Below are 56,487 nucleotides of genomic sequence, written 5' to 3' on the forward strand. Positions count from 1 at the left end.
CCGGCCACACGGGCCGGCCACACGGGCCGGCCACACGGGCCGGCCACACGGGCCGGCCACACGGGCCGGCCACACGGGCCGGCCGCGACGATATGAGGTCGAAGATGAGAATGGTCCGTTCACTTGCCACTGCGGGGGCGTTGTTCGCCGTCGCGGTCGTTGCGCCAATGACCGCGCAGGCATCGCTTTCGAGTGCACGGGTAGCAAGATGTGTGTCTGGGGGAACAACGACTACAAGCTGCTGATCGCTGCGCAGGCCGACGGCCAGGGCGTTGTCGATGTCTTCAACGATGCTAACGGTGAGGACAACCAGGCCGACTCGTGGCAGAACCGCTCCAACGACTACAAGGGCTGTCTCTATGACGGACGCAACGGCACCGGTGCCTTGCTGACCATGGGGATCGCGAGCCGGGACGACAACATGTCGGTCTTCGATTCGGACAAGACCTCGAGCATGAGGACCAACAAGGGATGCTGAGCATGGGGGGTCCAGGTCCGCTGGTCAGGGCGGTCGGGGTCGAGCGAGAGTTCGTCTCCCCTGCCGAGACCGTGAGGGCGGTGGGGGGAGTCGACTTCGAGGCGGATTCCGGGGAGTTCGTGTGCTTGTTCGGGCACAGCGGCTCGGGAAAGACGACGATGCTCAATCTCCTTGCGGGGCTGGACCTCCCGACCTCGGGTCGTGTCGTGGTGGCCGGGCACGATCTTGCGCAGATCGGCGCCGAGGGCCGCATCCGGCTGCGTCGTGACGAGGTCGGGATGGTGCACCAGTCGCACCAGCTCATCTCGGAGTTCACCGCAGCGGAGAACGTCGCCCTCCCGATCGAGGCTCGAGGGACGAAGACCGTTGAGGCTCTCGACGAGGCAGAACGGCTGCTCGAGTCGGTGGGTCTCGCCGGTTACGGACGTCGCTACCCCGACGAGCTGAGCGGCGGGCAGCAGCAGCGTGTCGGGATCGCCCGGGCGCTCTCGGGCGGGCGCAAGATCCTGCTGGCCGATGAGCCGACGGGCTCGCTGGACAGCCGCAACGCTGGCGCCATCTTCGACCTGCTGGGGGTGATGTCGGGCAAAGGTGTCTTGGTCATCGTGGCGTCGCACGATCCCGCATGCCGGGAGCGAGCGTCGCGGAGCATCGAGATGCTCGACGGCGTGGTGCACGGCGACGTGACGTCCCTCGCATGATCGGGACGATTCGGCGGCGTCTGCGGTCACGCACCATCGTCGCGACCGTCTTCGCGGCACCGATCCTGTTCATTGCCTTCCTTTTCGCTACCAACAGCTTCATGGACGCGCAGGGCCTGACACCGGCTCAGACTGCCGACGCCGAGCTGGGGAGTGCCTCAGCCGCCGTCACCATGTTCGACGTCGAGCTTCGTGCGAGCACTGACGACGGCGACAGGCTCCGGGGCGCTTTCGAGTCGCAGGGCTCAGGGTTCACCATGGCGTTGAACGTGATCGACTTCCCGCTCTTCCGATGGGGCCTGGACGGGGTCTACTACACCGAAAAGGACTGGGTCCGCAGTCCGGCGACACGCCAGTTCAGCTTGACCAACGGCAGGTGGCCGCGCGACGCCGGTGACGTGGTGCTTGCCGGCGCAGGGTTGACGGGCATGCGTGTCGGCGACGAAATTCCGACTGCAGGCGCGGCGCCTGATCTTCGCATCGTAGGGCTCGCGCGGGCAAAGCTCGACCGCTGGCCAAAGCTGCTGGGCGCCCCGGGGACCTGGCGCCAGATGGCGGAGGTTCGGGGGAGCGACGGCTCACCACTGCTGGCCTTTCCCACCTTCGAGACGACGCAAGACGACGCGGCGGCGCTCATCGACGCCGTCGACCAGGCTGTGGGAAGTACCGCCCTCTCCGCGTCCGGCGAGGGTGCGGCGATCTCCAGGGCGGCGATCGGTGAACGTGTTCAGATCCGCGCCGACCTCGAGGCGGAGTCGCCTCGTCCGTGGACCGCGCAGTCGCCGCTCAGCCTCTGGATTCCCGGGCTCTTGGCGCTGCCGGCCTTGCTGGTGATGGGATACGTGATCCTCGCGAGGCGACTGGAGTCGTCGGCAAGCGTGGCGATGGCGCAAGGCGTCGAGCGGCGCGACGCTCTGCTCGCGGTCTGGCTCGTCCCGCTGCCTCTCATCGTGGTCAGCGCGCTCGTCGCCGCCGCGGGAGGCACGGCGATCGGTTATGCCGCGGCCTTCTGGGGCGAGGGTCGGTGGGGATATTTCGTCACGAATGTCCGCGTCCCGTGGGCCGCTATCGAGGTCAGCGCGGTGGGGGTCGTGCTCGGTCTCACGCTTGGACTCGCCGCGCTCCGGGACCGGATCCTCGTCTCCGGCCGACGCCAACTGTCGGCGGGTACGCGTGGCAGGCTGCGTTCAGCTCGGCAACTCCTCGGCGTCGCGTGTGCGAGCACTACGCTCTGGCAGGCGCTGACCATGCGCGAGCCGAGTGGAGCGATGGCGCTGATCGGCCTCATGGCGCTGACGGCGGCAGCCCTCGGCCCCGAGCTGATCGACGGCCTGCTGCGGGTGATGCCTCGCCGCACCCTGACCCAACGGCTTGTGGCACGACAGATCTCGACGAACCATCAACGGTTGGCTGTCGTGGCTGGCATCTATATCGTGATCGTTGCTGCGACGGTCGGGATGCTCACCATCCTTTCGAGCGAGGTCGCGCTAGAACGCGCCCGGCGACCCGTATCGGTGCCCTCCGGAGACGTGCTGATGGACAGCTTCGGCACCCCGTTCCTGAAGCCCGACCCGGCTGTCGTTGCAGCCGTCGAGACAGTGCACTCGATCAAGCGGGCAGAGCCGATTCAGTTCTTCCTCATCGGCAAGCGAAGAGTGGACCCGTCCACCGGAGTGCTCGAGTCCGAGGAGACGGTCGGTACGCGAGACCGGCCGGGAGTGGCGTTCGCCTTCGACTCCGCGGACGATCTCGAGGGAGCGCTCGGCGTCGTGCTGACATCGGCCGACCGGGAGCTGCTCGCCGATGATGGCGCTCTGGTGATCAACCCCGACCTCGTTCGGGTGGCGCGCGGACGGCTGACGCTGATCGACAACGCGACCGGCAAGAGCGTGGCGAACGTGCCGGCACGCATCGTCGATCCTGCGCAGACCCGGTGGACCCAAGCTGTTCCCTTCGTCATGCTCAGAGCCACCGCGCAGCGTCTGGGGATGGCGACGACCCCCGCTGCGATGCTGTTCAAGGACATCTCCGCCGACGACCGCCGCGCTGCGCGCACGGCTTTGCGCGACAGGGGCCTCGATCCGCGATCGATCGGTGTCTACGAGACGCCCGTGCCCGTGGTTCCGCCTGCCGCGATCGTGGGATCGGTCGTCTTGCTGGTCGCGTTGCTCGTGGGTGTTTCGGTCCTGGCCACCCGCGCCCAGGTCCGCGCCATGCGGGGGTGGGCCAGCAAACTCACCCAGGTGGGCGTGCGGCGACGATGGGCAGCCCGAGCCATCAGCCGTCAGCATGTCTGGATCACCACGTTGTCCGTCGGAGTCGGGGCCTCAGTCGCGGTCGCATCACTGGTGGTCACGGTTGCAAGAGTCCCGCGGTACGACCTCGTGATTCCCTGGACGCTCATCGGTCTCGTGATCGCGGTGGTCGCGCTCTCGACGATACTCAGCGGAAAGCTTGCCTCGCGGCAGCTGGAACCCACCGAACGATGACGATTCAGGGAGGAGAACGCCCACCACGGACCTCCCGGCCACGGGGCGACGTCAAGACTGTGTAAAGCCTGGGGTTCGCGGCCACGGATGTGACACGGATCACGAGTACGTTACCCGCCATGCCCACCGCCGAGCGCGACACCCCGGTCGACCAGACCGACCTCGAACACCTCGCCTCCGAGTACGACGAGGAGCGCCCGTCGCGCCGCCTGTCCCGCCGCTGGGAGCACCTGATCACGCTCTGGTGCTTCGTCGTCGCGGTGTTCGTGCTGCGGCAGGTCTTCTTCCCTCTGCGCGAGGGCAACCAGTTCTATCTCGTCGTCTTCCTGGGCGTCACGCTGCCGCTGGCGTTCCTCCTCTACCGCGGTCGCGCGCGGCGCAGCACGGACGGCCGCGACGACCCTGGTCCGGTCGACTGGCTGCTCGCCCTGGTCGCCCTCGTGGTCGGTCTCTACCCGGTCCTCCCGCTGCCCGACTGGGGGCAGGGTGGGGGAGGGTTCAGCGCGTTCCTCGATCGCCAGGGCGCGCTGGGCACGATCGACGTCGTCGCCGGGCTCCTGCTGCTCCTGCTCGTGCTGGAGGCGACCCGCCGTACGACCGGGTGGGTGCTGCCGATCGTCTGCGCGGTGTTCCTCGCGTACGCCTACTACGGCGGCTTCCTCCCGATCTCGTGGGCGATCTCGCACCGCGGCGAGGACATCGACCAGATCATCAACGCGCTCTACAACGAGGCCAGCGGCTTCTTCGGCGTCCCGCTCGACGTCGCTGCGACGTACATCGTGCTCTTCACGATCTATGGCGCCGTCCTCGACCGGATGGGCGCGGGGCGCTTCTTCGTCGAGTTCAGCTTCTCGCTGTTCCGGAAGTCGGGCACGGCGCCCGGTCGTACGGTCGCGACCTCGGGCTTCCTGCTCGGCACGGTGTCGGGCTCCGGGACGGCGACCGCGGTGACGCTCGGGTCGTTCGCGTGGCCGATCCTCAAGCGTGCCGGCTATCCGCGCGAGGCCGCGGGCGGCATGCTCGCCGCCTCCGGCATCGGGGCGATCCTGTCGCCGCCGACGCTCGGCGCGGCGGCGTTCATCATCGCGGAGTACCTCGGCGTCTCCTACCTGCAGGTGCTCGGCTGGGCCCTCGTCCCCACCCTGCTCTACTACCTCGGCATCTTCCTCGCCGTCGAGATCGACGCCCGCCGCTTCGGCGCCCGGCGCGTGGACATCGACGTCAACAGCCCGTGGGCGCTGCTCGGCCGGTTCGGCTACCACTTCGTGAGCCTCGGCGTCATCATCGTGTTCCTCGCGATGGACGTGCCGCCGTTCAAGGCCGTCGTGTACGCCACCGCCGTGGCCGCCGCCTTCGGGCTGCTCGAGGCCGTCCTGTCGCGGCGCCGGTTCGTCGGTGGCATCGACGAGCGGCCCGAGGACGCCGAGCAGCTGCCGCTGGGGGAGTCGCTGCGGGACTACGTCGCCCGTCTGTACGTGGCGCTCGCGACCGGGATCCGCGGGGCGGTCCCCGTGATCGCGGTGTGCGCCGCGGCGGGCGTGATCACCTCGACGATCGCCAAGACCGGACTCGGGCAGGTGCTCTCATCCCTGCTCATCGACGCTGCCGACGCGCTCGCTCCCAACCACGCGTCGTTGGTCGTGCTGAGCGCGCTGTTCTCCGCCGTCGCGATCATCGTGCTCGGGCTCGCCGTCCCGGTGACCGCGTCGTTCATCCTCAGCTGGATCATCATCGGCCCCGCCCTCATCAGCCTCGGCGCAGAGGGGCCCGAGGTCGCGATGTTCATCTTCTACTACGCGGTCCTGTCGGAGGTGTCGCCGCCGACCGCGCTGGCGGCGGTCGCTTCTGCGGCGATCACCGGCGGCAAGGTGATGGCGACGATGTGGCAGGCGTGCAAGTACACGCTGCCGGCCTTCCTTGCGCCGATGGCGTTCATCATGACCGATAACGGCACGCACCTGCTCGGGCGCGGCGCGCTGATCGACGTCGTGTGGACGACCGCTGTCGCCGCCCTCGCTGTCGCCGCGCTCGCCGTCGCGACGTCCGGCTGGATGTTCGGGCCTACGCGTCGCCTCGAACGCCTGCTGTGCATCCCCGCGGCACTGCTGCTCCTCTACCTCGTCCCGGTCTCGATCGCGATCGGCCTCGCGCTGTTTGTGGCCGCGGTGGTCCTCCACCTCGTGGGCCGCCGTACGCAGCGCCCCACCACGTCACCGTCCGCCACACCCATCACCCAGGAGTGAAGAACCCATGAGACAGACCCGTAGGCTGCTCGCCGCCGGCGCGCTGACCGCCTCCCTCGCCCTCGCGGCGTGCGGGGGGCAGCAGGACAACAACCAGGCCGACGGCGACACTGACAGCTGCGACGCCGGCTCCGGTCGGATCGGGATCGCGACCGGCAACTCGACGGGCGTCTACTACGTCGTCGGCGGTGGCCTCGCCAAGATCATCAGCGACGAGACCGAGCTCAAGGCCACCGCGGCCGAGACCGGGGCGTCGGTGCAGAACGTGCAGCAGCTCGTCGCAGGCGACTACGACCTCGCCTTCTCCCTGGCCGACACCGCGGCGGACGCGGTGTCTGGCACGGGCTCGTTCACCGAGAAGCAGGAGGTCTCGTCGATCGGGCGCATCTACCCGAACTACACCCAGGTCGTCGTCCGCGCCGACTCCGGCATCACGTCGATCGCCGACTTCAAGGGCAAGCGCATCTCGACCGGCTCGCCGAAGTCCGGCACCGAGGTCATCGCCCAGCGGCTGATCGAGGCCGCTGGGCTGTCGCAGGACGACGTGTCGGCGCAGCGCCTCGACCTGACCAAGACCGTCGACGGCATGAAGGACGGCTCGATCGACGGGCTCGTGTGGTCCGGCGGTCTCCCGACTCCGGCGATCACCGACCTCTTCACGTCGATGGGCGACAAGGTCACCTTCCTCGACATCACGCCGGAGCTCCCGGCGCTGCAGGAGATCAACCCCGTGTACGAGGAGGGAAGCATCCCGGCGGCCACGTACGAGCTTGACGCGGACGTGCCGACGGTCGTTGTCCCGAACGTCCTGCTCGCGCGCAACGACATGGCCGACAACGTCGCCTGCGCACTGACGACGGTGGTCTTCGAGGACACCGACGCGCTGGTCGCGGTGCACCCCGCGGCGAAGGACATCCGCCTCGAGGACGCCACGCTGTCGGACCCCGTCCCCGTCCACCCCGGCTCGCAGCGCGCGATCGACGACCTGCAGAAGTAGCAGCCCCGGCCCCCGGCGCCAGCGCACTTTGCGTTGGCCCCCACTCAACGTGCGTGCCCCACCGGTTGTTTCCGGTGGGGCACGTGCTCTGCGGTGGGGTTGCCGAGCAGACGTCTACGATCCGCACATGAGTGAGACGCGCGAGCCGACACCGGCACCTCTGGACCTCCGCGACGACGTGGTCTGGCCCCTGGTCGCCATCGCCCTGGCCGTGATGCCCTTCTGGGTGTTCGGTGGCTCGTCGAGCACGACGACGGTCAACGGCGAGGTCGTCTCGGAGCAGAGCCTCAACCTCCTCGGCCTGCTGCTCGCCGCGCTCGCGATCGGGATCGGCGTCAAGCGGCTGCGGATGAGGGGCGGCAACCCTGTCGTACGGCGTTCGCTCGCGGCCGTCGCGATCGTCGCCGGCCTCGTTCAGCTGCCGATCTCGGCCGGTCTGTGGAGCCTCTGAGCGGCCTTGCGGATCTGAGTCGATTCGACTCGGGATGACCGCAAATGCGTGGTGTCAGTCACGCTGATTCAGGCCGATCCCCGTGTTTCCGAGGGATTTCGAACGTCGCGTCCATCTCGCGATGCGAGACGGGCGGCCAGAATGCGGGACTGCGGCGCAATCTCGAGGGAGGGGCGAACATCCCCGTACCCACCCGAACGAGGAGCACACGATGTCCGAGCAGGTCCCGCAGGTCGCACCGCCGAAGTCCCGCAAGGGGGTGTGGATCGTTGCTGCGGTCGTCGCACTCGCCGTGGTCGTCGGCGTCTTCTTCGCCGTCCGAGGTGGCGACGACGAGGCTGCCGGGATGACCAAGGTCAAGCTCGGAGTCGTCGGTGCGAGCGACCCGTACTGGAAGACCTTCAAGGACGAGGCCGCCAAGGAAGACATCGATGTCGAGGTGATCGACTTCGCCGACTACGCGCAGCCGAACCCGTCGGTCAGCGAGGGCGAGATCGACATCAACCAGTTCCAGCACATCATCTACCTCGCCGACTACAACGTGAAGAACGACGACGACCTCTATCCGATCGGGTCGACGGCGATCTATCCGCTCGGCCTCTACTCGCAGAAGGTCGACTCGGTCGAGGCGATCAAGGACGGCGACACCGTCGTCGTGCCGGACGACGACACCAACCAGGCGCGCGCCCTGCTGCTGCTCCAGTCGGCGGGCCTGATCTCGCTGAAGGACGGCGGCAGCCCGTTCTCCACCCTGAACGACGTCGAGGACTCCTCGCGCGTGAAGGTCCAGGCCATCAAGGCCGACCTCACCCCGACCTCGCTGCCGGACGTCGCGGCGGCGGTCATCAACAACGACTTCGTCGAGAAGGCCGGCCTGACGTTCGCCGACGCGCTCGTCACCGACGACGCGAAGGACCCGAGCGCGCAGCCGTACGTCAACATCTTCGCCGTCCGCGCCGAGGACAAGGACAACGCGACCTACCGCAAGCTCGTCGAGATCTTCCAGAACAGCCAGCCGGTCATCGACGGCCTGCAGGAGGTCTCCGGCAACACGGCGGAGATCGTCAAGCTCCCGGGCGCCGAGCTCGACGGCACCCTGAAGGACGTCGAGTCGAAGATCCAGGCACAGTAGTCGCCATGGCTCTTGTCGAGATGCGCGGCGTCTCGAAGGTGTTCCCGGCACCGTCGCGCGACGGCTCACCCGTGCGTGCGATCGACGACGTCGACCTCGACGTCGAGGCCGGAGACATCTACGGGATCGTCGGCTACTCCGGCGCCGGCAAGTCCACCCTGATCCGCCTGGTCAACGCACTCGAGAGCGCGACGGCCGGGTCGATCAGGGTGGACGGCACGGAGATCACCGGGCTGCGCGAGCGGCAGCTGCAGAAGGTACGGCTGGGGATCGGGATGATCTTCCAGCAGTTCAACCTGCTGCGGTCGCGCACCGTGTACGGCAACGTGATGTATCCGCTGCAGGTCGCCGGCGTCGGCAAGGACGAGGCGCACGCGCGCGTCGCCGAGCTGCTCCAGTTCGTCGGGCTCGCGGAGAAGGCGCACACCTACACCGACCAGCTCTCGGGTGGTCAGAAGCAGCGCGTCGGCATCGCCCGTGCGCTCGCGACCTCGCCCAAGCTGTTGCTCGCGGACGAGTCGACGAGCGCGCTCGACCCCGAGACGACGCAGGAGGTCCTCGCGCTCCTGCGTCGCGTCAACGACGAGCTCGGGATCACGATCATGGTCATCACGCACGAGCTGGAGGTCGTGAAGACGATCGCCAACAGGGTGGCCGTGATGGAAGCGGGGCGCATCGTCGAGCGCGGCCCCGTCTTCAACGTGTTCTCCGATCCTCAGCAGCCGGTCACGCGGCGTTTCGTCTCGACGATCATCGACGACGTGCCTGACCCGGAGGCGCTGGTCGCCCTGCAGGCTCGCCACCCCGGGCGGTTCGTCCGGCTCGCGTTCCGCGACGAGGGCTTACGACAGGCCGACGTGTTCGCCGAGCTGATCCGGCGGGACGTGACCTTCGAGCTCGTCCACGGCGGTATGGAGGATGTCGGCGGCAGGACCTTCGGCAACCTCACGCTGTCGCTGCGGGGCGCCGACCCCGACGTCGATGCGGCCCTCGACGCGATCGGCGCACGCATAGAGACGCGGGAGCTGCGATGAGCGCCGTCGAGATCCTCGCCGCCGACACCCAGATGGGCGAGCTCTGGCCGATCTTCTGGGAGTCGACCTGGCAGACGCTCTACATCGTCGTCATCGCGCTCGCGATCGGCGGTGCCGTCGGCCTCGTCCTCGGCATGGCGCTGTACGTCACGCGTCCCTCGGGGCTCTACCCGAACCGCGTTGTCGCCCTCATCCTGAACGTGCTCGTCAACTTCTTCCGCCCGATCCCGTTCGTCATCCTGATCGCCGCGCTCCAACCTCTTGCGCGCGTGGTCGTCGGCATCGGGATCGGCAACAAGGCGATCATCTTTGCGATGACCTTTGCGGCGGCGTTCGGGATCTCGCGCATCGTGGAGCAGAACCTCGTCACCGTGGATCCCGGCGTCATCGAGGCCGCGCGGTCGATGGGCGCGAGCCGGCTGCGGATCATCCGGACCGTCATCGTCCCCGAAGCCCTCGGTCCACTGATCCTCGGCTATACGTTCGCGTTCGTCGCGGTCGTGGACATGTCGGCGATCGCGGGTGTGATCGGCGGCAACACGCTGGGCAACTTCGCGCTGCAGTACGGCTACCGGCAGTTCGACCCGATAGTGACGTGGTCCGCGGTGATCATGATCGTGATCATCGTGCAGGTGGTGCAGTTCGGCGGGAACTACCTGGCCCGCAAGGTCCTGCGGCGCTGACCCCGTACCCCGTACGGCGAAGGGCCCGGCACGTCACATGACGTGCCGGGCCCTTCGTACGCTCACTTGCTGGGTTCGATGTCGCAGTCGATCTTCGGGTTGGCACCCACATAGTTGAGCGGGCCGGCGATGATCGTCACCGCGATCGTGCCGAGCTTGGCGCAGTTCGCGTCCGAGCCGCGGAAGTATCCGCGCTGGGCGGCCGCGAGGGCGCCGATCACGAGCCACACGACGACGATGACGGTGACGATCTGACGGGTGGACGCTTTGCTGGACGTTCTCGCCATGGAGGCCTCCTGCATGACATGTCCGCCGCGGGGTCGGCGGACGAGGGCGTCACGTTAGCGAACTTTGCCTTCGGTGCGCACGGCGGGAGGTCAGCCGAGCGGCTGCACGCCGCCCGCGGCACCCGCGACGCGGGCATTCGGGTCGACCAGCTGCCGGATCGTGAGGGTGATGCGGAACGACTTGACGTCGTACCGGCTGCCTTCGTAGGCGATGACGCCCCAGTAGAACTCCCCGCGGTCGTTGACGTAGGACCGCGCCCGCGCTCCGGTGGCGGCGAGCATCGTCCGCGTGCCGTACCGCGCCGGGAGTCGGCGCACCTTCCCGAGCTCGCGGTTCTTCTTCACGGAGTACCCCACGGCGACGTTGCGCTTGGCGCGGGTGTGCCCGCCGCCGACGACCTCCAGCCTCAGCGAACTCACGTCGTGCAGGGTCGGCCACCATGCTCCGAACGTCACCTCGACCGCGCCGTCGTACTTGCCGCCGCCGCACTTGTGGCGACTCGCGAGACCGACCGACTTCCTCCACGTCCTGCCCTTACGGGCGGGGCGGAAGACCTTGCCGCACTTGCCGGTGTACGTGCCGGTCGCGTACCGGCGTGGCTCCACCTTCTCGACGACCTTGCGTGTCACGAGCCGGGCGGCCGAGACCGTGACGTTGCGGGTCGGGCTGTGGCCAGTGAGACCGTCGGTGTCGAGGAAGCGGGAGCGGACTCGGTACGTCCCCTTCGGCAGGATCGCCCCGGCGCTGGAGCGACCGGTCCAGCGAGCGCTGCGTGCGGCGCTGGACCAGACGACGGTGCCGGCGCTGTTGAGGACCTGGAGCGATGAGGTCGCGGTGATCTCGCTCGTTGCGGCGGGGCCGGTGAGGGTGATGGCATCGCCGTACCCGTCCGTCCAGGGGAAGACGGCGCCGGCGGACACGCTCGGGGCCACGCCGGCGCGCGGAGGCGTGACGTTGGTGCGGACTGTGGCGTAGTCGAGGGGCGTGGAGCCGTCGATGGCGGGGCGGATGCTGGCGGTGTACGCGCCGTCGGCCACCGCAGTGCCGCCGGTGGTGCGGCCGTCCCACGTCGTGCTCGTGTCACCGGCCGGAAGGTCCGCCAGCGGCCGGGAGGAGACGACCTCGGAACGGCCTGCGGGGCGGATCTCGACGACGGCCGACGGCAGTGCCTCGGGGAGCGTGAAGGTGAGGGTCGCCGTCTTGCCGGGCGTGATGACGGCAGGCGTCGAGACGCCGGCGTGAGCGGGCGACACGGCCGTGAACGGCAACAAGGCGACGGCGAGGGCAGGGACAAGGGTGCGGCGCATGCGGTATTCCTCGGCGGGGATCGTGCTCGCCGGGGTTGGCGTGCGCCGCTCAGCGTAGGGCCGACGATCAGTGACGAGGAACCCTGTTTCCGAACCGTAACCATGCGAAACGATGAGGGTTGCCGCCGCGGGTCACCGCTGTTGACGACCCTCAGGCGCAGCTTCTTCGCGCTCGGCGCCTTGTACGAGACCGTGCCGGTGACGACAGTGTGTCAGGAACGTAAAAACACGCCCGTTCGTCCGGAATCGGTCACACACGCCCGTCGAGGTCCCCTTTTATGTCGGGGCGAGCGCAACCCTGGCCCGACCCTGCGGCCCTCGGAAGACTGACCGCCGTTGCTCCGCCCCGATCCTCCGAGGACCCCCATGCGCAGAACCACCGCCACCCTGACCGCCGCCGTCGCGCTGCTGATGTCGAGCTGGCTGTCGGCCTGCGGTGGCGCGGAGGAGGCCGACGCCGACGAGCCACTCAACGTCGGCTATCAGCGCTTCGGCGGCCTGAGCCTGGTCAAGGCCAAGGATGCGGCGCCGGACGCGAAGTGGTCGCTGTTCGAGAGCGGCCCGGCGCTGACCGAGGCCCTCAAGGCCGGCGCGATCGACATCGGCCAGACCGGTGAGGCGCCGCCGATCTTCGCCGCCGCCGGCAAGACCGACTTCACGATCATCGCGACGTCCGCGCCCGTCCCGAAGGGCGAGGCGGTCCTCGTCAAGGAGGAGAGCGGCTTCAGCACGTTCAAGGACCTCAAGGACAAGACCGTCGCGCTCAACAAGGGCTCCAACGTCAACTGGCTGCTCGTGAAGCTCCTCGAGGCCAACGACATGACGATCGACGACATCGACGTCAAGTACCTCAAGCCCGCCGAGGCACGACCGGCCTTCGACAACGACCAGGTCGACGCCTGGATCATCTGGGACCCCTACTTCGCGCTCGCCGAGCAGCCGGGCGTCAAGGTGCTCGTCGACGCGACCGGCCTGGCGAACAACCGCGAGTACGTGCTCGTGACCCCGGAGGCGCTGAAGGAGAAGCCCGAGCAGATCGAGGAGTTCCTCCGCACGTACCGCGAGACGACCGACTGGGGCCTCGCTCACCCGGCAGAGCGCGCGGACCTTCTCGCGCCGGAGCTCAAGATCCCGCTCGACACCACAACGCGCGCCCTCGCACGCAGCGCCCAGCCGCTGGCCGCGCTCACACCGGAGATCGGTGCCGAGCTCCAGGAGATCGCCGACGGCTTCGCCGACCTTGAGCTGATCCCCGGTCCGGTCGACATCGCGGGTCGGGTCGACGACCGCTACTCGGACATCCTCGAGTGAGCCGAGCACCGCTGGCCGCATCCGCGCCCGCACCCGCACAGTCCGGGGTGGGCGCGGAGCCCGTGGTGGCCGCAGGCGTTCGTACGGGGTCCGCGCGCCGGCGCTCCCGTACGGACGTCCGGCTCCGCCGGCTTCGCCTGGCCACTCCGCTCCTCCTCGTCGGCGCGTGGGAGCTCCTCGCCCGTACGGGCATCCTGTCTCCGGACAAACTGCCGCCGCCCAGCGAGGTCCTCGCAGCGGGCTGGCGTCTGACGCAGGACGGCAGCCTGCCCGCGCACGTGTACGAGTCGCTGACGCGCGCCGTGATCGGCCTGGCGATCGGAGGTGGTCTCGCGCTTGTGCTCGGCGCGTTCGCCGGGCTCCTGCGGGTCGGTGATGCGCTCGTCGACCCGACCGTCCAGATGGCGCGGATGCTCCCGCACCTCGGTCTCGTCCCGCTGCTCATCATCTGGCTCGGCATCGGGGAGCCGCTCAAGATCACGCTGGTGGCGCTCGGCGCGTTCTTCCCGATCTATCTGAATCTCTACGCCGGCATCCGCAACATCGACGAACGTCTGGTCGAGGCCGCCCGGACCTGCGGCCTGTCGGCACTCGGACGTGTCCGGCACGTGGTGATCCCGGGGGCGATGCCGTCGCTGTTCCTCGGGCTGCGCCTCGCGTTCGCGGCGGGCTGGTTGAGCCTGGTGGTCGGCGAGCAGGTCAACACCGACTCGGGGCTCGGTTTCATGATGATGGAGGCGCGCGAGTTCTCCCAGACGGAGATTGTGCTCCTCGGACTCTTCGCGTACGCGGTGCTCGGGCTGCTGTCCGACGTCGCGCTGCGCGCAGCCGAGAGGAGGGCGCTGTCGTGGCGACGCGGACTGCAGGCTTCGTAGCGGCGCGAGACGTACGCCGCAGCTTCGGCGACACGGTCGTGCTCGACGGGATCGACCTGCACATCGAGCGCGGCGAGGTCGTCGCGCTGCTGGGCGCGAGCGGGTCCGGCAAGAGCACGCTGCTGCGGATCCTCGCCGGGCTCGACGACGAGGCGACCGGCGAGCTCGACGTGCCGTCGTCCCACGCGGTCGTCTTCCAGGAGCACCGGCTCCTCCCGTGGAAGCGGGTCGCGGGCAACGTCGCACTCGGCGTGCGGGGCGCGGACGTGGCGGAGCGGGTCTCGGCGGCGCTGGCCGAGGTCGGTCTGGCCGATCGCGAGCGGGCGTGGCCCGGCGAGCTCTCGGGCGGGCAGTCCCAGCGGGTCGCGATCGCCCGTGCGCTCGTCCGACGGCCCGAGCTGCTGCTGCTCGACGAGCCGTTCGGCGCGCTCGACGCCCTCAACCGCCTCAAAATGCAGCGGCTCTTCCGCGAGCTCCAGACCGCGCACGACTTCGCGGCACTCCTCGTGACCCACGACGTCGACGAGGCGGTCCTGCTCGCGGACCGCCTGCTCGTCCTCGAGGATGGCCGGCTCATCGAGGAGATCGAGGTCTCGCTCCCGCATCCTCGCGCCGTCGACGACGCGGCGTTCGGCGCGCTGCGACGACGGTTGCTGACCCTGCTGAACGTTCCCGCGGAGGCGTAGGTCGTACGAGCGTCGATGTGACGTTCCCGACGCCGCCATATCTTGCACTCCAGATTCCGATTTAAGTAGCGTCGTGCCATGCAGCTGGCGCAGTTCACCGATCTGGGACTCCGGATCGTGATGGGCCTCGCGGTGCTCCCCGCCGGCGAGACGAGGCGTACGCAGGATGTCGCCGCTCAGATCGACGTCTCCCCGACCCACGCTGCCAAGGTCGTCGCCCGCCTCGCCTCGCTCGGAGTCGTCGAGACCCGACGCGGCCGTACCGGCGGTCTCTCGCTGACCGACGCCGGACGCGAGACGTCCGTCGGCTGGCTCGCGCGTCAGCTCGAGGGGGTGGGCGAGGTCGTCGACTGCGAGGGCGGCGTGCCGTGCCCCCTGCGCGACGCGTGCCGCTTGCGCGGTCTCCTCGCGCAGGCGCGCGAGGCCTTCTTCACGACCCTCGACGGACACACGATGGCCGAGATCGCCGGCCACCCGACAGGGACCGTCCTCCTCACGTTGGCGGCGCGATGACCTCGCCGTCACCGGCTCCGCGGCCCACCCGGCGCCGCTTCCACCCCTACGAAGGGAGCTCCATGCTGTCTGCCACCTCCACCGAGGTCGTCCGCGCCACCCTGCCCGCCGTCGGCGGCGCGATCGGCGAGATCACTCCGATCTTCTACCGACGGATGTTCGCCGCCCATCCCGAGCTGTTGCGCGACGTGTTCAACCGTGGCAACCAGGCGCAGGGCGACCAGCAGCGTGCGCTCGCCGGTGCCATCGCGGCGTACGCGACCCTCCTCGTCGACCCGGACGCGACGCCGGCGTCGGCACTGATGTCGCGGATCGCGCACAAGCACGCGTCCCTCGGCATCCTGCCCGAGCAGTACGCGATCGTGCACGAGCACCTGTTCGCTGCGATCGTGGAGGTGCTCGGTGAGGCCGTCACACCCGAGGTGGCCGCGGCCTGGGACGAGGTCTACTGGCACATGGCGGACGCCCTGATCGCCGCCGAGAAGGGCTTGTACGAGACGGCGGGTGTGGAGTCGGGCGACGTCTGGCGCACGCTCGTCGTCGCCGACCGTCAGCTCGTCTCCACCGACACCGTCGCCTTCACGCTCGCGGATCCCGACGGCCTGGCGCTGCCGGACTTCCTGCCCGGGCAATACGTGTCGGTGCAGGTCGAGCTGCCCGACGGCGCCCATCAGATCCGGCAGTACAGCCTGTCGGCCGCGCCCGGCTCCGGCGCCTGGCGCATCGGCGTGCGGCGGATCCCCGCAAACGCGCCCGACGGCACCCCGCAGCCGGCCGGGGAGGTGTCCAACCACCTGTACAACAACCTCTTCGAGGGCGACCGCGTCCGCGTCTCGCTCCCGTTCGGCGACCTGACGCTCGACGACTCGGCCGAGCCTCTGGTCCTGGTCTCGGCAGGCATCGGTGTCACGCCGATCCTCGGCATGCTCGACCACCTGGCGAGCGCGCGTGCGGAGCGTCGCGTCGAGGTCATCCACGCTGACCGCACGCCTGCCCGACATGCCCACCGCGCCGAGCTCTCCGCCCTGGTCGCGCGCATCCCTGGCGCCACGCTGCACACCTGGTACGAGGACCTCGGCACACGCGAGCCTCAGGGGCGTGTCCGTGCGGGACGGGTCGATCTCGAGTCGGTCGAGCTCCCGGCCGGCGCGACGGCTTACCTGTGCGGGCCGCTGCCGTTCATGCTCGGCGTGCGCGATGCGCTGGTCGCGCGCGACGTCCCCGCCGAGCGCATCCACTACGAGGTCTTCGGGCCCGACACCTGGATCGCCTCGGCGTCCTGACCGTCCGCGTCAGGCGAGCCCGGTGAGCTTCGCCAGCAGGTAGGGCTCCGTGCCGGCGAGGCCGACCGAGTAGAAGACGCACACCTGGTCGTGCGAGGTCCGTCCCGTCGCGGCCCCGTCGAGGACCGCCCCCAACTCCTGGAGGTGGTCCTCGACGCGCGTGCCGACGACGGTGGTCGGCGGGTCGTGCTCCAGCGCCTGGGCGCGCGAGTCGGTGACGACCACGTCAGCGGCCTCGAGGAACTCGGCGTCGACCTCGTGCCGCCCCATCTGCTTGGGGCCGAGCGTGGCGACGTACGCGCCGGGCGTCAGCCAGTCGTACGCGAGGACCGGCTCGTTGCTCGGCGTCGCGCAGACGACGAGGTCGGCGCCGTCGACCGCGTCGCGGGCCGAGCGGCTCGGGGTGCAGTCGAGCCCCAGTTGCTCGCGGGCGCGTCGCGCGAAGCCCTCCGCATGGACGGGGTCGCGGGTGAACACGCGGACCTCGGAGAGATCCCGTACGGCGTCGATCGCCCACAGCTGAGTCCAGGCCTGGGTGCCCGCGCCGATCAGCGCGAGGCGGGACGCGTCGGCGGTCGCGAGCGTGTCGGCGGCTGCGCCTCCGATCGCGCCCGTACGACGCGGGCCGAGCTCGGCGCCGACGGCCATCGCGTGGACCCGTCCGAGCTCCGCGTCGTGGACGACGACGACCTGGTCGCCGGCGACGAGGCCGAAGGTGTCGTACGCGCGGTAGCCGTACCAGTGACCGTCGAGGTGCCCGGCCGTCACGACCAATGAGCCGGCGCCGATGTCGGCCCGGATGCGGGCCGGCGCATGGAGCTGTCCGCGGTGCGCCGCGACGGCGGCGTCCTTCATCCACTGCACGGCATCGCGGGCCCGCAGCATGGCAAGAACGGCGGTGTCGGTCAGGAACTCGACCATGGCTACACCGTCGCAGAGACCGTGTGTACAGGCACGGCGAGGGCGATGTGGGGGCCATGCCGGGACGACGCAGGGAATGCCAGACGGCCCGATACACTTGACAGTTCTGTCCCTGGTGTCGCGAACGAGGAGCAACGTGCCAGAGCACCCCACCCAGCCGTCGGCCGAGCAGCGTGAGATCGCTGACGAGCAGGCATACGTCGACGTCGTCTACGGACGTCTCGAGGAGTCGACGAAGGCGGCGCAGGCGCTGGCCCGAGAGGGCTACGCGCGCGGGCACGTAGGCCACGAGGGTGGGCTGGTGGAGCGCGACGCGATGGTCTACCAAGCGTCCAAGCGCATCGCCGCGCTGAACGCCGCCCACGAGGGGTTGGTCTTCGGTCGCCTCGACCTCCTCGACGGCGACAAGCGCTACATCGGCCGAATCGGTGTCCGTGACGCCGAGCGCGAGGTGCTGCTCATCGACTGGCGGGCGCCCGCGGCGTCGGTGTTCTACCAGGCGACCGCGCAAGATCCGGCGGGCGTCGTGCGGCGGCGCGTGCTGCGCAGCCGCGGTTCGACCGTGGTCGGGGTCGAGGACGACCTGCTCGACGGCGACCACGCCCCCGACGACATGGTGGTCGTCGGCGAGGGAGCGCTGCTCGCGAGCCTGTCGCGCGCCCGTGACGCGTCCATGCACTCGGTCGTCGCGACGATCCAAAAGGAGCAGGACGAGGCGATCCGCGCACCCAGCCGCGGCGCCACCACGATCGGCGGCGGGCCGGGCACGGGCAAGACCGTCGTCGCGCTGCACCGCGCCGCCTACCTTCTTTACGTCGATCGTCGCCGTTTCGAGTCGGGCGGCGTGCTCGTCGTCGGGCCGTCGGGCGTCTTCATGAACTACATCGAGCGGGTCCTTCCGAGCCTCGGCGAGACGTCCGTGACGCTGCGCTCGCTCGGGGAGGTCGTCGACGGCGTCTCGGGGCGCGCGCACGACCCTGCCGACGTGGCGGCCGTCAAGGGCTCCGCCCGCATGCTCGAGGTCCTGACCCGTGCCGCGCGCGCCGCGCAGCCGGGGGAGCCGACCGGGTTCCGCTACTTCTACCGCGACGACGTCCTGCGCCTCGACGCCGCCGCACTCCACCGGCTGCGCCGCCAGCTCATTTCTGGGCAGCAGCGCAACCGTGCGTACGGGCGCGTCCAGAAGACGCTGCTCGACGCGCTCTGGGCACAGGTCGAGGGTGAGCGCGCGCTCGAGAAGGAGCGCGACGAGTTCGACAAGGTCCTCACCGGCGACGACGCGTTCCTCGAGTTCGCCGCCGCGTGGTGGCCGCCGCTCGACGCGGTCGACGTGTGGGAGTCGCTCGCCGACATCGACGTCCTGCGCCGCTACGCCGATGGCGTCCTCAAGCGCCGGGAGATCGAGCTGCTCGCGCGCGCCTGGCAGGAGGCGGACGGCGTGCCGTCGATCGAGGACGTGCCGCTCATCGACGAGTTGCGCTACCTGCTCGGCGAGGTGCCGCCGGCCGACGCCGACGACGACCCGTACGACGTCAAGCAGCTGATGTCGTTCGAGCGCGAGGACCAGTCCGTGCGCAAGCAGCGGTCGACCCAGTCGATCGAGGACGACTCCTACGCGCACGTGCTCGTCGACGAGGCCCAGGACCTGTCCCCGATGCAGTGGCGGATGCTCGGACGTCGCGGAAAGTATGCGAGCTGGACGATCGTCGGCGACCCGGCGCAGTCGTCCTGGCCGTACCCCGACGAGGCCGCGGCGGCGCGGGCGGCAGCTCTCGACGGCAAGGACGAGCACTTCTTCCGGCTGTCCACGAACTACCGCAACTCGGCCGAGATCTACGACCTGGCCGCAGCGGTCGCGCACGCGACGATCCCGGGCGCCGACACTCCGGACGCGGTGCGTCGTACGGGCCAGGAGCCGCGCCACGAGATCGTCTCGCCGGACCTGCTGCACGCCGAGGTCCGCAGCGGGGTGCGCGACCTGCTCGGCGCGGTCGACGGCTCGGTCGCCGTGGTGGTCCCGTCCGCCCGTCGTGACGAGCTGACGGAGGCGTTGTCCGAGGAGCGCGAGGAGTTCGAGCGCCTACGGGTGCTCGACGGTCTCGACACCAAGGGCCTGGAGTTCGACGCGGTGCTCGTGGTGGAGCCCGACCAGATCGTCGCTGAGTCCGTCGCGGGGTGGCGCACGCTGTACGTCGTGCTCACGCGTGCGACCCAGCTGCTGCTCACGGTCGGGTCGACCCGCAAGTGGCTGGACCGCATCGACGCGCCCTGACGCTCGCGAGTCACTGCGGTACGCACGCGGCGAGCTCGGTGGACAAGGCGCTTGAGCGCCTTCTTGGCCGCCGAGACGGTGCGCGTGTCGAAGGTTGCGCCGCGGTCGTGGGCCGACCTGCGCGTCGCCGCCTTCGACATCCCGAACGCGTGGGTCGGACCTCCGACGACGAGCAGCTCGGTGTCCGGATCGAGCGTGACCTGCGGGGACGCCTCCTCGATCGTGACGGCGTCGGTTGCCGAGGCGTACGGCAATCCCTTCACCGATCGCTCTGGCGATGGCCTCGGTGTTGCCCCAGATCGATTCGTAGACCACCTGGACGCGTGCCATCGGCGACACCCCCTGGGCTCACGCGAGGACGTGCGACGGTGGCTCGCGAGTGCGCAGGCTCCCTCGCCGTGCCGTTGACGGCTGCGTCGGACGAGGCGCCGCTTTCGTGCACCGAGCGACGCGGATACCCGTCGCTCGGTGCACAAAACCGAAGCCTCGCGAGCGGACTAGCTGAAGATGCCGAGCTCTCGGATCGAGATCCCGTAGTCCGTCGCGCGACTCACCCCCTGCACCCGCACGTACCGCGCCGACCGCGGCGTGAACATCACCGTGTCTGACCCGCCGTTCGAGGCGTCCACGGTCGCGGCCGTGCTCCACGTGCTCCCGTTCGTCGACACCTCCACGCGGTAGCGAGGTGCGTACGCCGCCTCCCAGTCGATCGTCACCCGCGACACCTGCCGTGCGGTGTTGAGATCGACCTGGAACCACTCGTCGTCGTGGCCCCACCGGCTGGCCCACCGCGTCGACAGCGATCCGTCGACCGCCTGGGCCGGCTTCAAGCGACCGAGCACCGTCCACTCGGTGGAGCTCGCGCTTGCCGCTGCCCCGCCGGCGAGGTTGACTCCACGAGCCCAGGTCGCCGAGGCGTTCCAGGTGTCGAGGTAGGACTGCGCGCCGGCCATGAGGTCGTCGGTGATCGCCGACCCGGCCGTGCGGCGCAGGCTCTCGATCCAGTCGGGGACCATGCCGTAGTGCGAGACGCCCTCGGTGTTGTAGTCCCACACCCGCTGACCCGTACGCTGCCGGTCGAGCACCGCGCCGCCATCGACCGAGGTGAACGGGTACGTGAGCTTCTGGCCGTCGTTCGCCGGGGGAGCGGGTGTGCCTCCGAAGCCGTTCATGTCCGTCCCGTAGCCGTACCCGACGCCGTACTTCGCGCGCAGCGAGCGGGTCGCCTGCCAGTCGGCGACGTACTCACCGACCGAGTGGCCGTACTGCGTCGCGAAGCCGCCGAGCTTGTAGAGCCGCTCCGTCGACGTGCCGGCGAGCCAGCTGTGGCTCGAGAGGGAACCGGGGTAGCCCGACGCCTCCATGAGCTCGAACGCACGGTCGGCCGACTTGGCACTCATGTGGTCCAGCTCGACCATCATGTTGCGCTGCATCATGCCCTTGAGCGCATACTCGCCGAGGTCCGAGAGCCCGCGGGGGTTGCAGTGAGGCCCGGTCGGATAGACGGGCAGCACGGCCGGCAACCCCGGAATGATCGACAGCTCCTTCGGGATCACCCCTCCGATGACCGTGTTGTCGGGCGTCTGACCCGGTTTGCACGGCTGCGGGTTCCACCAGGTGCCGGTGGTGAGGAACTGCCCGACGTTGACGATCAGCCCTGTGGTGCCGGCGTCGTAGCGCACGCCGCAGAGCGCGTTGTCGAACTTGTGGCAGAGGAACATGCTGCTCACGCCGAGGCCCTTGAGCTCGTCGAGGCCACGGTCGATGTCGCTCTTGTTGCACTGTGCGACCCCGAGGACCTGCTTGCAGCCGAACGGCTCGGACACCTCGACGCCCAGCACCACCGCGAGCTTGCCCTGCTCGACGACGCTGCGGGCCTGCTGGGGCGTCGTGACGACACGGAACCAGCCCTTGCCCGCGCCGCCGTACTGGCCGTCGATGTAGTCCTGGAGTGCGTACGTCTTGCGCGCCTCGCGCCGCACCGCGTCCATGTCGTTGCACGGTGCTTCGTTCGGCCCTGCGACGACACCGAGGATCGTGCAGAGACCGGTGTTGGAGACGAGGTCGTTGACCATGATCCGCTGGCCGCCGCGCCACGCCCGCTCGACCCACTTGTAGTACATCTGCTGGTGCGTGAAGGACGAGTACGTCGGCCACTCGGGGAATGTCGGCCAACCCGTCGTGTCGTGCTTGTCGAGCGGCCCGGCGCCCTTGACGGAGTTCGTGAGGTTCTCCAGCAGCGAGGCGCCGTGGCCGTCGCAGTCCTGCAGTGCGGCCGCGATGCCCCGCGGGTCGAACGTCTCACCGCAGACGGCGTGCCCGCCGAAGCCCTCGTCGGAGAACATGTGGGTGTGCGCGTCGACGAACCCGCGGACGTCGCCGTTCGGGGCGGTGCCGGTGAACGGTGCACCCGTCACGTTGACCTCGGACTCGACTGCGGGCGGGTTCGTCGGCTCCCACCACTCGCCTTGCGCGGCGGCCGGCGCACCCGCCGCCGCGACCGTGAGCGCCACCGCTGCCGCGATCGCACCAATGCCTCGTCTCGGGAGCCCTCTGCTCCGTCTGCTGCTCGCTCTCATCGCGTCCCGCCCTTCGTCCAGGTCCCTCCACTTGACCCGGAATGTTAGGTGCGTCACATCTTGGGCGCCAGTCCAAGTTGTGCAGGTGCCCGAGATGCGACGCCCGTCGCTGACGCGCCGTTGCCCGATGCGACAGACTGAAGGCGATGTCTGTGCCGAACGAGTCTCCCGTACCCGCCGATCCCTCGACCGTCACCGCCCGTCGCCGTCGCCGCTGGATCCCCGTCGTCCTCCTGGTCGCCGTCGGGCTCGCGGTCGGGAGCGTCGTCGCTCTGGCGACGTTCACCAACGCCCACCGCACTGTGCTCGTCGGTGCCCACTCCGGTGTCGTGACCCCGACCTTCGACGGCCACGCGACGCTCGACTTCGGATCCGTCCTCCCGCAGATCCGGATGCCCATCGACGCCCCGCTCGGGGTCGGCGTCTCGATCGACATCGGCGACACCGAGGCCGACAGCCTCGACGAGCTCGTCGCCCGCGACGCCGTGATCGCGTCGCAGCCCGAGGCTGAGGTCGAGCAGATCCGCACGGTCGTACGTGACGTCGCGGTGGCGTCCGCCCTGCGTGGTCTCGGTGCCGGCCTCGCGGTCGTCCTCATTCTCATGGCCGTGTGGATGCTCGTCGGCCGGCGGCGCCGCCACGAGATCGCGGCGCGCGTCCGGGGCGCCTTCCGTCGTCGCCAGGCTCCCCACTCACCCGTACGGGCGCTCGTCGCGTTCGCGCTCGCGGGCGTGCTCGCGCTCGTCCTCCTCACGTGGCCGCAGCCGGCCGTCGAGGAGGTCGCCGACAAGCGGTGGCGGCCGATCGAGGAGGTGTACCCCGAGATCCCTGACGACCTCGACCTCGGCGCCGTCGAGATCTCCTCGGGCAGTGCCACCGATGCCAGCCGCGCGATCGTCGAGTCCGCGATCACCACGTACGACACGTCGGTGAAGTTCTACGGTGCGATGAAGGACCGCGTACCCGAGATCGCCCCGCAGCTGCGTCAGCCGGCGGAGGGCGAGATCGTCGCAGTGCTCGTCGCGGACCGTCACGACAACGTCGGCATGGACTCGGTCGTCCGGGCCGTGGCCGACGAGGTCGATGCGTCGCTGCTCATCGACGCCGGCGACGACACGTCGACCGGTGCCTCGTGGGAGGGGTTCAGCATCCGCTCGCTCGCACGCCAGTTCCGCGACATCCCGACGGTCGCTGTCGCGGGCAACCACGACGAGGGCGACTTCGTCGCCGAGCAGATGAAGAAGGAGGGCTTCACCGTCCTCGACGGCGAGCCCACCGACGTCGAAGGCATCCGCTTCCTCGGCTACAGCGACCCCCGCAGCTCCGGCTTGACGGCAGGCTGGGAGCAGGGTTCGACGTCCATCCGCGAGCAGGGCAAGGAGCTCACGGAGACCGCCTGCGACGACGGCGACGTCAGCACGGTCGTCGTGCACAGCCCGACGACGGGGGAGGAGGTCGCGGCCTCCGGGTGCGTCGACCTCGTCCTGTCCGGCCACCTCCACGTGCAGCGCGGGCCGACGGTGACCACGGCACCCGACGGACGTCGTACGGTCTCGTACACGAACGCGAGCACCGGCGGTGCCGCATTCGCGTTCGCGCTGGGCAGCAAGCTGCGTCGGCAGGCACAGACGACGCTCATCACCTACCGGGACGGGCGTCCGGTCGGGTTGCAGCCGGTCAACTTCAACCCCGACGGCACGATCGCTGTCGCCGACTACGTCGCCTTCGACCTGGCGTCGGAGCCGTCGCCCGCGGACATCCCGACCACGACGCCGCCCGAGCCGACGACCACGACGCCGACGGCCACGACGCCGACGACCACGACCACGCCGGAGGAGTGAGGTGCCGGGGGTCGCTCGGGGTCGTCTCCGTGGTGTCACCGATGGGCGCAGCAGCCTCCGCGGTGCACCGTGGTGAGATGACTCCCGCGGCGCCTCTCGGTCCACGCCACCCGCTCGTCGTGGGCCCGGCGCTCGTCGCACCGCTGCTGGTGCTCGTCGCCGGCCTCCTTCGTCTCGTCGACGTGATGGACGGCGGGTACGGCGATGGGCCCGCGTGGGACCTCGGTCACGCCGCGCTCCTGTTCGCCTTCCTCCTGCTCGCCGTGCTGGTCGTGGGCCTGGCGCGCAGCGTCCCGCCCATCACCGGATCCGGCCGCGGGGTGACCGAGGCGGCGGTCGCCGTCGGGCTCCTCGGTGCCGTCGGCTCTATGTGGGTGGCGGTCGCGGCCCTTGCGCCCGAGAGCGCCGCGGCCGCCCACCTGCCAGGGTCGGTCTCGGGGGCTGCCGCCACGCTGCTCGTCGCAGGTCTTGCGACCTTGCTGCTCCTGCTTGTCGAGCACGGCGCGCTGGCGTGGTGGAGTCCGGCGGCCGTCGTGACCGGGGCACTCGCCGTCGCCTGGCAGGTCGACCTGATGCCGTTCGCCGCCTCGCTCGTCCTGCTCGGTCTGGCGCCGCTGACGTCGCTGCGCCTCCCGCTGCCCTCGGGTTCACCCGTCGTTCAGCGCTGAACCGCTCACGGCGTGGTCCTCTGCTCGGCACGTGCGCTACGCTCGCGCCCATGAACGCACGCACCACGCTCGGTTGGTGGCGCCACCTCTAGGTGGCGTCTCGTGCTTCATCCCCCAGACCCGCCTCTCGGCCGCGTCTGGGCAACCCGTCGGCCGACGAATCAAAGGACCGACGATGCCACCTCATGACGGCGCAGATCTCGATGTCTCCGCAGCGCTCGCGCACCTCGTCACGCTCCCGTCGTACGCGATCATCCGCGTGCGCGACTCCGACCGCGTGATCCTGCTCGGCGGAGCCCGTACGGACGTCGACTCGCTCATGGACGTGCCCGTCCCCGATCCGGTGCCCGGGCTGCCCGCCCAGTACGACAACCTCGTGCTCGTCCCGTTCCGCCAGGTCCGCGAACGCGGCTTCGAGGCGCACGACGACGGCACCCCGCTCTCGGTGATCGCCGCCGAGACGTCCCTGGAGGTCGCCCTGGACGACCTGCTCGCCGCTCTCCCCGACGGTGAGGTCGCGCTCGCCGACAGGGGCGGGTTCGAGACGGACGACGCGACGTACGCCGGCATGGTCCGCGAGGTGATCGACTCCGAGATCGGGCAGGGCGAGGGCGCGAACCTCGTGATCGGCCGGCACTACCGGGCGCGTCTCGCCGAGTGGGGGCCGACCGGCGCGCTGACGGTGCTGCGGCGCCTGCTCGAGCGCGAGCGCGGGGCGCACTGGACGTTCGTGATCTTCACCGGCGAGCGCTACCTGATCGGCGCGAGCCCTGAGCGGCACGTGAGCATCGACGCGGGCCAGGTCCGGATGAACCCGATCTCGGGCACGTTCCGGCTGCGCGGGCTCGAGACGCAGGCCGACCGCAAGCGCGAGCTGCTGCGCTTCCTCGACGACGAGAAGGAGATCTACGAGCTCTTCATGGTCGTCGACGAGGAGCTCAAGATGATGTGCGACATCTGCAGCGAGGGTGGCATGGTCCTCGGTCCGTACCTCAAGCCGATGACGCATCTCGTCCACACCGAGTACCTGCTCGCCGGTCGCACCCACCGCGACGTGCGCGAGGTGCTGCGCGACTCGATGTTCGCGGCGACGGTCACCGGCAGCCCGGTCGAGAACGCGTGCAAGCTCATCAAGAAGTACGAGGCCGAAGGGCGTGGCTACTACGCGGCGGCTGCGGCGCTGCTCGGGCGCGACGACGAGGGGCGCCCCACGGCGGACTCGCCGATCCTCATCCGGACCGCCGACGTCGACCTCGAGGGCAACCTCAAGGTCACGGCGGGGGCGACGCTCGTACGAGACTCCGACTCCGACTACGAGACCGCGGAGACGCACGCGAAAGCGGCCGGTGTCCTCAGCGCGTTCGGGCTCGTCGAGGCGGCGCCGCTGCCGTCCGAAGGGTTCGACGCGTTCGCGCACGACGACGACGTGCTGATCGCGCTCGGGTCGCGCAACCAGCGCCTCAGCCAGTTCTGGCTGTCCGACCAGTCGGGCGCGGCACCGACCGACCCGCTCGCCGGCAAGCGGGCAGTGATCCTCGACAACGAGGACGACTTCGTCAACATGCTCGGCCACGTCCTCGGCGTTCTGGGGATCACGACCGACGTGCTGCGGCACGAGGACTACGCGGGGCCGGAGGTGTTCGACGGCTACGATCTCGTCCTCGTCGGTCCCGGCCCCGGCGATCCACGCGAGCTCGACGACCCCAAGATCGCGACCGTACGACGCGCCGTCGACGACCTGCTCGCCGCCGGACGCCCGTTCCTCGCGGTGTGCCTCGGCCACCAGGTGCTGTGCGGCGCGCTCGGGCTCGACCTCGCGTACAAGGACATCGTCTTCCAGGGCACGCAGAGCGCGCTGCCCCTGCGTGGTCGTACGGAGACGGTCGGGTTCTACAACACGTTCGTCGCCCGGGTTCCTGGGTCGGGACTGCCCGAGGGCGTGAGCGTCGAGACCGACGCTGAGACGGGCGACGTGCACACCGTTGCCGGGCCGGGGTTCCGCGGGATCCAGTTCCACGCGGAGTCGATCCTCACCCAGCACGGCGATCGCATCATCCGCGACCTCGTCGCCGAGCTGCTCGTCTGACACCCCGGCCCCACGGGACGCAAAAAGGGGCCACGCGCACCGGGGGAAATGCGCGTGGCCCCTGCGTTCCTGGTGCGACCAGGAGTCTTAGGACCCCAACGAACCGCCGTCGGAGTCGAGGGTGACGTCGGCGGTGTGCTGCTCGCCGCCACGGGTGTAGGTCAGCTCGACCTTCTCGCCCGGCTGGTAGCCGCGGATCGTCGCCACGAGCGCGTCCGAGCTCGCGACCGGCTGGTCGCCCACACGGATGATCACGTCGCCGGTCTTGAGGCCGGCCTTGGCCGCGGCGCTGCCGTCGGTCACCGACTTCACCTCGGCGCCGATCGTCGTCATGCCGTCCGACTCGACGGCGTCGGCGACCGTCACGCCGATCCGGGAGTGAGCGACCGTGTCGCCCTTGACGAGCTGCGACGCGACGTTCTTGGCGAGGTCGATCGGGATCGCGAAGCCGAGGCCGATCGAGCCGGACTCGCTGCCCCCGCTGGTGCGGATCGCGGTGTTGATACCGATCACCGACCCGTTGAGGTCGACCAGCGGGCCACCGGAGTTGCCCGGGTTGATCGCGGCGTCGGTCTGGATCGCGGGGAACACGTTGCGCGACTCGTTGGTCTCGCCCGCGGTCACCGGCCGGTTGAGCGCCGACACGATGCCGGAGGTCACGGTGCTCTCCAAGCCGTACGGGGAGCCGATCGCGACGACGTCCTGGCCGACGCGCAGGTCGGCGGAGTTGCCGAGCGTCGCCGGGGTCAGGCCGCTCTTGCCCTCGGCCTTGACGACGGCGAGGTCGGTGACCGGGTCACGGCCGACGATCTGGGCGCGCGCGATCGAGCCGTCGCTGAAGGAGACGGTGATCTCGCCGCTGTCGGCGGCGGCCTCGACCACGTGGTTGTTGGTGAGGATCTCGCCGTCGGAGCTGATGATGATGCCCGTGCCGCTGCCGCTGCTGTCGCCACCGCGGACGTTCAGCTGGACGGTCGAGGGGAGCACCTTCTGGGCGACCTTCTCGATCTCGCCCTCGGAGAGCGAGGCGCTCGAGGTCGAGGTGTTGTCGAGCGAGGAGGTCGAGGGCGACGTGCCGGTGCTGTCGTCATTGAGCGCCTGGTATCCGGCCGCACCGCCGATGCCGCCGACGAGGCCGGCGACCAGGGCGCCTGCCACGACCGCCGCCGCGAAGCCGCCGCTGCGCTGCTTCTTGGGCGCGGGCTTGCCGGGCTCCTGCGGCGTGAAGCCGAAGGGGTACGCCTGGGTCTGCTCGCCCGGACGGTCGGTGGTGTCAGAGGCGGCGCCGTAACGGTGCGTGTACGGCGTGCTGCTCGGGTATCCCGTACTGGCGCCGCTGGCGGGCGCCGCGTACGGAGTGGTGGGCTGCGGCGCCTGCTGCGGGGCCGAACCCTGCGGGTCTGTAGGACGGGACTGATCGTTCATGTGCACCAGCATGCCGCGTACGACTAAGAGGCCGCTGAGACAGATCTGGGACGACCGGAAGAGGTTACTGGGGATCTGCTGAGAGTCCGCGACCCTCGGGCTCGCCCGGTCGGCCGGGAATCCGCAGCGTCATCAGCGCGCCGCCCGAGGACGCACGGCCCGCGCTGACCTGCCCGTGATGACGGTACGCGGCCTGGGCGACGATCGCGAGCCCGAGGCCCGAACCGGGGAGCCGTCGGGCGTCGCGCGAGCGGTAGAACCGCTCGAACACGTGCGGCAGATCCTCGTCGTTGATCCCCGGGCCCGCGTCCTCGACGGTGAGAGTGCCGTCGCGCAGCCGTACGCGGACCTCCCCGAGCGGCGGGCTCCATTTCGCGGCGTTGTCGAGGAGGTTGGTGACGGCCCGCTCGAGCGTGCGAGACTCGCCGACCACGATCCACGGCTCGGTGTCGACCTCGAACGCGATGCCGGGGGCCCGACGCTGCACGCGTTCGACGGCGGTCGCGACGACCTCCGACAGATCGATCGGCTCGGGGTCGGGGGTCCCCTCGTCGCGGGCGAGCTCGACAAGGTCGCCGACCAGGGTGGCGAGCTCGTCGACCTGGGCACCAACATCGTTGATGAGCTCGAGGCGGGCCGGCTGCGGCATCCCACCGCGGATCTCGGCCTGACCGAGCAGCTCGATGTTGGTCTTGAGCGAGGTCAGTGGGGTACGCAGCTCGTGGCCGGCGTCGGCGACGAGCTGACGTTCGCGCTCACGGGAGGCGTCGAGGGCGACCATCATCTGGTTGTACGCCACCGTCAGGCGCCCGAGGTCGTCGGCGCCGTGGACGGCGATCGGGCGCAGCTCGCCGGTACGGGCGACGTGCTCGACGGCGGTGGTCAGGCGTCGTACGGGGCGCAGGCCACCGCTGGCGATCACCGAGCCGAGGAGCCCGGCGATCAGGACGCCGAAGATCCCCACCGCCCACAGGACGACGCCGAGCCGGTCGAGCGCGGCGTCCATGCTCTCCATCGACTGCGCGACCACGAGCGCGCGCCCCGAGCCTGCGTACACGGCGACGACCCGGTACGGAGTGCCGTCGATGTCGGCCGTGCGCAGAGAGTGGGTCCGCTTGCCCGAGGCGACCTCCTCCTCGTCTGGTCCTACGTAGTCGGCGAGCCGCGGGTCGGGTTCGCCGTACGTGATGACGGTCATCTTGACGTCGGTGGCGAGGAGGGCCGACTGGGGGATCCCGCGGATCTCCCACTCGGTGGCGATGCCGGCCTGCACGGCGGCCACGGCGCGGCGCTGGAGGTTCTCGTCGAGGCTGGAGGTGAACTCGGCCTTCACGCTGACGTAGACGATCATGCTCACGAACGCGAGCGTGATGCCCACCGCTGCGGTGGTGAGCAGGGAGATGCGGGTCGCGAGAGGGAGCCCCTCGGCCTTGTCGTGCAGCCAGCGCCGGGCCGAGGCGATATCACGCGCCATCAGCGGTGCTCCGCGATCACGGCGCGGTCTCGCGCAGGACGTACCCGACGCCGCGCACGGTGTGGAGCAGGCGCGGCTCGCCGTCGGCCTCGAGCTTGCGGCGCACGTACCCGACGTACACCTCCAGGGAGTTGGCCGTCGTCGGGAAGTCGAAGCCCCAGACCTCTTCGAGGATGAACGAGCGCTCCAGCACGCGCTTCGGGCGCTCCATGAACAGCTCGAGCAGCGCGAACTCCGTACGGGTCAGCGAGATGGAGCGCTCGCCGCGGGTGACCTCGCGGGTGGCGGTGTTCATCGTGAGGTCGGAGAACTCCAGTACGACCTCTTCGTCCTCGTCGGCCGACCTCGAGCGTGCGGCGCGGCGCAGCAGGGCGCGGACACGCGCGAGCAGCTCGGCGAGCGCGAACGGCTTGGTGAGGTAGTCGTCGGCTCCGGCGTCGAGACCGTCCACGCGCTCGTCGACGGCGTCTTTGGCGGTGAGGACCAGGATCGGCACGTCGTTGCCGGCCGCGCGCAGCGCCCGCGTCGCCTCGAGGCCGTCGAGCCGCGGCATCATCACATCCATGATGATCGCGTCGGGGTTGATCATCGGGACGCGCGCGAGCGCCTCGGCACCGTCGGAGGCGACGTCGACGGTGTAGCCGTTGAACTCCAGCGAGCGCCGGAGCGAGTCACGGACAGCCCGGTCGTCGTCGACCACGAGGATGCGCATGGTGCCAGCGTGCCAGGTCGGGCCCAGCACCACCGGTGAGTCGGTGGCGCGGTCAGGACGTCGCTGCGTCGGTTCCGGCGAGAAGCTGCTCCGCCGCGGCGCTCGCCCGTGCCCCGTAACCGCCACCGAACAGTGCGGCGTGCACGAGGAGCGGGTGGAGCTGGTGCAGCGGAACCCGTTCACGCCAGCCGTCGGCCAGCGGGGTCGCCTCGTCGTAGCTGTCCAGGATCCGCTGCAGGTGCTGGATGCCGAACAGGGCGAGCATCGCGAGGTCGGTCTCGCGGTGGCCTCCGTACGCGGCCGGGTCGATGAGGAACGCCCGATCCTCCGTCGACCACACGACGTTGCCCGACCACAGGTCTCCGTGGACGCGTGCCGGTGGCTCGGGCGGCCCTGCGAGGTCGTCGAGGCGACGGACGACCTCCTCGATCGGCGCCGCCTGCTCGGCGGTCATCGCTCCTCGCTCGACGGCGACCTTGAGGTAGGGCAGCACGCGGCGGGTCGCGTAGAACTCGGTCCACGTCGCTGCGGGCTTGTTGGGCAGCGGGGCCAGGCCGATGTAGCCGTCCCGCGGGAACCCGAACTCCTCGGCGCCCGCCGCGTGGGTCACGGCCAAGGCGCGCCCGAACGCCTCTGCGGCGTCGGCGGTCGCCTTGGCCGGCTCCACCCACGACACGATCAGGCAGTCCTCGGCGACGCCGAGCACTTCGGGCACCGGAGCGCCGCCGGCCTGGGCCAGCCAGCCGAGCGCCTCGGCCTCGGAGGTGTAGAAGTCGTGCGGCGCGTGCGGTCGTGTCTTGAGCACCGCACTGCGCCCGTCGGTGAGTCGGAGTCTGATCGCCGTGTTGGTGTCCCCGCCGGCTACGGGTGTGGTGGCGACGACCCCTGCTCCGAGCAGGGCCTCCGCCTTCGCTGCTATGCCCCCCATGCGCGCCATGTGCTGACGCTACACAGCGCGGCGTCCGCGCGCCGGGCTCAGTGCGGAAGCTGTTGCACCAGCTGAGGGGCGCTGGCGACGATCGCGTCCGCGGTGCGCTCGATGAGGCCGAGCACGTGCTCGAATCCCTCCGGCCCGCCGTACCAGGGGTCGGGGACCTCGTCGTCACCCGGTGTGGCCGCCGGGTCGTACGAACGGAACATCTGGATCTTGGCGCGGTCGCTCGCGTCGCGGGCGAGCGCGGCGACGTCGTCGAAGTTGGACTCGTCCATCGTGAGGATGAGGTCGTGGTCCTTGAACCACTCGCGCGTGATCTGCTGCGCGCGGTGCCGGGTGGGGTCGTAGCCGTGCTCGGCGAGGACGGCGGCGGCCCGCGGGTCCATCGGCTCGCCACGGTGCCATCCGCCCGTGCCTGCCGAGTCCACGCGGACCTTGTCGGACAGTCCGGCGTCGTCGAGCTTCTGCTCCAGCACCACGTCGGCCATCGGGGAGCGGCAGATGTTGCCCAGACAGACGACGGCGATGCGGAGCGGGTGGTCGGCGTCGCCGGGCGAGGTCATGCCCTCACGCTAGTCCGCATCCACGCTAGTCCGCATCAATGAACAGCCGCAGCGCCATGTTGACGAGGGAGATCACGATCGAGCCCCACAACGCGACCCAGAACCCGTCGACGTGGAACTCGACCAGCACCGGCAGCGCGTCGGTCACCCAGGCGGTGAACCTCAGCAGGAGCGCGTTGAGGACGAGCAGCAGGATGCCGAGCGTCAGCACGATGAACGGGATCGAGACGAGCTTGAGGAGGCGTCCGACCGTCAGGTTGATCGCCGTGAAGACGGCGGCGACGATGAGCAGCGCGCCGGCCTTCTCCCAGCCGTCCTGTCCCGCGTCTCCGATGCTGATGCCGCTGAAGATCCAGGCCGCCACGGCGATGGCGGCGGCGTTGCACAACCAAGTGAGGACGAGCTTCATGGGTCCATCCAAGCAGACGCCCGTACGGCGCCGGACCGGTGTCAGCCGGCCACCTCCGGGACGGGCGCGGGGCTCGACGGACGTGAGAGCTGGGCGACGGCGATGCCGGCGACGACGAGCAGTCCGCCCACGATCTGCACCCCGTCGAGCGACTCCCCGAACCATGCCCAGCCGAGCGCGGAGGCGCCCACCGGCTCGAGCGTCGCGACCACCGTCACGACCGTCGCGGGGAGGTACTGCAGCGCGCTGAGCTCCATGAAGAACGGCGCGAGAGTGCCGAGCACGATCACCCATCCGAGCACGAGCCACAGCGGGACCTCGTAGGCGTCGAGGGCGCCAAGCAGGTTGGCAGGAGCGCCGAGGCCTTCCACGGTCCAGACCGGGCTGATGACGTTCATCGCGAGCGCCGCGAACGTGAACGCCCACAGGACCACGCGGATCGGGTCGGCGTCGCGCACACCCTGCTCGCCGACGAGGAAGTAGACCGCGAAGCAGACCGCGGCGCCGAGGCCCGCGAGCATCCCGAGCCCGTCGAACGCCAGGCCCTCGGAGATCTGGGCCACGAGAGCGAGCCCGAGCAAGGTCATCGCGACGGCGACCCACATCGTGCGACGGACCGGCTGCTTCTGGACGAAGCGTGCCCACAGGACGACGAGGACGGGGGCGAGGTACTCGAGGAGCAGCGCCATGCCGACAGGGATGCGGTCGATCGCGATGTTGTAGGTCCACTGGACGCCGGCGACCCCGACGATGCCGAGGAGCAGCAGCATCGCGAGCTCGCGTCCGCGCGGCAGCCGCAGGGCTGACCGGTCCGTGAGGGCAGCGAACGCGAGGAAGAGGAGCGCCGAGCCCGTCGTCCTCAGGCTCGTGAGCAGTGCGGGGTCGACGCCGGCCCGCATCGCGACCCGGGACACCCCCGCGTTGACGATGAAGAGGGCGGCGCCGCCGACGACGAGGCCGTACCCGATCCGTGCCGACGACTCACCGCGTGCCACCTCGGGATGCTCTCACGCAATGGCGGGCGACAGGGCTCCGGGCTACGCCCGCGGGACCCATCGCGAGGTGCCGCCGGGCCCCGCCGTCGCGACGAAGGGCGGCGACGGCTCCGTCCGGGTCTCGATGCCCGCCTTGCGCGCCGCCTTGGCGACGCGGTCGCGGAAGTCGAGCCACGCGGCCCCGTCGGGAGTGCCTCCGTCGTCAGGAGCGCTGAGCGGTGCAAGGGTGACGGAGCCGGAGTCCGTACGGACGACGCCTGCGGACGCGTCGTACCGGTCGAACCCGGTCACGAGCGCCCAGCGGCCGGCAGCGAGGGGCTTGGACACGGCGGCCCGCGCCACCTTGGCGACGATCTCGCCCGCGGTCTCGGGATCGGTCTCGAGCACCAGCCGGGTCGCCAGCCAGTCCTCGGACCCGCCGCCCCGCGGCTTCTCTCCCCGCTCGGCCCGCCGCCGCATCGCCGCGCGCCGCCGCCGCTGGTCCAGCACGAGCAGCACCACGAAGACGGCGACTCCGGCGAGGAAGGTCGAGGAGGGCACGCCGGGAGGCTAGCAGCCGTCGACATCTCGACCATCGGACGGCGGCGGGCCTAGGGTGCGGGCATGGGCGAACCCCGCATCAGAGCGGCGCTCGACGGCGTACCCGACTACCGTCCGGGGCGACCACCGAGCGCGGCCGACGACCGAGTGCCGTACAAGCTGTCCAGCAACGAGAACCCGTACCCGCCGCTGCCGAGCGTGCTCGAGGCCGTCCAGGAGGCGTGCGGGCACCTGAACCGCTACCCCGACATGGGCGCGATCGACCTGTACGCCGCGCTGTCGCGCCATCACCAGGTCCCGGTGCCCGATCTGGCGGCGGCGACCGGCTCCGTCGCTGTCCTCTACCACCTGCTCCAGGCGACCTGCGAGAGCGGCGACGAGGTCGTGTACGCCTGGCGGTCGTTCGAGGCGTACCCGATCGCGGTCCGTCTGGTCGGCGCGACCCCGGTCGAGGTGCCGCTGACCCCGACCGCGGAGCACGACCTCGATGCGATGCTCGGCGCGCTGAGCGACCGTACGCGCGTGGTGATCGTGTGCACCCCCAACAACCCCACCGGACCCGGCGTCGGTGGCGACGCGCTCGCCGCGTTCGTCGCGCGCGTGCCCGAGGACGTGCTCGTCGTGGTCGACGAGGCCTACGCGGAGTTCGCCTCGACCCCGACCCGGGCGCTCGAGCTGACGCGCGCGCGCGACAACGTCGTCGTGCTGCGGACCTTCTCGAAGGCGTACGGCCTGGCGGGCCTGCGCGTCGGGTACGCCGTCGCACCGGCCCGGATCGCGTCGGCCGTGCGCAAGGTCGCGCTGCCGTTCGGGGTGTCGGACGTGGCGCAGGCGGCGGCGGTCGCCTCGCTGGACGCCGAGAAAGAGCTCTTGGCCCGCGTCGACGCGTTGGTCGCCGAGCGTGACCGGACCGTCATGGCCGTACGCGACCTCGGCTGGGCCGTCCCGGACACGCAGGCCAACTTCTTCTGGCTGCCGACGGGGGAGCGGACGCTGGAGGTGGCGGAGGTGTTCGCCCACGACGGGCTGGCCGTACGGCCGTTCGCCGGGGACGGCATCCGGATCACCATCGGCGAGCCGGACGCCAACGACCGCGTGATCGAGGTGCTGCGGCGGCTCGCAGGCTAGAGCGGGGCCTCAGCGCATGTCGAGCGGCTGCGACGTCGACTCGAGCACCGAGAGCCACAGGTCGCCCTCGGGCGAGACCGAGTGGCGGCGCTCGATGACCAGCGGGATCGGCACGTGGACGAACCGGTGGCGACGTCGGCCGACCACCATGTCGGTACGGCCGGCCATCACGGCATGGACGGCGACCTGCGCGAGGCGCGCGCAGTAGACCGAGTCGGAGGCGTCGGCGGGGATGGCGCGGATGCCGTAGCCGGGGTCGAGGAACTTCAGCGTCAGTGCCTCGCCGCGGTTGCGGAAGTCCTTCTCGATGGCCTCGCGCACGATCGTCGCGATGTCGCCGAGACGGCTGTTGCCCGAGGCGTCGGACTTGCCGGTGGCGAGCGTGTGCTCCTGCCCGGCGCCCTCGGCGAGGACGATCACGGCGCTGCCGTGCTGGCGGATCCGGCGCTCGAGCGAGCGCAGCAGGCCGTTCTCGCCCTCGAGGCTGAACGGGACCTCGGGGATCAGCACGAAGTCGGCGTCATGGTTCGCGAGGGCGGCGTAGCAGGCGATGAAGCCCGCGTGCCGGCCCATCACCTTGACGAGACCGACGCCGTTGTACGCCGACTCGGCCTCGATGTGGGCGGCCGCGATCGCCTTCGACGCCTCCGCGAACGCGGTGGCGAAACCGAAGCTCTGGCCGATGTGGGGGATGTCGTTGTCGATCGTCTTCGGGATCCCGACCACGCCGATCGCGAGCGCGCGCCGGGTGATCTCCTCGACGATGCCGTGCGCGCCGTGCATGGAACCGTCGCCGCCGATGACGATGAGCGCGTTGATCTCGAGCTCGACGAGACGGTCGACGATCACCGCCGCGTCCTGGGCTCCGCGCGAGGTGCCGAGGATCGTGCCGCCGCGCTCGTTGATCGAGCCGACGAGGCCGGGCGTGAGGGGGATCGGCTCGAACCCGAGCTCCTTGTCGAAGCCGGCGTAGCCGTTGCGGAAGCCGGTCACCTGGGTCACGCCGTAGTGCGTGTAGAGCTCCAGCGTGACTGCGCGGATCACGTCGTTGAGGCCGGGGCACAGGCCGCCGCAGGTCACGACCCCGACGTGGGTCGTCGCGGGGTCGTGGAAGATCGCGGGGCGCGGGCCTCCCGGCTCGAAGGACGGCCAGCGTTCGACGGGCTCGCCGCGCTGCTCCAGGAGGGAGATCGTGTCGTCGTACAGGACGCGGTCGCCCTCGGAGACGTAGTACTCGTTGGTCTTGCGCCCGGCGACGTAGCTGCTGAGCGGTGACTCGTACGTGCATGGGCCGAGGGAGGAGACCTGGAGGTCGGCGAGGGAAGGCACAGGACGAGCGTAGGCGGGCAGGTGGGCTGGTCGCCTCCCACAGGTGTGGCATCGGGGTAGCAAACTGGAGTCCGTTCGGTGACGCGGGGTGCAGAATGCCGACTGATTCGCTCATCTCGATCGCAGGTTGCTATGCTCTGGACTGTCTTGTTTTTCAGGTTGCCTATTTTGTTGTTTCTCAGGAAAAAATGGATCCCTCGCTTCTCCTCGGCTTCGCGGGCCTGTGCGTGCTCCTCGCGCTGACGCCCGGTCCCGACACGTTCCTGGTGCTGCGCTTCAGCCTCGGCGGCACCCGTACAGGGCTGGCGGCCGCGCTCGGCTCGGCGACCGGCTCCCTGCTCTGGGCGCTCGCCGTCGCCGCAGGTCTCGCGACGCTGCTCGAGCAGTCGGCCGGGGCGTACCGGGTCGTCAAGATCGCGGGCGGGCTGTATCTGCTGTGGCTCGGTCTGCGGGCGCTGCTGCGCCGTGGGCAGGGGCTCGGCGACGTCGAGGGCGCGTACGGGGTCAAGGCCGGCGCCGCGATGCGGGCGGGGTTGATCTCGAACGTCCTCAACCCGAAGGTCGGCCTGTTCTTCGTCGCGGTCGTGCCGCAGTTCCTGCCCGGCCACGAGGCCTCGCTCGGTGCGACGCTGGTGCTCGGCACGATCTTCGCTGCGGTCGGGTTCGTCTACTTCGCCGCGATCGCGACCGTCGCGGGGCGGGCGCTGACGTGGCTGCGGCGCCCGCGGGTGCAGCGCGCGATCGACCGCGGCACGGCCGGCATCATTACCACGCTCGGGGTGTCCACCCTGGTCTCCGCCACGCGCTGACGGCGCCGCCGGTCGAAGGTCTCGGTCACGGACCGATCGGGCGGGGCTCCTCGCGGACGACCTCGCGCGGGTCCTTGTCGTCGCGCAGCCCCTGATAGCGGGGGTGACGCAGTCGGCCCGCGCCCGTCCACTCGCTGAAGCCGATCTCGACGACGAGCCGCGGCTCCACCCAGTGGGTCTGCGAGGGGCTCGAACGGCTGGCCTTGCGGATCTCGGCGGCCGACTCTGCGAACGGGTTCGTGTCGGTGGCCAGCGGCACCAGCAACGAGCCGAGCTGGGCGAGCGTGCGCTCGTCGAAGCCGGTGCCGACCTTGCCGGCGTACCGCAGCGCGTCGCCGTCGTAGTAGCCGAGCAGCAGGGCTCCGAGGCCCGACCGCGATCCCTGCGGGTCGGTCCAGCCGCCGACCACGAGCTCCTGGCCCCGTACGACCTTGAACTTGAGCCAGTCCGCCGAGCGCCGTCCGGGCTGGTACGACGACGCGGCGCGCTTGGCCATCACGCCCTCCCATCCGGCCTCCTCGGCGTGGTGGAACAGCGCGAGCCCGTGCTCATCCTCGTGCTCGCTGAGCAGGATCGTGTCCGAGAACGAGAAGGCGTCGCGCAGGGCGTCCTTGCGGGCGGTCAGCGGGAGCGGGCACAGGTCGTGGCCGTCGAAACGTGGCAGGTCGAAGGCCCAGTATGCGAGCGTGACGCCCGCGTTCGCGATCGTGCGGGGATCGGTGACGTGCATCCGCTTCTGGAGGTCCTCGAAGCTCGTCTGGTCGCCCCGCATCGCGCACAGCTCACCGTCGACGACCCAGTCCTTCGCGCCGTCCAGTGTTCGCAGGGCCTCGACGATCTCGGGATAGCTCGCGCTCACGTCGAGCCGGTTGCGCGTCCACAGCCGTACGTCGGTGCCGTCGCGGACCGCCATCAGGCGCTCGCCGTCGAGCTTGCGCTCGAACACCCAGGCGGGGTCGTCGAAGCGCCGCGACGACAGGGTCGCGAGCATCGGCGCGATCCACGCGGACGGCATGAGATGACCGTACGCCGGACTGTTCGGCCATACCTCTTGACCGACGTCGGTCGGGCGCGGAAGGGTACGCGACACCGATGGAACGCCGTTCCAACATATGGAGGGTCACATGCGCCTTGCCCGTCCCGCCCGCCTCGCCGCTGCCGCCGCACTTGCCGGTAGCGTCCTGGCCGTCTCCCCGGCCCCAGCCTCTGCGGAGCCCACCGTCGCGCACTACTCGAGCCAGGTGGTGAACGACGGCGCCGACGTCTACTACCCGTCCGACGCGCAGGGTGAGCTGCCGGTCGCGCTGCTCATGCAGGGGGCTCAGGTCCACCGCATGCACTACGCGGCGTACGCACGTGCCGTCGCCTCGTACGGCTTCGTGGTCGTCGTCCCGAACCACAAGCGCCTCGTCTTCTTCGACCAGGACTACTACCCGTCCCAGAAGATGCCCGCGGAGGCGATCGGCTGGATGGACGACGAGAACGCGAACTCTTCCTCGCCGCTCGCTGGCAAGATCGACACCGACACGCTCGTGCTGCTCGGTCACTCCTTCGGGGGCGCCGCTGCGCTCGGTGTCGCTGAGGAGAGCTGTGGCATCCCGTTCTGCACCACGCTCGGCTACTCGCTGCCCAGCGAGGTGAAGGCGGCGTCGCTGTTCGGCACCAACAACAAGTCCCCGCTGTTCGGCAACTCCGCGAGCATGGACAACCAGATCCCGGTCCAGCTCGTCCAGGGCACGGTCGACGGCGTCGCGCTTCCGGCCGACGCGGAGACCTCGTACACGAAGCTCGAGAACGGACCGAAGCAGATCGTCCGCGTCGCCGGTGCCAACCACTACGGCATCACCAATGCGCAGAACCCTGCCGGCGCCGATCCCGATGCGAGCGCTCAGCCGATCTCGCAAGCGGCGAGCATCGCGACGTCTGCCCGCTGGGCGGCGCTGTTCCTCAAGGCGCAGCTCGGTGACGCGGCGGCTGCCGACTACGTGTTCTCCACCGGCGACGCCGCCGACAATGGGGTGACGGTGACCAGCCAGACCTCCTGATGACGGGGCCGTGCGGCGCTCCCCAGTGCTAGCCTGACTGCACGGTGTGAGCATGCTCACACCGGTGGGGTGCGCGCCAAACACCAACAGGTAGGCGCCCCACGACTCACATCCGCCGGCCGCGGTGACCCCGGGCCGCCGAACGCGAGGAGTGCCGCATGGCCGACCCCGTCGACCCTCCGCTCGTCCAGCTGCTCACCCCTGAGGGCGAGCGGGTCGAGCACCCCGACTACCAGTACGACGGCGATGACGAGGTCGTCGCGGGCCTCTACCGCGACCTGGTGCTCACCCGCCGCATCGACACCGAGGCCACAGCGCTCCAGCGCCACGGAGAGCTCGGCATCTGGGCGTCACTCCTCGGCCAAGAGGCTGCGCAGATCGGTTCGGGTCGTGCACTGGCAGCCCAGGACTACGCCTTCCCGACATACCGAGAGCACGGTGTCGCCTGGTGCCGCGGCGTTGACCCGATCGCGCTGCTGCGGCTCTTCCGCGGCACCGACCAGGGGACGTGGGACCCCGACGAGCACAACTTCGGCCTCTACGCGATCGTCATCGGCGCGCAGACGCTCCACGCGACCGGCTACGCGATGGGTCTGCAGCGCGACGGCGCGGTCGGGACCGGTGAGGACGGGCGGGACGCGGCGGTGATCGCGTACTTCGGCGACGGTGCGACCAGCCAGGGCGACGTCAACGAAGCGTTCGTGTACGCGGCCGTGACCAACGCGCCGGTCGTCTTCTTCTGCCAGAACAACCAGTGGGCCATCTCCGAGCCGACGGCGCGCCAGACGCGGGTGCCGATCTACCAGCGCGCGGCGGGCTTCGGCTTCCCCGGTGTGCGGGTCGACGGCAACGACGTCCTCGCCGTGCACGCGGTCACGACCGAGGCGCTGCAACGAGCCCGCGAGGGGAGCGGGCCGAGCCTGATCGAGGCCTTCACCTATCGCATGGGGGCGCACACCACGACCGACGACCCGACCCGCTACCGCCACTCCGACGAGGTCGAGCGCTGGAAGCTGCGTGATCCGCTCGAGCGCGTACGGGCGTACCTGCGGCGGGTCCACGCCGTCGACGAGCAGTTCTTCACCGACGTCGAGGCCGAGGCGGAGGCCCTGGGCGAGAGGCTGCGCGCGGAGGTGCGGGCGCTCCCGGACCCGGATCCGACGACGCTCTTCGACCAGGTCTTCGTAGAGCAGACCTCGGAGATCGCCGCCGAGCAGGAGGAGTTCCGGTCCTGGTCGGCGAGCCTGGAGGAGGAGGTCGCGCGATGAGCCGCACGGTGACGATGACGATGGCCAAGGCGCTCAACGCCGGTCTGCGCGCGGCGATGGACCGCGACTCCAAGGTCGTGCTGATGGGGGAGGACATCGGCAAGCTCGGCGGCGTCTTCCGCATCACCGACGGCCTCCAGAAGGACTTCGGCGAGGATCGCGTGATCGACACGCCTCTGGCGGAGTCGGGGATCCTCGGTACGGCCGTCGGCCTCGCCCTGCGCGGATACCGGCCGGTGGTCGAGATCCAGTTCGACGGCTTCGTCTATCCCGCGTACGACCAGATCGTCAGCCAGGTCGCGAAGTACCGCTACCGCTCCGGCGGTCGCGTCTCGATGCCGCTGGTCGTCCGCATCCCGTTCGGTGGCGGGATCGGGGCGGTCGAGCACCACTCCGAGAGCCCCGAGGCGCAGTTTGCGCACACGCCCGGCCTCAAGGTCGTCGCGTGCTCCAACCCGCGCGACGCGTACGCGATGATCCAGCAGGCCGTCGCCTCGCCGGACCCGGTGATCTTCCTGGAGCCCAAGCGGCTCTACCACTCGACGAAGGCCGAGATCGACCTCGACGCGACACCGCCGCCGCTGTTCAGCTCACGCGTCGTCCGGGCCGGGAGCACGGCGACGGTCCTCGCGTACGGGCCGTCGGTGTCCGTCGCGATGGGTGCTGCGGAGGCGGGGATCGCCGACGGGCTCGACCTCGAGGTCATCGACCTGCGGACGCTCTCGCCGCTCGACATGGGGCCGGTGTACGAGTCCGTGCGCAAGACCGGACGCGTGGTCGTCGTCCACGAGGCGTACCGCAACCTCGGGATGGGTGCCGAGCTCGCGGCCCGCATCAGCGAGGAGTGCTTCTACTCCCTCGAGGCGCCAGTGCTGCGCGTCGGCGCGTACGACATCCCGTACCCGCCGAGCCGCGTCGAGGAGTCCTACCTGCCGGACCTCGACCAGGTCCTCGACGCCGTCGACCGAAGCCTGGCGTGGTGAGGCCCGTGACGACCCACGAGTACAACCTGCCCGACCCCGGCGAGGGACTGACCGAGGCCGAGATGCTCTCCTGGCACGTCGCCGTCGGCGACACCGTCAAGGTCAACGACATCGTCTGCGAGATCGAGACCGCGAAGTCGGTCGTCGAGCTCCCGACCCCGTACGCCGGCACGGTCACCGCCCTGCTCGTCCCTGCGGGGGAGACCGTCGCGGTCGGGACCCCGATCCTCGCGGTTGCCGATGACGCGGACGTTCCGTCGGTCGAGCCTGTCGAGACCCCGTCGGTCGAGACTCCGTCGGTCGAGCCTGTCGAGACCCCGTCGGTCGAGCTTGTCGAGACCCCGTCGGCCGAGGAGCCCACGCCCGTGGCGACGCTGGTCGGGTACGGCCCGCGCGAGCGGCAGTCCGTACGGCGCCGCCGCCGTCCGGCCGTCGAGGAGCGAGGCGCGTATCGAGGGCGCGACCTCCCGCTCCGGACGCTCGCCAAGCCGCCCGTCCGCAAGCTCGCGAAGGACCTCGGCATCGACCTCCGCGAGGTGCCGCCCGGCGAGGGCGGGATCGTGCGGCGAACGGATCTCGAGGCGTACGCGGAGGGAGCCGAGACGCCAGCGAGCGCCCCTCTCGCCCCCGCCCCTCTCTCACCCGCCGCTGCGCCACCGTCGGCCGAGCGCGAGACCCGCATTCCGGTCAAGGGTGTCCGCAAGGCCACCGCGGAGGCGATGGTGGCCTCGGCGTTCACCGCTCCGCACGTCACCGAGTGGCTCACGGCCGACGTCACCCGGTCGATGGAGCTCGTCGACCGGATGCGCCTCGACCCCGACCTCGCAGAGGCCAAGGTCTCGCCGCTCCTGCTCGTCATCCGTGCCGTGTGCCTCGCGCTTCGGCGTACGCCGGAGATGAACGCGACCTTCGACGGTGCCGCGCAGGAGATCGTTCTCAAGCACGACGTCCACCTCGGCATCGCCACGGCAACTTCGCGGGGGCTCCTCGTGCCGGTGGTCCGTGACGCGGACCGCCTGACGATGCCCGACCTCGCGGCCGCGATCGGCGACGTGGTCCGGACCGCCCGCGAGGGCAAGACGCAGCCCGAGGCGTTGACGGGCGGGACGTTCAGCATCACCAACGTCGGGGTCTTCGGCGTGGATGCGGGGACGCCGATCCTTGTCCCGGGCCAGACTGGGATCCTTGCTGTCGGGGCGATCAACCGCCGGCCCTGGATCGTCGACGACGAGATCGTGCCCCGGTGGGTGACGACGCTGGCGGTCTCGTTCGACCACCGCGTCGTCGACGGCGCGCAAGGATCGCGGTTCCTCGCCGACGTCGGCCGCCTGCTGGAGGACCCGGCGAGCGCCATGACGCTCTGACATCGCCCTATGGCGGGTCGATGACGGCGCGGACCTGACATACGGATGTCGTGAATGCGCCACTTCTGCCGTTTTCCTCTCCGCTCTGCCGTCCACTCGTTACCTTGCTTGAGGACAACCGGGGCCGGGGGGCGAAGGGGTGATCCGGTGACAGGTGAGTCACGTGACGTCAGCGCGTACGAACGCGTCGGCTGGCTGCTGCGCCAATGGCGGTTGATGTCTGCCGACACGAACCTCCGCAAGCTGCAGCCGTACGCCGAGGTGCTCGCGCGCCACGGCCACCGCGCAGACGCCTCTCGCATCTCGAGATGGGAGTCCGGCAGGCTTCGTGTCCCCGAGTCGGTCCTGCGGTCGTACGAGGAGATCCTCGGGCTGCCCCGGGCCGGCCTCGCGGCGCTGTGCGAAGGCGTGGCGCGCTCGTGGGGTGCACGGCCCCCGACCCGTACGACCGAGGTGTCCGACGAGATCCTGAGCGAGGCGTTCGCGACGGTGCAGGGCTCGGTCGTCGAGGGTGTCGACTGGTTCGAGTGGGCGGGCTGCGTCGCGGCACGCCACGCCGTCGACGACACCCTCGCCGCTGAGACGGGTCCGCTCGTGGCCCGGTTGGTCAGCGAGGCGTCGCGCGCCAACGGCCTCGCGCTCGTGACCCGCTACGAGGCGCTGCGGCGGTTGATCGAGTCGCCCACCCACCAGGGGCGGGTGATGCAGACGATCGGCGCCCAGGTGATCGACCCGACCGCGCAGGCGACGCTGATCCCCGTCATCCTGATCGCCGAGGTGCGGGCGGAGAAGGCCGTCAACACGCTCATCTCCCTGCTCGGTCAGCCGTCGGCGCAGCTGCAGCTCGGCGCGACGTGGGGGCTGCACCGCAAGCTCACCCGGCACGAGGTCACGCCGTCATCGATGGCTGCGCTCGAGGCACAGCTTGCACAGATCCTGTTCGACGGGTCTAACGAGAACGCCCTCGTCCGCATCGTGCCGTTGTTCGACGTCCTCCCTCCGCAGACCGCCGAGCGGCTGCGGAGGCTGCGTCCGCAGCTCTTCCCGACGCGTCCGCGCGGCGTGGCCGGCTCGGCGACGAGCCGCGCGACGATGCTCGCGACGGCGGTCCGCGGAGCGACCGCCCGCATCGAGTCCGTGACGGGACGCGAGGTCGACGCCGTCGGACGCGCGGTCATCGAGGACGCCTACAGCGCCACCAGCCACGACGTACGCCACCAGTCCGCGATGCTTCTCGCGCGCAGCCCGTACGCCCCGGTACTCGCCGAGGTGCTGATCGAGCAGACGCATCCCAACCGGTGCTTCGACGGAGCGCCGGGAGTGCTCCCGTACGTCGTGGGCAAGGCCGAGCGCGACGCGCTGATCACGCGGCTCGACGAGTCCGGAGCCGACCTGCGCCAAACCTTGGTGACGCTCGCGCACGTGCCCGGTGGGCCGGTCGCGGGAGTGGCGCCGCTGCTGGGCCACGCCGACCAAGGTGTCGCGCACGCGGCGCTGTTCGCCGCCGGGATGCAGCAGGACCCCGTCCTTGCGAGGTTGTCCCGAGATCGCCGCCGATCAGCCGAGATGCGCGCGGGTGCGCGGTGGTGGCTCGAGCACGGCGGCCGCGTCGACGACGCGCGGGTCACCTGACTGCTCGGTGCCCTCGGGGCGTACGGCAGCACGGCGGGCTAGGTTGGCGTCGTGTCGTTGAGGTTCGCGCTGCTCGCCGCTCTGCTCGAAGGCGACGCGTCCGGGTACGAGCTGAGCAAGGTGTTCGACGTGTCGTCGGCGCACTTCTGGTCGGCGACGCCGCAGCAGCTCTATCGCGAGCTCGATCGGCTCGAGAACGACGGTCTGGTGGACGTCGAGGTGGTGCCGCAGGAGCGGCGTCCGACCAAGAAGGTGCTCTCGCTCAACGAAACCGGCCTCGCGGCGCTGCGCGCGTACGCGTCGGCGCCGGCCCGTTCGCAGGCGATCCGCAGCGACCTCATGGTGAAGGTCCAGGCTGCGGATGTCGCCGATCTCGACGCGCTCCTCGCCGCGGTCGCGCAGCAGGCCGAGGAGTTCCGGGCCAAGCAGCACCTGTTCGAGGTCGTCCGCGAGCGGATGCTCGACGGTCGCGACTCGGAGACCTACCTCCGTGAGGCTGACCGGGTGGGGCCGTACCTGACCCTTGAGCGCGGCCTCGCCTTCGAGCGCGAGAACCTCGCCTGGACCGAGCGGGTGATCGCGGTGCTCACCGCGCGCCGCGACGCGGGCTGACGCTCGAGCGCGGACCACCGAAGCCGCTCAGCGAGCGGCGGACTCCTGCTCGTCGAGCCAGGCGTCGACCTCGGCGTTGTGCTGACCGAGCCGCGGCGGCGCGAGGTTCTTCTCGCGCGCACCCGCGTACGGGTTGTCGTCGAGCCGCAGGACGGGACCGGGGATCTCGATCGGCCCGAGGGTCTCGTGGTCGACCTCCACGAGAAGGCCCTGCGACAGGGTCTGGTCCCAGGCATAGACGTCGTCGAGCTGGCGCACCTTGCCCGCAGGGACGCCAGCCTCGGCGAGCCGCGCCAACCAGACCTCGGCGCCCTCGGAGGCGAACGCCGACTCGATCCGCGCCGTCAGCGCGTCGCGGTTGCGGACGCGCAGCGGGTTCGACGAGAACGCGGGGTCGTCGACGTCGACGCCGATGAGCGGAGCGAAGCGTCTCCACAGCCCCTCGGAGCCCACCGAGAGCTGTACGGGAGCGTCGGCGGTGCGGAAGAGCCCGTACGGGGAGATCGACGGGTGGTGGTTGCCGGCGGCGCGCGGGAGCTCACCGGCGACGGTCCAGCGGGTGCCTTGGAACGCGTGCACGCCGACCATGCCCGCGAGGAGGCTTGTCCGCACCACGCGGCCACGGCCCGTACGGTCGCGCTCGTGCAGCGCGGCCGCGATGCCGTACGCGGCGTTCATCCCGGCGAGGAGGTCGGCGATCGGGACGCCGACCTTCGTCGGGTGCTCGGCGTCGGGGCCGGTCATGCTCATCAGGCCGCCCTCGCCCTGCGCGATCTGGTCGTAGCCGGCACGTGTCGACTCCGGTCCGTCGTGCCCGAATCCGGTGATCTGGCAGATGACGAGCCGCGGGTTGAGCTCCTGCAGGTGCTCGTAACCGAACCCGAGCCGCTCGAGCACGCCCGGCCGGAAGTTCTCGAGGAGGACATCGGCCTGGAGGACGAGCCGCTCGAGCAGGCGCCGACCCTCCTCGCTCTTGAGGTCGGCGGTGACCGAGAGCTTGTTGCGGTTGCACGAGAGGTAGTAGGTCGCCTGCTCGTCGCCCTCGCTCCCCGTCACGAACGGAGGACCCCACTGGCGGGTGTCGTCGCCGCCGGGCGACTCGACCTTGATCACCGTCGCTCCCAGGTCGCCGAGCATCATCGCGGCGTGCGGGCCGGCGAGGGCACGGGTGAGATCGACGACGACGATGTCGGACAGCATCACGGCTCCTGGGTTCGGGTGCGGGGCCCGACCATCCTCACACCTGCGGCACACGGCCCCGTACGGCGAAAGGTGCCAAACCGTACCCGCTCCGCTGGCAGCGCCGGCCGCCTGCGATCATGTATGCAACATGTGTGCATCACCGGCCTCTGCCCTTCCGCCCACGGTCCCCACCGCCCGCACCTCCGCGACCGAACGCACGTACGCGGCGATCAAGCGTGCGATCCTCGTCGGCGACCTGCCGGGCGGGGACGAGCTCGGCGAGGTGGTGCTGGCAGAGCGGTTCGGCTGCTCGCGCACTCCGGTCCGCGAAGCGCTGCTGCGGCTGCAGACGGAGGGGCTCGTGCGGATCTACCCGAAGAAGGGCGCGATCGTCCTCCCGGTCACGAGTGCCGAGGCCGGTTCGATGTGGGAGGCGCGTGCCCTGGTCGAGCAGTGGGCGGCGCCGCGGGCCTTCGCCGAGGGGGCGCGGGTCCGTCCCGCCATGGACGCGCAGGTGGAGGCGATGGAGGAGCACCGTGCCGACGACGACCTCGCCGCGTTCACGGAGTCTGACCGTCTGTTCCATGAGGTCGTCGTCGACGCCGCGGGCAACGCGCACCTGTCGCGCTTCTACCGGAGCCTGCGGGAGCGGCAGATGATGATCAACGCGACGGCGATGGGCCCCTCGCCGGCGCGGATGGATCGCGCGATCCGGGACCACCGTGAGCTGGCCATGCTCATCGCGGGGGACGACCTCAGCGCCTTCGTCGCGGCGAACGACCGGCACCTCGCGACGTCGCGGCACGCGGTCCAGGGCGACGCCAACGGCGACGCGACGGTCGACGCGTGATCGCGACCGTCTCGCGACGTCTCGGCCTGCGGCGTGGCGCCTACGCGGTGTGGGTCGTGGCGCTGCTCGTCTACGTCCTCGCCGTCTTCCACCGGTCGTCGCTCGCGGTCGCGGGGCTCGACGCGACCGAGCGGTTCGGCATTGGCGCTGCGCAGCTCTCGACGTTCACCGTCCTGCAGCTCGTTGTCTATGCCGGGATGCAGATCCCTGTGGGGCTCGCGCTCGACCGGTTCGGCCCTCGCGCCGTGATCCTGACCGGTGTGCTGACGCTGAGCGTGGCGCAGGTCGGGTTCGCGTTCGCGACCTCGTACCCGGTGGCGCTCGCGGCCCGCATCGCAGTCGGTGCGGGCGACGCGATGGTGTTCGTGTGCGTGCTGCGCCTCGTGGCCAACTGGTTCGCTCCGCGCAGGGTCCCGCTGATGACCCAGCTCACCGGGATCAGCGGGCAGGCCGGCATGATCCTCGCCGCAGTCCCGATGACCTGGGCGCTGCACCACGTCGGCTGGACTACCGCCTACCTCGTGACGGCAGCGGTCGGTCTGGTGCTCGCGTTCGCGCTGGTCGTCGTCGTGCACGACCGGCCGGGCATGCGTCGTCACCTCGGTCCGCCGCTGGAGGTGCGGGGACTCGGGCGCCGGGTCCGTGACGCGTGGGCCGACGACGGCACCCGGCTCGGCTTCTGGACGCACTTCTCGACGCAGTTCAGCGGCACCGTCCTCGGCATCCTCTGGGGCTACCCGTTCTTCGTGCGTGGCGAGCACGCCTCGCCGGCGTTCGCGGCGTTCCTGCTCACCCTGCTGACGCTGGCGACGATGGCCTCGGGCCCGTTCCTCGCGTGGCTCACCTCCCACCGGCCGTACCACCGCTCGTCCACGACGGTGGCGATCATCGCCGCGATCGCGTGCGCGTGGGCGGCGGTCCTGCTGTGGCCCGGCGACGCTCCGTACTGGCTGCTCGTCGTGATGGTGGTCGTCACGGCGGTCGGGGGACCGGCGTCGATGGTCGGGTTCGACTTCGTCCGCACCTTCGGCAGCGCCGAGCGGGCGGGGCTCGCGACCTCGCTGGTCAACACCGGCGGCTTCATCGCGTCGCTGTGCACGATGCTCGCGATCGGGGTGGTGCTCGACGTCCTGACGCCGGCCGGGACCGATGCCTACCCGTCGGACGCGTTCGGCTGGGCGATGGCCGTGCAGGCGGTGCCGTGGGCGCTCGGGATCACCATGATCCTGCGGCACCGCGGCGTGATGCGGCGCAAGCTCGCGGCGACGGCGCCCGAGATGCTGGAGGCGATGCGGCGCGGCGAGTCGGTCTCCGTCTGATCCCCCACCCGGGACGTCATACCGATTGCGGGTCAGGGACCACGAAACGTATGACGTCCGGAGCGGCGGCGGGAGGATCAGCCGACGCGCTTGACCAGCATCGCGACCTTCTTGCCGTTCGGATGGTCGAGGCGGCCGACCTCGGTGTAGCCGCGGGCGCGGTGGAACGCGAGCGACGGCTCGTTCGGTGGGTCGACATAGACCTCGAGTGCCACGAGCTCGCGGGCACGCGCCCGCTCCTCGAGCACGTTGTAGAGGAGGGTGCCGACGCCACGTCGTCGGAAGTCGGGGGCGACGACGACGCGGTCGAGGTACGCATAGTCCTGGGCGTCGTACTCGTCCTTGTACCACTGGTAGTTGATGCTGTCGTACGGCGTGCCGGGCGGCAGCGTCAGCGCGAACCCGGTGAGCACACCGTCCGCGTCGGTGCTCACGACCGACTGGTCGGCGTACCCGACGATCTCACGGAGCCTGTCGGCCGTCAGCGCCCCGACACCGTCGATCGCACTCTGGTTGAGGGCGAGGACCGCGTCGAGGTCGGAGTCTTCCATCCGTCGTACGAGCATGGCCGGAGCCTAACCGCCTCGCGGCGCCAGCGGGAGAGAAGTACTCGGGAACACCGTCAGGTTGTGTCGAACGTCAAGCCCGCCGCGGCCTCGGACGCGGCCCACAGGTCGGCGGCGAGCTGCGGGTCACGCGCCGTCGAGGTCATCCCGACGAGCCGGGGCCGGCCGCGCAGCTGACGCGGTCCGGACGGCCCGACGTACGAGCCGCCGGGCAGGCCCGGCTCCGTCGCGGCGCGCTCCAGGGGCCAGGCGCCGGCGGCGGCCGACTGCGCGATCGCTCGGCTGACCTGGTGAACGAGGACGCGCTGGAAGGAGCGCCCGCCGAGCTCGAACCCCGATCGATCGAGGTGGGTGAGGGCCCAGCCGGGATGGGCCGCGACGCTCGTGACGTCGATCCCCGCGGCCCGCACACGGCGGTCGAGCTCGCGCATGAACAGCAGGTTCGCGAGCTTGGACTGGTAGTACGCCGTCCACCGGCCGTACCGGCGCAGCTCGGCGTGCGGCTGCAGCGTCTTGAGGTCGATGCCGCGGGCGAATGAGTGCATCAACGACGACACCGACACGACGCGCGCGCGGCTCGCGACGAGCATCGGCCACAGGTGCGCGGTGAGCGCGAAGTGGCCGAGGTGGTTGGTGGCCATCTGGAGCTCGAAGCCCTGCGCGGAGGTGCGGCGCGGCGACGCCATGACGCCGGCGTTGTTGAGGAGGACGTCGACGGTACCGGCGTGCGCCATGATCTCCGCAGCGCCCTCGCGCACGGAGCCGAGGTCGGCCAGGTCGATGCGGACGGCTGTCGCGTCGAGGTCGTGGACGCCGTGGCGCAAGGCGGTCAGCGCCTCCTCGACCTTGGCGAGGTCACGGCCGGTGGCCACGATGCGGGCGCCGTGGTGGGCGAGCTGGTAGGCCGCCTCGGTGCCGAGGCCGCCGGTGACACCGGTGAGGACGACGGCCTTGCCTGTCAGGTCAGGGATGTCCTCGGTGCTCCAGGACGCGGCGTCGGCACCGCGCGCTGTGCCCCCGGGAGCGCCGCTTGCTCCGGCGGGATCTCCGCTCACGGCGTCACCGCGATCTCGGCGAGCAGGTCGCCGACGAGGGTGGAGTCGCCGGTCCAGGTCAGGCTCAGAGGCTGGAGGGCCTCGCGACCGGCGACGAGCGTGACGAACGTGTCGGCCGTCATCGTGATCCGGACGTCGGCATCGTCGCTCGCGCCGTCGTGGAGCCGGCCGCGCCCGTCGTCGCCGACCCCGACCGTGACCGTACGCGTGATCGGCGTGGTGAGCTCGAGGACCAGGCTGGTGCCCCGAGCGGCCTTGAGCTTCTTGGCGAGCACGTACGGGAGCGCGAGCAGGAACCCGCTCACGACCAGTACCGCCGCCTTGCCGTCGTACCCGCCCGCGACGCCGGCGGCGACCCGGATGTCCTGCTCGTGGACCCACATGTCGATCATCCGGTTGCGCAGCAGCACCTCGTTGCTCCAGCCGATGCCCCCGGGGGTGTCCTCGGCCGGTGCCCGTGGGTCTTCGGGCACGGTGGCGAGCACGTCGCGGCGTACGGCGACCGCGATACGCAGCTCGTCGAGGAGCTCGGCGGTCGACATGTCGTCGCGCTGACGAACTCCTGCCTCGGTGTAAGCGGCCTCGACCTCACTGCCCACGGCGTGGAACTCGCTAGGGCCGCCCCGGCCGGTGTGCGAGAGCTCGGACTCGAGCGCAGCGAGGTGCGCGACCACGTCGCGGACCGTCCAGCCCGGGCACCCGGTGGGTGCGGCCCATGCCTCGGCGGGCAGGTTCGCGAGGAGGGCGAGCGTGCGCTCGGCCGACTCGGCCCAGGCGTCGACGTACAACGAGAGATCCATGCGCGGCAGCCTAGGGGACGCGGTGGTCCCCTGGCGCCCCTCCGCATGACAATAGATGAGGTGACGGACGGACTCAAGCCTCGCGTACGTGCTCCCGAGCTGCGGGGTCGCGGCTGGCTCGGCACCGGCGGTGAGCCCCTGACGTTGGCCGACCTACGAGGCCGCTTCGTGATCCTCGACTTCTGGACCTCCGGCTGCGTGAACTGCCTGCACGTCCTCGACGAGATGCGGCCGCTCGAGTCGACGTACGCCGATGCGCTGGTCGTCGTGAGCGTCCACTCACCGAAGTTCGCGCACGAGGCCGACGCCGACGCCCTCGCGGCCGCCGTCGCTCGCAACGGCATCACGCACCCCGTCCTCGACGACCCCGCGCTCACGACCTGGCAGGCGTACACCGCCCGCGCCTGGCCGACGCTCGTGCTGATCGACCCTGAGGGATACGTCATCGCCCAGTACGCGGGGGAGGGCCACGTGCACGCCATCGACGCGCTGCTCGCACGGCTCGTGCCGGAGTACGAGGCGCGCGGCACGCTCACCCGCGGCCGCTCGCCGTACGTCGCCCCCACGCCCGAGCCGGGGGACCTGCGCTTCCCCGCGTCCGTGATCCGGCTGCCGTCGGGCTCGCTGCTGGTCGCCGACGCCGGGAGCGGCAGCCTCGTCGAGCTCGCGGCAGACGCCACGACCGTGCTGCGCCGGTACGAAGGGTTCCGTGAGCCGAACGGCCTGCTCGTGCTCCCGGACGAGCTGCGTGACGTCCTCGGGTACGACGTCGTCGTCGCCGACACGGTGGCGCACCGGCTCCTGGGGCTGAACCTCGCCGACGGCGCCCTGCAGGTCCTCGCCGGCGACGGCCGTCAGTGGATGCAGGGCGACGGCACGGGCTCGCTCTCCTCTCCGTGGGACGTCGCGTGGTGGCGCGACCGCGTGTGGATCGCGATGGCGGGCATCCACCAGCTCTGGACGTACGACCCGATGTCCGGCGACGTCGAGATCGTCGCCGGGACGACCAACGAAGGCCTGGTCGACGGCCCGCTCGCCGAGGCGTGGTTCGCGCAGCCCTCTCGCCTCGCACCCGACGGCGACACCCTCTGGCTCGCCGACCCCGAGACGAGCGCGTTGCGTCGGATCGTCGAGAACGGTGGCGCACTCGTCGCCGAGACGGTCATCGGCAAGGGGCTGTTCGACTTCGGGTTCGTCGACGGTCCTGCCGGCGACGCGCTCCTCCAGCACCCGCTCGGCCTCGCCATGCTCCCGGACGGGTCGGTCGGGGTCGCCGACACCTACAACGGTGCCGTCCGCCGCTACGACCCGGCGACCGGCGAGGTCAGCACGCTCACGGCCGACCTCGCCGAGCCGTCCGGACTGCTCCTCGACGGCGCCGACCTGCTCGTCGTCGAGTCGGCCGCGCACCGCCTCACCCGTGTGCCGCTCGGCGCCTCGGCGCGGGCCACCGGCGCGAGCCACACCACCGGCCGCCCTGCGACCGAGGTGCGAAGCGGCGAGGTCGAGCTCGCGATCGCGTTCACGCCGCCTCCCGGACAGCACCTCGACGAGCGGTACGGTCCGGCGACCCGTCTCGTCGTCACCGCGACCCCGCCCGCGCTGCTGCGCGAGGGCGAGGGCCGCGGCACCGGCCTCGTACGACGCCTCGTCCTCGACCCGGCCGTCGGTGACGGTGTCCTCCACATCGCGGCGATGGCGGCCTCATGCGACGACGGCGACGAGATCGGTGCGGCGTGCCACGTCCACCAGCAGGACTGGGGAGTGCCGGTGCGCCTCACCGACGACGGCGCCGCCCGCATCGACCTCCCGCTCGGCGGGACGACCTAGGCCCGACGGACGGGACACCACCGCTCACCACGGGACCGTCCCCCCGGCATCGACGAAGGTGCCTGACGCGGCGTCCTCGGGGAGTGTGGCCGCCGCACCGATCACCTCGGCTGCGGCCTCGGTCGTCGTGGGTGCCTGCTCGCGGTTGCCGGGAGCGAGATCGGTCTGGACCCATCCGGGGCACACGGACGTGACCTTGATCGGTGTCTGCGCCAACGCCTTCGCCAGCGCGACCGTGACGTTGTTCAGGGCGGCCTTCGAGGCTTGGTACGCCGGCAGCACCATCGGGTAGTACGGCGACTCGGGATCGGACTGGTCGGTCAGCGATCCCATCGTGCTCGAGACGTTGACGATCCGGCCAGCCGCGCTCTTGCGCAGCAACGGCAAGAAGGCGGACGAGACCGCGACGGGCCCGAAGACGTTCGTGGCGAAGGTCTTCTCGAACATCGCGCGGTCCAGAATGCTCCCCGGTTCGGCCTCGGTCGCCTCGGGGAGGATGCCGGCGTTGTTGACCAGCACGTCGAGGTGCCCGAACTCCTCACCGATGTGGGCGGCCGCCGACCGGATCTGGGCTGGCTCGGTGACGTCCAAGGGGAGGCTGCTGGCGGAGTGTCCTTCCTCGACCAGGAGCTGCGCCGCCTCCTCGCCGTCCGCCGCGTTGCGCGACGCCACGATCACGTGGTGACCGTCCCTCGCGAGGCGGCGTGCAGCGGCGAACCCGATTCCTCTGTTGGCGCCGGTGATGAGTGCGATCTTCATGGGTGATGTCCTTCCGAGACGTGAGGGCCGCGGTCCTCGGCGGCCGTGGTGCGACCTCTATCCCAGCAGTGACGGGCCCCGCGAACTGGCGGGAAAAGGACGCCGCAGCACCGGCCTCAGACGGGCGCGTGCCGCTGCGCGCTCCGCCGCCGCAGGAACCACACGAGCAGCGCCGCGAACACGCCGAGGACCACGCCGCCGGTCCCGACCAAGAGCGCACCCACGGACAGGGCGAGCACGCCGAGCACCTGCGGCTGCTTGCCCGTACCCCACTGCGCGTCGGTCAGGCGCGCGTCCTCCGCGCCGCACGACAGTGTTGCCGGGGCACCCTCCCAGGTGCGCAGCGAGTCCTTCGCCGACAGGGCGACGAGGTGCCACCCCACGACCGACGCGGACTGGTTGCGCAGTGCGGGCACGTCGAGCGTGGGTCCGCCCTCCGGCGTCAGCGCGCAGGAGACACCGAGGTCGTCGCCGGTGCTGTCGGACGGCACGTCGGCCTTGACCCACACGGCGAACCGGTGGTCCGGCACCGTCAGCGCACCGTCCGCCGGCAGACGGGTCACCTCCGCGTCGCGGGCCACTCCCGCGGCTGCCAGACCGAGCATCACGGCGCCCACGACACCGACCAGCGCGAGCGCCACCCCGACTCCGTACCACGCGCGCGACGGCATGCCCCGAGACTAGGCGGTCGGGGAGCGGCTGAGGGAACCCGGACGCCCGTGGTGGACTCTTCTGGGTGTGAGCATCCATGCAGGAGACCGCCTCGACCCGCGCGCCGACCACGGGACGTGGGCTCAGCTCCGTACGGGCAGCGAGGCGGCCTTCGGCGAGCTGTTCTCCCGGTACGGCGACGCCGTCTACAACTTCGCGTTCCGGCGCGTGGCGTGCTGGGCGACCGCCGACGACGTCACGCAGGCCACGTTCGTGGCGCTGTGGCGGCGGGCGAGCGAGGGCCGGGTCGAGGAGCTGCGAGGCGACTCGGCGCGGAGCGTGCTGCTCGCGATGGCGTCGCAGGAGTGCGCCAACGCACTGCGTGGACGGCGCCGGCTCGCCGCCCTGCGGCGCAAGGTGCCCGCCGAGGAGGTCGACCGCGACCACGCCGACGGGGTTGCGGCCGACGTCGACAGCGAGCGGCGGATGCGGGAGATCCGCGCGGTGGTCGACCGCCTGCCAGCAGGCCAGAGGGCGGTCGTCGAGCTCGTCTGGTGGTCGGGTTGCTCGATGCAGGAGGCCGCCGACGCGCTCGGCGTGCCCGTCGGCACCGTGAAGTCCCGCCTCGCCCGCGCCCGCGCGCGACTCGGCGAGCAGTCCGTGATCGTGCGACGAGAGGAACTGGCATGAGGATCGACCTTCCGCCCGAGCGGACGCTTCCCGACAAGGACGAGCGGGCTGCGCGGATCGTCGCGACGGCATCTCGGGGCCGTCGCACCCGCGCACTCCGCTGGGCTGCCCCGGTCGTCGCCGCCGTGGCCGCGGCGACCGTCATCGGTCTGAGCCTCGTGTTCGCCGGCGACGACCCGGCCGGTACGGGGGCCGCAGCACCCGAGCCCGAGGTCGCGGCAGCACCGACGGCAGCACCCGAGGCTGCGGAGCCCGACGTCGCACTGTGGCTGCGTGACCTCCCGCACGACGAGGCGGCAACCCTTGCGACCCAGTGCGGGACCGGGATGGGGAGCACCCGCTCAGTGTTCGAGGCGGGCGAGGTGCTGTCCGCGCAGGTGCATCGCGCACTGGTCGGTCGCGGTCCGGTGGCCGTCGTCCTCGCCGAGGACACCGCGACCGGCGAGCGTCTCGGGTGCGAGATCGCCCTGCGCCCGAAGCGTGCCCCCGAGGTCCTCGGAGCGGCACTGATGGGGGGTCCGGGAAGCAAGTCCACCGTGAACAGCAACGACGCCACGCATCCGGCGATCCCGACCGACGGCCCGGGCGGACACTCGCTCGGCTACGCGGGCGGCACCTACCAGGTCGACGAGCGCGTCGCGTCAATGCGCCAGCGGTTCGTCGTCGACGGCGAGCCGGGTCCGTGGCACGTGGCCCCGGCCGTCGACGGATACGTCTATCTGCAGGCGAGGATCGCCGCGTCCATGCTCGACGGCGTGGGGGCGCTGCACCTGGAGACGCAGGTGCTCGACGGGGACGGCGAACTCCTCGACGCGCCGGGCGAGCAGAAGCACAGGGGAGGGATCACCCGCAGCCCCGGGACCACCCGTACGGACGATCGCAGCCGGGACCTCTGCAGCCTGCCGGCTTCCGGCGCCAGCTCCTCCACCTGCCTGGGCTGAGGTCCTGGCCGTCAGACCGGTCGGCGACTAGTCTGAACCCATGACGGCGAACGCACACGAGATCGGCGCGTACGAGGCCAAGACACGCCTGTCCGCTCTTCTCGACCAGGTAGAGCACGGCGACACGGTCACGATCACCAAGCACGGTCGTCCGGTCGCCCGGCTCGTCCCGATCGGCGATGCCTCGTGGACCCCGATCGAGGTCGTCCTCGACGACCTTCGCCACCGCCGGGTGCCTGGCCGAGACGGTGACCTCTCGATCAGGGAGATGATCGACGAGGGTCGGGCCTAGGAGTGTTCGTCCTCGACGCCTCGGCCGCGCTTGGCCTGCTGTTCGATGATGAGGACGGTGAGGTGGCGGAGGTGGCGTTTCGGACCGGACAGCGGGCCGTCGTCCCGCCGCTGTTCCTCCAGGAGGTCTCCAACGCCGTCGCTGTCGCGGTCCGACGGGGACGGCTGGCGCGAGACGACGCGCCCGAGGTTCTTGCGCGCCTCACGCGACTTCCGATCCACGTCTCGCCCGCGATCCCGCACGGCCAGGTGCTTCTCGAGCTCGCGCTCGCTCTCGAGATCTCCTCGTACGACGCGACCTACCTCGCACTCGCACTCGGTGAGGAGATCCCGCTCGTCACTGCCGACCAGGCGCTGTCGAGAGCCGCAGCCTCGCTCGACGTCTCGCTCACCCCTTGAGCGACAAAGGACCCGGCCGTTCCGACCATGGTGGTCGGAACGCCGGGTCCTTGTGTCGGGTCTTGCGTCAGATCAGAACGCGGCCTCGTCGAGG

At 70.6% G+C, this 56,487-nt stretch carries 54 protein-coding genes (1 of these 54 only partly in view); 33 read left to right on the plus strand and 21 right to left on the minus strand.

The genetic code is table 11. From position 1 onward, the window contains the following. The 9 genes from ACFSDF_RS03130 to ACFSDF_RS03170 form a co-directional block, all read left to right on the plus strand. On the plus strand, nt 1–478 hold a 478-nt coding region (locus ACFSDF_RS03130; RefSeq protein WP_377156134.1), incomplete at its 5' end, for a hypothetical protein. A 2-nt stretch (nt 479–480) separates the two neighbouring features. Then, nucleotides 481–1,179 carry an ABC transporter ATP-binding protein gene (locus tag ACFSDF_RS03135; RefSeq protein ID WP_167006876.1) on the plus strand — a complete coding sequence of 233 codons (699 nt, stop codon included), beginning with the start codon at nt 481–483 and terminating at the stop codon, nt 1,177–1,179. Further along, nucleotides 1,176–3,668, plus strand: coding sequence for a hypothetical protein (locus tag ACFSDF_RS03140; RefSeq protein ID WP_167251220.1), 2,493 nt, complete (start codon nt 1,176–1,178; stop codon nt 3,666–3,668). Before ACFSDF_RS03135 ends, ACFSDF_RS03140 begins: the two co-directional genes overlap by 4 nt. Before the next feature lie 119 nt (nt 3,669–3,787). Then, complete coding sequence (locus ACFSDF_RS03145; RefSeq protein WP_167006872.1) at nt 3,788–5,911, plus strand: TRAP transporter permease; 2,124 nt, start codon at nt 3,788–3,790, stop codon at nt 5,909–5,911. A gap of 7 nt (nt 5,912–5,918) precedes the next feature. After that, complete coding sequence (locus ACFSDF_RS03150; protein ID WP_377156137.1) at nt 5,919–6,908, plus strand: TAXI family TRAP transporter solute-binding subunit; 990 nt, start codon at nt 5,919–5,921, stop codon at nt 6,906–6,908. A 127-nt stretch (nt 6,909–7,035) separates the two neighbouring features. Beyond that, complete coding sequence (locus ACFSDF_RS03155; RefSeq protein ID WP_167251226.1) at nt 7,036–7,359, plus strand: hypothetical protein; 324 nt, start codon at nt 7,036–7,038, stop codon at nt 7,357–7,359. A 211-nt stretch (nt 7,360–7,570) separates the two neighbouring features. Next, entirely contained in the window at nt 7,571–8,491 is a 921-nt protein-coding gene (locus ACFSDF_RS03160; RefSeq protein WP_167251228.1) for a MetQ/NlpA family ABC transporter substrate-binding protein, read from the plus strand. 5 nt (nt 8,492–8,496) lie between these two features. Next, a complete protein-coding gene (locus ACFSDF_RS03165; RefSeq protein WP_377156140.1) occupies nt 8,497–9,525 on the plus strand; it encodes a methionine ABC transporter ATP-binding protein in 1,029 nt (342 codons plus the stop codon). Beyond that, on the plus strand, nt 9,522–10,208 hold the full coding sequence (locus tag ACFSDF_RS03170; protein WP_370465453.1) for a methionine ABC transporter permease: 687 nt from the start codon (nt 9,522–9,524) through the stop codon (nt 10,206–10,208). The genes ACFSDF_RS03165 and ACFSDF_RS03170 overlap by 4 nt, the downstream gene beginning before the upstream one ends. Nucleotides 10,209–10,270: 62 nt before the next feature. Here the strand turns inward: ACFSDF_RS03170 and ACFSDF_RS03175 are convergent, their stop codons facing one another. Next, on the minus strand, nt 10,271–10,495 hold the full coding sequence (locus ACFSDF_RS03175; RefSeq protein WP_167006859.1) for a hypothetical protein: 225 nt from the start codon (nt 10,493–10,495) through the stop codon (nt 10,271–10,273). Nucleotides 10,496–10,585: 90 nt separating this feature from the next. Next, on the minus strand, nt 10,586–11,803 hold the full coding sequence (locus ACFSDF_RS03180; protein WP_377156144.1) for a FlgD immunoglobulin-like domain containing protein: 1,218 nt from the start codon (nt 11,801–11,803) through the stop codon (nt 10,586–10,588). Nucleotides 11,804–12,169: 366 nt separating this feature from the next. On the opposite strand from ACFSDF_RS03180, the gene ACFSDF_RS03185 reads away from it, so the two are divergent. The 5 genes from ACFSDF_RS03185 to ACFSDF_RS03205 all read left to right on the plus strand — a co-directional run bounded on the left by ACFSDF_RS03185 (nt 12,170) and on the right by ACFSDF_RS03205 (nt 16,471). After that, nucleotides 12,170–13,114: an aliphatic sulfonate ABC transporter substrate-binding protein gene (locus tag ACFSDF_RS03185; protein ID WP_377156146.1), complete on the plus strand. Its 945-nt coding sequence runs from the start codon at nt 12,170–12,172 to the stop codon at nt 13,112–13,114. Further along, nucleotides 13,111–13,989 (plus strand): ABC transporter permease, encoded by an 879-nt coding sequence (locus ACFSDF_RS03190; RefSeq protein ID WP_377156148.1) that lies wholly within the window; start codon nt 13,111–13,113, stop codon nt 13,987–13,989. The genes ACFSDF_RS03185 and ACFSDF_RS03190 overlap by 4 nt, the downstream gene beginning before the upstream one ends. Then, nucleotides 13,962–14,675, plus strand: a complete 714-nt coding sequence (locus ACFSDF_RS03195) for an ABC transporter ATP-binding protein (RefSeq protein ID WP_377156150.1) — start codon at nt 13,962–13,964, stop codon at nt 14,673–14,675. Before ACFSDF_RS03190 ends, ACFSDF_RS03195 begins: the two co-directional genes overlap by 28 nt. A 78-nt stretch (nt 14,676–14,753) precedes the next feature. Further along, nucleotides 14,754–15,188: an RrF2 family transcriptional regulator gene (locus ACFSDF_RS03200; protein WP_167006843.1), complete on the plus strand. Its 435-nt coding sequence runs from the start codon at nt 14,754–14,756 to the stop codon at nt 15,186–15,188. Between the two features lie 62 nt (nt 15,189–15,250). Further along, the gene (locus ACFSDF_RS03205; RefSeq protein ID WP_167006840.1) at nt 15,251–16,471 is read left to right on the plus strand and encodes a globin domain-containing protein; all 1,221 of its coding nucleotides are present in this window, start codon (nt 15,251–15,253) and stop codon (nt 16,469–16,471) included. Nucleotides 16,472–16,480: 9 nt separating this feature from the next. On the opposite strand, the gene ACFSDF_RS03210 is transcribed toward ACFSDF_RS03205, so the two are convergent. Then, entirely contained in the window at nt 16,481–17,392 is a 912-nt protein-coding gene (locus tag ACFSDF_RS03210) for an ornithine cyclodeaminase family protein (protein WP_167006837.1), read from the minus strand. A 136-nt stretch (nt 17,393–17,528) separates the two neighbouring features. On the opposite strand from ACFSDF_RS03210, the gene ACFSDF_RS03215 reads away from it, so the two are divergent. Beyond that, nucleotides 17,529–19,664 (plus strand): HelD family protein, encoded by a 2,136-nt coding sequence (locus ACFSDF_RS03215; protein WP_243845132.1) that lies wholly within the window; start codon nt 17,529–17,531, stop codon nt 19,662–19,664. A gap of 497 nt (nt 19,665–20,161) precedes the next feature. Here ACFSDF_RS03215 and ACFSDF_RS03220 read toward each other — a convergent pair whose 3' ends face one another. Further along, nucleotides 20,162–22,177, minus strand: a complete 2,016-nt coding sequence (locus ACFSDF_RS03220) for a discoidin domain-containing protein (protein ID WP_377156153.1) — start codon at nt 22,175–22,177, stop codon at nt 20,162–20,164. 212 nt (nt 22,178–22,389) lie between these two features. Here ACFSDF_RS03220 and ACFSDF_RS03225 point away from each other — a divergent pair, with 212 nt between their 5' ends. From ACFSDF_RS03225 to ACFSDF_RS03235, 3 genes are all read left to right on the plus strand, one after another. Continuing rightward, nucleotides 22,390–24,084: a metallophosphoesterase family protein gene (locus tag ACFSDF_RS03225; RefSeq protein WP_377156155.1), complete on the plus strand. Its 1,695-nt coding sequence runs from the start codon at nt 22,390–22,392 to the stop codon at nt 24,082–24,084. A 77-nt stretch (nt 24,085–24,161) separates the two neighbouring features. After that, nucleotides 24,162–24,752 carry a hypothetical protein gene (locus ACFSDF_RS03230; RefSeq protein WP_167006823.1) on the plus strand — a complete coding sequence of 197 codons (591 nt, stop codon included), beginning with the start codon at nt 24,162–24,164 and terminating at the stop codon, nt 24,750–24,752. A 175-nt stretch (nt 24,753–24,927) separates the two neighbouring features. Further along, a complete protein-coding gene (locus ACFSDF_RS03235; protein WP_167006820.1) occupies nt 24,928–26,838 on the plus strand; it encodes an anthranilate synthase family protein in 1,911 nt (636 codons plus the stop codon). Nucleotides 26,839–26,925: 87 nt separating this feature from the next. Here ACFSDF_RS03235 and ACFSDF_RS03240 read toward each other — a convergent pair whose 3' ends face one another. The 8 genes from ACFSDF_RS03240 to ACFSDF_RS03275 form a co-directional block, all read right to left on the minus strand. After that, nucleotides 26,926–28,263, minus strand: a complete 1,338-nt coding sequence (locus ACFSDF_RS03240; RefSeq protein ID WP_167006817.1) for a S1C family serine protease — start codon at nt 28,261–28,263, stop codon at nt 26,926–26,928. Between the two features lie 64 nt (nt 28,264–28,327). Beyond that, complete coding sequence (locus ACFSDF_RS03245) at nt 28,328–29,737, minus strand: sensor histidine kinase (protein WP_167006814.1); 1,410 nt, start codon at nt 29,735–29,737, stop codon at nt 28,328–28,330. Between the two features lie 16 nt (nt 29,738–29,753). Then, entirely contained in the window at nt 29,754–30,449 is a 696-nt protein-coding gene (locus ACFSDF_RS03250; protein ID WP_167006811.1) for a response regulator transcription factor, read from the minus strand. A gap of 52 nt (nt 30,450–30,501) precedes the next feature. Next, a complete protein-coding gene (locus tag ACFSDF_RS03255) occupies nt 30,502–31,386 on the minus strand; it encodes a fructosamine kinase family protein (RefSeq protein WP_377156159.1) in 885 nt (294 codons plus the stop codon). Between the two features lie 38 nt (nt 31,387–31,424). Next, complete coding sequence (locus ACFSDF_RS03260; RefSeq protein ID WP_167006805.1) at nt 31,425–31,946, minus strand: low molecular weight protein-tyrosine-phosphatase; 522 nt, start codon at nt 31,944–31,946, stop codon at nt 31,425–31,427. 25 nt (nt 31,947–31,971) lie between these two features. Next, nucleotides 31,972–32,355, minus strand: a complete 384-nt coding sequence (locus tag ACFSDF_RS03265) for a phage holin family protein (RefSeq protein WP_167006802.1) — start codon at nt 32,353–32,355, stop codon at nt 31,972–31,974. Between the two features lie 41 nt (nt 32,356–32,396). Beyond that, nucleotides 32,397–33,350: an EamA family transporter gene (locus ACFSDF_RS03270; protein WP_167006799.1), complete on the minus strand. Its 954-nt coding sequence runs from the start codon at nt 33,348–33,350 to the stop codon at nt 32,397–32,399. A gap of 42 nt (nt 33,351–33,392) precedes the next feature. Further along, a complete protein-coding gene (locus tag ACFSDF_RS03275; RefSeq protein WP_167006796.1) occupies nt 33,393–33,890 on the minus strand; it encodes a hypothetical protein in 498 nt (165 codons plus the stop codon). 63 nt (nt 33,891–33,953) lie between these two features. Between ACFSDF_RS03275 and hisC the strand changes: the two genes are divergently transcribed. After that, the gene (hisC, locus tag ACFSDF_RS03280) at nt 33,954–35,018 is read left to right on the plus strand and encodes a histidinol-phosphate transaminase (protein ID WP_167006793.1); all 1,065 of its coding nucleotides are present in this window, start codon (nt 33,954–33,956) and stop codon (nt 35,016–35,018) included. A 9-nt stretch (nt 35,019–35,027) separates the two neighbouring features. On the opposite strand, the gene ACFSDF_RS03285 is transcribed toward hisC, so the two are convergent. Then, nucleotides 35,028–36,347, minus strand: a complete 1,320-nt coding sequence (locus ACFSDF_RS03285; RefSeq protein WP_167006790.1) for an ATP-dependent 6-phosphofructokinase — start codon at nt 36,345–36,347, stop codon at nt 35,028–35,030. A 188-nt stretch (nt 36,348–36,535) separates the two neighbouring features. Here ACFSDF_RS03285 and ACFSDF_RS03290 point away from each other — a divergent pair, with 188 nt between their 5' ends. Further along, nucleotides 36,536–37,156 carry a LysE family translocator gene (locus ACFSDF_RS03290; protein WP_167006788.1) on the plus strand — a complete coding sequence of 207 codons (621 nt, stop codon included), beginning with the start codon at nt 36,536–36,538 and terminating at the stop codon, nt 37,154–37,156. Between the two features lie 25 nt (nt 37,157–37,181). Here ACFSDF_RS03290 and ligD read toward each other — a convergent pair whose 3' ends face one another. After that, nucleotides 37,182–38,171, minus strand: coding sequence for a non-homologous end-joining DNA ligase (gene ligD / locus ACFSDF_RS03295; protein WP_167006785.1), 990 nt, complete (start codon nt 38,169–38,171; stop codon nt 37,182–37,184). A gap of 109 nt (nt 38,172–38,280) precedes the next feature. Here ligD and ACFSDF_RS03300 point away from each other — a divergent pair, with 109 nt between their 5' ends. From ACFSDF_RS03300 to ACFSDF_RS03325, 6 genes are all read left to right on the plus strand, one after another. Further along, a complete protein-coding gene (locus ACFSDF_RS03300; protein WP_167006782.1) occupies nt 38,281–39,201 on the plus strand; it encodes an alpha/beta hydrolase family protein in 921 nt (306 codons plus the stop codon). A 158-nt stretch (nt 39,202–39,359) separates the two neighbouring features. Beyond that, nucleotides 39,360–40,469 (plus strand): pyruvate dehydrogenase (acetyl-transferring) E1 component subunit alpha, encoded by a 1,110-nt coding sequence (pdhA, locus tag ACFSDF_RS03305; RefSeq protein WP_167006780.1) that lies wholly within the window; start codon nt 39,360–39,362, stop codon nt 40,467–40,469. Further along, nucleotides 40,466–41,452 (plus strand): alpha-ketoacid dehydrogenase subunit beta, encoded by a 987-nt coding sequence (locus tag ACFSDF_RS03310; protein WP_167251256.1) that lies wholly within the window; start codon nt 40,466–40,468, stop codon nt 41,450–41,452. The genes pdhA and ACFSDF_RS03310 overlap by 4 nt, the downstream gene beginning before the upstream one ends. Before the next feature lie 5 nt (nt 41,453–41,457). Further along, a complete protein-coding gene (locus ACFSDF_RS03315; protein ID WP_377156165.1) occupies nt 41,458–42,816 on the plus strand; it encodes a dihydrolipoamide acetyltransferase family protein in 1,359 nt (452 codons plus the stop codon). 147 nt (nt 42,817–42,963) lie between these two features. Next, nucleotides 42,964–44,448 (plus strand): helix-turn-helix domain-containing protein, encoded by a 1,485-nt coding sequence (locus ACFSDF_RS03320; RefSeq protein WP_167006772.1) that lies wholly within the window; start codon nt 42,964–42,966, stop codon nt 44,446–44,448. A gap of 51 nt (nt 44,449–44,499) precedes the next feature. Continuing rightward, nucleotides 44,500–45,060: a PadR family transcriptional regulator gene (locus tag ACFSDF_RS03325; protein ID WP_167006769.1), complete on the plus strand. Its 561-nt coding sequence runs from the start codon at nt 44,500–44,502 to the stop codon at nt 45,058–45,060. Between the two features lie 27 nt (nt 45,061–45,087). Here the strand turns inward: ACFSDF_RS03325 and ACFSDF_RS03330 are convergent, their stop codons facing one another. Further along, nucleotides 45,088–46,260 (minus strand): CaiB/BaiF CoA transferase family protein, encoded by a 1,173-nt coding sequence (locus ACFSDF_RS03330; protein ID WP_167006766.1) that lies wholly within the window; start codon nt 46,258–46,260, stop codon nt 45,088–45,090. Between the two features lie 130 nt (nt 46,261–46,390). Here ACFSDF_RS03330 and ACFSDF_RS03335 point away from each other — a divergent pair, with 130 nt between their 5' ends. Together ACFSDF_RS03335 and ACFSDF_RS03340 are read left to right on the plus strand one after the other, a co-directional pair. Beyond that, on the plus strand, nt 46,391–47,092 hold the full coding sequence (locus ACFSDF_RS03335) for a GntR family transcriptional regulator (RefSeq protein WP_167006763.1): 702 nt from the start codon (nt 46,391–46,393) through the stop codon (nt 47,090–47,092). Further along, nucleotides 47,089–48,411, plus strand: a complete 1,323-nt coding sequence (locus ACFSDF_RS03340) for an MFS transporter (RefSeq protein WP_243843060.1) — start codon at nt 47,089–47,091, stop codon at nt 48,409–48,411. Before ACFSDF_RS03335 ends, ACFSDF_RS03340 begins: the two co-directional genes overlap by 4 nt. A 77-nt stretch (nt 48,412–48,488) precedes the next feature. Here the strand turns inward: ACFSDF_RS03340 and ACFSDF_RS03345 are convergent, their stop codons facing one another. Genes ACFSDF_RS03345 through ACFSDF_RS03355 form a run of 3 tightly spaced genes read right to left on the minus strand, consistent with a single transcriptional unit; the run spans nt 48,489 to nt 50,832 of the window. After that, complete coding sequence (locus ACFSDF_RS03345) at nt 48,489–48,977, minus strand: GNAT family N-acetyltransferase (RefSeq protein ID WP_167006760.1); 489 nt, start codon at nt 48,975–48,977, stop codon at nt 48,489–48,491. A gap of 56 nt (nt 48,978–49,033) precedes the next feature. Further along, entirely contained in the window at nt 49,034–50,032 is a 999-nt protein-coding gene (locus tag ACFSDF_RS03350; protein ID WP_377156169.1) for an oxidoreductase, read from the minus strand. Continuing rightward, nucleotides 50,029–50,832, minus strand: coding sequence for a maleylpyruvate isomerase family mycothiol-dependent enzyme (locus ACFSDF_RS03355; protein ID WP_377156171.1), 804 nt, complete (start codon nt 50,830–50,832; stop codon nt 50,029–50,031). The genes ACFSDF_RS03350 and ACFSDF_RS03355 overlap by 4 nt, the downstream gene beginning before the upstream one ends. A 60-nt stretch (nt 50,833–50,892) precedes the next feature. Between ACFSDF_RS03355 and ACFSDF_RS03360 the strand changes: the two genes are divergently transcribed. Next, a complete protein-coding gene (locus ACFSDF_RS03360; RefSeq protein ID WP_377156173.1) occupies nt 50,893–52,662 on the plus strand; it encodes a redoxin domain-containing protein in 1,770 nt (589 codons plus the stop codon). A gap of 24 nt (nt 52,663–52,686) precedes the next feature. Here the strand turns inward: ACFSDF_RS03360 and ACFSDF_RS03365 are convergent, their stop codons facing one another. Further along, a complete protein-coding gene (locus ACFSDF_RS03365) occupies nt 52,687–53,421 on the minus strand; it encodes an SDR family oxidoreductase (RefSeq protein WP_167251268.1) in 735 nt (244 codons plus the stop codon). A gap of 116 nt (nt 53,422–53,537) precedes the next feature. Then, entirely contained in the window at nt 53,538–54,092 is a 555-nt protein-coding gene (locus tag ACFSDF_RS03370; RefSeq protein WP_167006745.1) for a hypothetical protein, read from the minus strand. Between the two features lie 67 nt (nt 54,093–54,159). Here ACFSDF_RS03370 and ACFSDF_RS03375 point away from each other — a divergent pair, with 67 nt between their 5' ends. The 4 genes from ACFSDF_RS03375 to ACFSDF_RS03390 are packed head-to-tail and all read left to right on the plus strand — an operon-like array spanning nt 54,160 to nt 56,393. Then, nucleotides 54,160–54,762, plus strand: a complete 603-nt coding sequence (locus ACFSDF_RS03375; protein ID WP_243843059.1) for an RNA polymerase sigma factor — start codon at nt 54,160–54,162, stop codon at nt 54,760–54,762. Further along, nucleotides 54,759–55,703 (plus strand): hypothetical protein, encoded by a 945-nt coding sequence (locus ACFSDF_RS03380; RefSeq protein ID WP_377156176.1) that lies wholly within the window; start codon nt 54,759–54,761, stop codon nt 55,701–55,703. Before ACFSDF_RS03375 ends, ACFSDF_RS03380 begins: the two co-directional genes overlap by 4 nt. Nucleotides 55,704–55,743: 40 nt before the next feature. After that, a complete protein-coding gene (locus ACFSDF_RS03385) occupies nt 55,744–55,995 on the plus strand; it encodes a type II toxin-antitoxin system Phd/YefM family antitoxin (protein WP_167006740.1) in 252 nt (83 codons plus the stop codon). Between the two features lie 2 nt (nt 55,996–55,997). Continuing rightward, nucleotides 55,998–56,393, plus strand: a complete 396-nt coding sequence (locus ACFSDF_RS03390) for a type II toxin-antitoxin system VapC family toxin (RefSeq protein WP_167006736.1) — start codon at nt 55,998–56,000, stop codon at nt 56,391–56,393. 72 nt (nt 56,394–56,465) lie between these two features. Here ACFSDF_RS03390 and ACFSDF_RS03395 read toward each other — a convergent pair whose 3' ends face one another. Further along, a protein-coding gene (locus ACFSDF_RS03395; RefSeq protein ID WP_167006733.1) for an acyl-CoA dehydrogenase crosses the window boundary here: on the minus strand, nt 56,466–56,487 show its final stretch. 1,850 nt of this gene lie beyond the right edge of the window; only the last 22 of its 1,872 coding nucleotides appear in the window; its start codon lies off the right edge, out of view; its stop codon occupies nt 56,466–56,468.

The organism is Mumia zhuanghuii, assembly GCF_042681565.1.
Lineage (GTDB): Bacteria > Actinomycetota > Actinomycetes > Propionibacteriales > Nocardioidaceae > Mumia.

Bases quoted from the DNA above. Each gene is read 5' to 3' on its own strand.
- ACFSDF_RS03135 (WP_167006876.1), top strand. From the start codon at position 481: ATGGGGGGTCCAGGTCCGCTGGTCAGGGCGGTCGGGGTCGAGCGAGAG.
- ACFSDF_RS03140 (WP_167251220.1), top strand. From the start codon at position 1,176: ATGATCGGGACGATTCGGCGGCGTCTGCGGTCACGCACCATCGTCGCG.
- ACFSDF_RS03145 (WP_167006872.1), top strand. From the start codon at position 3,788: ATGCCCACCGCCGAGCGCGACACCCCGGTCGACCAGACCGACCTCGAA.
- ACFSDF_RS03150 (WP_377156137.1), top strand. From the start codon at position 5,919: ATGAGACAGACCCGTAGGCTGCTCGCCGCCGGCGCGCTGACCGCCTCC.
- ACFSDF_RS03155 (WP_167251226.1), top strand. From the start codon at position 7,036: ATGAGTGAGACGCGCGAGCCGACACCGGCACCTCTGGACCTCCGCGAC.
- ACFSDF_RS03160 (WP_167251228.1), top strand. From the start codon at position 7,571: ATGTCCGAGCAGGTCCCGCAGGTCGCACCGCCGAAGTCCCGCAAGGGG.
- ACFSDF_RS03165 (WP_377156140.1), top strand. From the start codon at position 8,497: ATGGCTCTTGTCGAGATGCGCGGCGTCTCGAAGGTGTTCCCGGCACCG.
- ACFSDF_RS03170 (WP_370465453.1), top strand. From the start codon at position 9,522: ATGAGCGCCGTCGAGATCCTCGCCGCCGACACCCAGATGGGCGAGCTC.
- ACFSDF_RS03175 (WP_167006859.1), bottom strand. From the start codon at position 10,495: ATGGCGAGAACGTCCAGCAAAGCGTCCACCCGTCAGATCGTCACCGTC.
- ACFSDF_RS03180 (WP_377156144.1), bottom strand. From the start codon at position 11,803: ATGCGCCGCACCCTTGTCCCTGCCCTCGCCGTCGCCTTGTTGCCGTTC.
- ACFSDF_RS03185 (WP_377156146.1), top strand. From the start codon at position 12,170: ATGCGCAGAACCACCGCCACCCTGACCGCCGCCGTCGCGCTGCTGATG.
- ACFSDF_RS03200 (WP_167006843.1), top strand. From the start codon at position 14,754: ATGCAGCTGGCGCAGTTCACCGATCTGGGACTCCGGATCGTGATGGGC.
- ACFSDF_RS03205 (WP_167006840.1), top strand. From the start codon at position 15,251: ATGCTGTCTGCCACCTCCACCGAGGTCGTCCGCGCCACCCTGCCCGCC.
- ACFSDF_RS03210 (WP_167006837.1), bottom strand. From the start codon at position 17,392: ATGGTCGAGTTCCTGACCGACACCGCCGTTCTTGCCATGCTGCGGGCC.
- ACFSDF_RS03225 (WP_377156155.1), top strand. From the start codon at position 22,390: ATGTCTGTGCCGAACGAGTCTCCCGTACCCGCCGATCCCTCGACCGTC.
- ACFSDF_RS03230 (WP_167006823.1), top strand. From the start codon at position 24,162: ATGACTCCCGCGGCGCCTCTCGGTCCACGCCACCCGCTCGTCGTGGGC.
- ACFSDF_RS03235 (WP_167006820.1), top strand. From the start codon at position 24,928: ATGCCACCTCATGACGGCGCAGATCTCGATGTCTCCGCAGCGCTCGCG.
- ACFSDF_RS03240 (WP_167006817.1), bottom strand. From the start codon at position 28,263: ATGAACGATCAGTCCCGTCCTACAGACCCGCAGGGTTCGGCCCCGCAG.
- ACFSDF_RS03245 (WP_167006814.1), bottom strand. From the start codon at position 29,737: ATGGCGCGTGATATCGCCTCGGCCCGGCGCTGGCTGCACGACAAGGCC.
- ACFSDF_RS03250 (WP_167006811.1), bottom strand. From the start codon at position 30,449: ATGCGCATCCTCGTGGTCGACGACGACCGGGCTGTCCGTGACTCGCTC.
- ACFSDF_RS03255 (WP_377156159.1), bottom strand. From the start codon at position 31,386: ATGGCGCGCATGGGGGGCATAGCAGCGAAGGCGGAGGCCCTGCTCGGA.
- ACFSDF_RS03260 (WP_167006805.1), bottom strand. From the start codon at position 31,946: ATGACCTCGCCCGGCGACGCCGACCACCCGCTCCGCATCGCCGTCGTC.
- ACFSDF_RS03265 (WP_167006802.1), bottom strand. From the start codon at position 32,355: ATGAAGCTCGTCCTCACTTGGTTGTGCAACGCCGCCGCCATCGCCGTG.
- hisC (WP_167006793.1), top strand. From the start codon at position 33,954: ATGGGCGAACCCCGCATCAGAGCGGCGCTCGACGGCGTACCCGACTAC.
- ACFSDF_RS03290 (WP_167006788.1), top strand. From the start codon at position 36,536: ATGGATCCCTCGCTTCTCCTCGGCTTCGCGGGCCTGTGCGTGCTCCTC.
- ligD (WP_167006785.1), bottom strand. From the start codon at position 38,171: ATGCCGTCCGCGTGGATCGCGCCGATGCTCGCGACCCTGTCGTCGCGG.
- ACFSDF_RS03300 (WP_167006782.1), top strand. From the start codon at position 38,281: ATGCGCCTTGCCCGTCCCGCCCGCCTCGCCGCTGCCGCCGCACTTGCC.
- pdhA (WP_167006780.1), top strand. From the start codon at position 39,360: ATGGCCGACCCCGTCGACCCTCCGCTCGTCCAGCTGCTCACCCCTGAG.
- ACFSDF_RS03310 (WP_167251256.1), top strand. From the start codon at position 40,466: ATGAGCCGCACGGTGACGATGACGATGGCCAAGGCGCTCAACGCCGGT.
- ACFSDF_RS03330 (WP_167006766.1), bottom strand. From the start codon at position 46,260: ATGCTGTCCGACATCGTCGTCGTCGATCTCACCCGTGCCCTCGCCGGC.
- ACFSDF_RS03335 (WP_167006763.1), top strand. From the start codon at position 46,391: ATGTGTGCATCACCGGCCTCTGCCCTTCCGCCCACGGTCCCCACCGCC.
- ACFSDF_RS03345 (WP_167006760.1), bottom strand. From the start codon at position 48,977: ATGCTCGTACGACGGATGGAAGACTCCGACCTCGACGCGGTCCTCGCC.
- ACFSDF_RS03355 (WP_377156171.1), bottom strand. From the start codon at position 50,832: ATGGATCTCTCGTTGTACGTCGACGCCTGGGCCGAGTCGGCCGAGCGC.
- ACFSDF_RS03365 (WP_167251268.1), bottom strand. From the start codon at position 53,421: ATGAAGATCGCACTCATCACCGGCGCCAACAGAGGAATCGGGTTCGCC.
- ACFSDF_RS03370 (WP_167006745.1), bottom strand. From the start codon at position 54,092: ATGCCGTCGCGCGCGTGGTACGGAGTCGGGGTGGCGCTCGCGCTGGTC.
- ACFSDF_RS03380 (WP_377156176.1), top strand. From the start codon at position 54,759: ATGAGGATCGACCTTCCGCCCGAGCGGACGCTTCCCGACAAGGACGAG.
- ACFSDF_RS03385 (WP_167006740.1), top strand. From the start codon at position 55,744: ATGACGGCGAACGCACACGAGATCGGCGCGTACGAGGCCAAGACACGC.